Consider the following 52734-nt stretch of genomic DNA (forward strand, 5'->3'; position numbering starts at 1 on the left):
CTAATGACATCTGCATAAATAATGGCACAGTCAGCGCAAAAAAGAGGGAAGGGCCGAGTGGGTAATGCAGCCTCGGAGGTTGCGCCGGTTGGCGCGAATGGTCTCCAGAGATTCGATCACGGCGACCATCAGCTCCGGGAGATCATGCGCCTGGCCATTCGCGAGTCGTTGCTTGGCCAACTTCCAGACGCCCTCGTCGGGGTTGAACTCCGGCGCATAGGCAGGGAAGCGTTGCAGGTGCATCCTCGTGGTGCGCGCGCACAGCTCCCGTACGAGCTTGCCCCGATGGGGATTTCCGCCGTCCCACAGGACGACGATGTGCCCGCGGATCTGCCGGAGCAGTTGGCGTAGGAAGTCGCGGGCCTGGAGTTGTCGGATGTTCTCCGTGTAGAGCTGAAAGTGCAGGTTGAGGCGTTGGCGGCGGGGAGACACCGAGATCCCCGAGATGACGGAGAGCCTGTCGCGTCGATCGACGTGGTGCACGGTGGGCGTCTGGCCCACGGGAGCCCAGGTGGCGGCGATCGAGGGGGTCAGCTGGAAGCCCGATTCGTCGGCGAAGACGAGGTGGGCCCCCAACCGCTTGGCGTTTTTTTTACCCGCGGCCAGTCCTCCCGGATGAAGCGGCGAATGTCCGCCTTGTTGCGCTCAAGCGCCTGCTTCTGCGGCTTCTGGTGGCTCCAGCCCAGCGCGTGCAGGAGCCGGCCCACGTGATCGCGGTGATAGCGCACGCTGAACGTCTTCGAGATGACCTCGGCCACCCGAGCCGTCGTCCACAACTGGTTGGCGTAGCCGGCGGCCAGCGCCCCCTTGAGCAACACCCACACCAGCCGTCGCCCCTCGACACGCGACAGCCTGGGTGGGCGACCCGGCGAGAAGCGCACCTTCAACGCCTTCTGCCCACCCTTCCGTCGGGCATCGCGCCAACGCTTGACCGAGCTCGCAGAACACCGGATGCGCCGACCCACCGCATGGAGCGACAACCCCTCATCCAGGAGCGCCAGCGCCCGATGCCGCCGATCTTCCAGCAAGTCCGCCGATCCTCGAAGTCGCATCGCGCACCTCGAGGAACATTGTACCATTATTTATGCAGCAGTCTTTAGTTTCCAGGAAACTATGGCGACGACCTCACGAGTCTTCGCGTCAATGATCGGGCCACCGCTGTTGCCGGGATTGAGAGCCGCGTCTGTCTGGATCAGAGTGACGCCACCGGCAAGACGAAGCCCGCTGACCACCCCACGCGTCAGCGTGTAGTCGAGCGCCAGAGGGTTGCCGATGACGTGGACCTCTGTGCCGACGTTCGGGTTACTTCGCGCTGGGGCGAGGGTGAAGCAGTCGCCCGAACAGTTGATCTGAATTAACGCCACATCCGCTTCGGGGTTGCTGCGTAGAACCCGAACGGCAAGCTGCCGGCCGTCTCGAAGTGTGGCCTTTAGCGAGCCCTGCTTGTCCACGACGTGGTGATTCGTGAGCGCAAGGCCATCTCGGGTGATGAGAACTGCGGTGCCTGTGCCGAGGGAACCACTCAGACCGACCACAGCGGCCGCACTCCGCTCAAACATGTCCAGGTTCCGACTCGGGTTCCTGTCTTCAGGCTTCAGTTGCAGAATCGACGTCGGAGTCGGCGCAACACGCCGCCAGTTGGTCACTGTCTCAAATGGAGCAGTTGATGACGATGCCGCCGTCTCAGATGAAATAGATGGCGTTGGTGCGGCGACCCATGCTCGGGCTCGCCTCTGAGCCTCGGCCAATTGTTCGGGGGGCAATTCCTCGGCGATCAACTCTCTGAAGTTGGCGTAATTGACTTGGTCGTTGCCCGACGAACGTGAAGCAGCCAGGTTCGTCCACTTGTGAGCCTCGATGTAATCCTGCGGCACGCCCTGCCCCTTGAAGTACGCCCAGGCAAGTCTGAACTGCCCCGACGCCTCCCCTTGGTCGGCGGCCTTGCGATACCACACCACGGCCTGCCCGTAGTCCTGTGAGACACCTTGGCCGGCGGCGTACTTCAGGCCCAAGTTATCCTGCGCTCTTGCGTTCCCCTGCTCAGCCGCTTTTCGATACCACGCCACCGCTTGCCCGTCGTCCTGGGGAACACCTTTGCCAGTGTCGTACATGTTGCCAAGGTTGAACTGCGCCGCCACGACGCCTTGCTCGGCAACCTTGCGCATCCACGCCGCAGCTTCTCCGTAGTCCTTCGGGACACCGCGGCCTTCTGCGTAAATATAGCTAAGGGTCCACTGCGCTCTCGCGACTCCCTGCTCGGCGGCCTTGCGCCACCACGCCGCCGCCTCCACCGGGTCTTGCGGGACACCTCGGCCATCTCTGTACATCACGTCCAGGTCGAGCTTCGCGCCCCCGTGTCCTTGCTCGGCGGCCTTACGCCACCACGCCACCGCCTGCCGGTCGTCCTGCGGGACACCGCGACCGGTGGCGTACATCTGGCCCAGGACGTACTGCGCTCTTGCGTTCCCCTGCTCGGCGGCTTTGCGGTACCACGCCACGGCCTGCCCGTCGTCTTTCGGCACGCCTCGGCCGGAGGCGTAGGCCGTGCCCAGGTTGTACTGCGCTACCGCACCACCCTGCTCGGCGGCTTTGCGAAACCACGCCACCGCCTGCCCGTCGTCTTTCGGCACGCCTCGGCCGAAGGCGTACGCCGCGCCCAGGTTGTCCTGCGCGGCCGCGTGCCCCTGCTCGGCGGCCTTGCGAAACCACGCCACCGCTTGCACGTAGTCCTGCTTGACACCGCGGGCGTCTCTGCACATCTCTCCAAGGTTGAATTGCGCCTGCGCGTCCCCTTGCTCGGCGGCCTTACGCCACCACGTCACTGCCTGCACATCGTCCTTCGGCACGCCTTGGCCGAAGGCGTACCTTACGCCAAGGTTGTACTGCGCGGTTGGGTATCCTTGTTCGGCGGCCTTGCGAAACCACACGACCGCCAGCCCCTCGTCCTTCGGCACGCCGCGGCCTTCCCCGTACCTCCAGCCCAGGGCGAATTGCGCTTCCACGCTGCCCAGCTCCGCTGCCTTGCATGTCCACGCTACGGCTTGCACGTCATCCTTCGGCACGCCTGAGCCTTCGGCATAGCTCAGGCCCAAGAGGTACTGCGCGGCCGCGTCCCCTTGCTCAGCGGCCTTGCGAAACCACACCACAGCCTGGACTGCGTCCTTTGTAACACCCATGCCCAGGGAGTACATCAGGCCAAGGTGGCGCTGCGCCTCCGCGAGTCCTTGTTCAGCCGCTTTGCGAAACCACGCCACGGCCTGCACGAAGTCCTGTGGAACTCCCTCGCCGGTGGCGTACATCACGCCAAGGAAGCACTGCGCCCGCGCGTGTCCTTGCGCAGCGGCCTTGCGCCACCAGGCAACGGCCTGTGAGTTGTCCGGCGGCAACCCCTGGCCGTCGTGGTACATCAAGCCCAGGCTATACTGCGCCTCGGCGTCGTCCCGTTCGGCACGCGTCCGCAGGTCCGTCAACGCCTTCTGTTTGTCCTGGGCATTCGCCGGCGTGACCTGGGCCCGCAACCCGTCGGCGGACACGCCCACCATCAGCACAAGGGCGAGGGTCGCTGTCACTTTTCGCATTGCGGTCTCCGTGTAGCGGGGGCGGACGGATGAGAGTCTAGCCGATCGAGACGACTAAGACGCCGGCGAGTGCTGGCGTGTGCGGCATCGGTTGTCCCTTGCGTGTGGGGCGCTGCGGCGCAGATCCGACTGGCGCCCTTCGGTGTGTACGGAGGCTGGCTTCCGAGAGCACCACCAGAGCACCACTGGATGATCTTCTCACCGAGCACCACCCAGAGCACCACCGGAAACACCAACGCCCGACCACTTGGCCGGGCGTGTGCTGTTCAAGGCCGTATTTATTGGTTTAAATTGGTGGGCGCTACTGGATTCGAACCAGTGACCCCCGCCGTGTGAAGGCGGTGCTCTACCGCTGAGCCAAGCGCCCGACCCTGAGAATTGCCTAACGCTGTCAGTCTAATGGATTCGCAGCCGCGCGGGCAACATCTCCGGCAGTTCCTACTTTGGGCTCGATTGGCACCCGCGATGCGCGGCGAAGTGCCGCGACGCGCTAATCAAGAACGAGCCAGGGCCTCGCAGGCCTACTTCCTGGTTTCCGGCAGACGGCGCCGCGCCGGGCCGTCGTAGCGATGATCCTTGACGTCGACCTGCCGCATCGGCGCCTCGCGCGTGCGCTCCTCGGCGGCGTGCGCCAGCAGGCCCGGTACCCGCGCGATGATGAACACGCCGTTCGCAATCTCGGGATCGAACCCCAGATCGCCACAGATGGCGGCAATGGCGCCATCAACATTGATGGGCAGGGGATGGCTCGCACGATCCGGATCGGCATTGAGCACCCGCTCGACCACGCGGAGCATCCTGCAGTGCTCGTCGTCGAGTTCCAGTTCGTGCGCCATCTGCAGCAGTCGCGCCGCGCGCGGATCGCGCGTGTGAATGCGATGGCCGAATCCAGGTGGCGCAGGCGCGCGTTCAAACCACTCCGCCAGCACGCGGCTGGCCGCCACGTCATAGCTCGTGCCCGTTCGGTGGATGTCGAGACCCTGCTGAAGGAACCGCAGGCACGATTCGATGTCGCCCCCGTGGTAGGAGCCAAATCCCAGGATGCCCGCCGCGACCGAATTGCGGAGAGACGCCCTTGTCGTGGCCACGTGTCGCGCGGCGAGCGTTGACGGCGGCGTCACCCCGTGGTCGATCGACGCCACCAGCACGGCGCCGAACAACTTTCCAATGTCGCGTGTCGGGAGCTCACCGCGGAGCAGCAGGTAGACGGCCTCGGCAAACGACACGCGCCCCATCATCTCGTCGACCGGATAGCCGCGGATCTCGATTTCGTTGGGCGCGATGCGTGTCAGCGCGGTGGCCCATCCAGCGGAGTGTTTCGGGGAAGGGCCGTCCCTTTTCGGTACGCGCCGCCGGCCGGGTCGAGTGGCCTGGTCGTCCATAGAAACGCCTCTACAAGGTGCCGTACAGGCGGTCGCCGAAGTCGCCGAGCCCGGGCACGATGTACTTCCGTTCGTTCAGACGCTCATCAATGACCGGTGTGTAGATGTCCACGTCCGGATGGTGGCGCTCGACGAGCGCAATGCCTTCAGGCGCCGCCACGATGCACAGGATCTGGATTGTGCGCGCGCCAGCCTGCTTCAACAGGTCAACGGCTTCGACCGCGCTGCCTCCGGTCGCCAGCATCGGATCGATCATCAACACGTAGCAGTCCGCCAATCCCGGCGGCAGCTTCGAGTAGTAGCGCGACGCGATGGCGGTGAGTTCGTCCCGCTGCAACCCGATGTGTCCCACCCGCGCTCCTGGCACCAGTTCCAGCACCGCATCGAGCATGCCGAGCCCGGCACGGAGCACGGGGACGACGACGACATCGGAAGCGACGCGTTGGCCTTTGGCCACGCCGAGAGGGGTCTTAATGGTCGCGGGTTTGGTCGGCAGCGCCCGCAGCGCCTCGGTGGCGAGCAGCACGCTGATGCGAACCGCCATACGACGGAACTCGTCGGGTGCGGTCCGTTCGTCCCGCAACGACAGCAGGATGTCCTGGACCAGTGGGTGCTGAACAATGTGGACTGGCACGGGCAAACTATACACGAAGGTCCCGGGTGACTGCCACCCTAGTGTGACGGCTCTGGGATAAGATCTGCGCTATGCGATTCACCATCCATTCCGTCCGCCGGTCATCGCTCACCCTGGTTCTCGCTATCGTCGTTTCGCTGGTCTGTACCGCGAGTCTTGTGGCCCAGACCCCGCTCCAATCGGTCTCGATCGTCATCACCGGAGGGATCGTGGTGACGGTGGATGCCCAGTGCAAGGTGTTGTGGCCCGGAGCGGTCGCTATTGACGGCCAGAAGATCGTGGCGGTGGATACGCCGGAGAACATCGCCAAACGGTATCGAGGCGCCCAGGTGATTCAGGCGGGCGGACACGTCGTGATGCCCGGTCTCATCAATACGCATACACACGCGGCGATGGTGATGTACAGGGGCCTGGCCGATGATCTGGCCTTGATGGAATGGCTCCAGAAGTACATCTTTCCGGCCGAAGCCAAGACGGTGTCGCCCGAACTGGTTCGCGTCGGGACGAGACTGGCTGCGCTCGAGATGATTGAGTCCGGGACCACGCTTTTCACGGACATGTATTACTTCGAAGAGGAAGTTGGCCGGGTCGCAAGGGCCGCCGGACTGCGGGGCGTGCTCGGGGAGACGATTATCGGCTTCCCCGTCGCGGACGCGAAGACGCCAGCCGAAGCGCTGGCCCGGGCGGAGCGGTTCATTCAGGAGTTCAAGGGCGACTCACTCGTCATCCCCGCGGTCGCGCCGCATGCGATGTACACCAACGACACGGCAACGCTGATAGCGGCCCGCGACTTGGCGCGCAAGTACGGCGTGCCGCTCCTCACCCACGTTGCCGAGACGCAGGACGAAGTCAAGACGTCGAACGACAAGTACAAGATGTCACCGGTCGCCTACCTGGAGTCGATCGGATTCTGGGGACCGACGACGCTCGCGGCGCATTTCGTGCACGTGAGCGATGAGGACCTCGCGATCCTGAGGAAGCGCGGTGCCGGGCTGTCACACAACCCCGAGAGCAACATGAAGCTGGCCAGCGGCGCGGCACCAGTGTCGAAGGCGCTCAAGGCCGGCATCAACGTCGGCCTGGGCACTGATGGCGCGGCCAGCAACAACGACCTCGACATGTTTGAGGCGATGCGACAGGCCGCGTTCCTGGGCAAGTTGGCGGAGAATGACCCCACGGCCGTGTCTGCGCGAACGGCGCTCGAGATGGCGACCATCGGCGGTGCCCGGGCGCTGGGGATGGCGGATCGAATCGGCTCGCTCGAGCCCGGCAAACTGGCGGACGTGATTGTCGTGTCGATGCAGTCAGCGCGTCAGACGCCGCTCTACAACCCCATTTCACATCTGGTGTATGTGACGCGTGGAGACGACGTCCGGACGACCATCGTCAACGGCCGGATCCTGATGCGGAATCGCCGCGTGCTGACGCTCAACGCGCCAACCGTCATCGCCGATGCCGTGGCGCTGGCAAAGAAGGTGAAGGCCGCCGTCGAGACGGCGGCTCAGTCCAGCGCGCCCAGGTAGGGGAGATTGCGGTACTGCTCGGCGTAGTCGAGGCCGTAGCCCACCACGAAGCGGTCCTCGATGGTGAAGCCGATATAGTCCACCTTCACCTCGATGACACGCCGCGACGGCTTGCTCAGCAGGCATGCGGTCTTCAGCGACTTTGGCCCGCGGGCGTGCAGGATTTCCTGCAGATAGGCCAGCGTCAGCCCCGTGTCGACGATATCCTCGACGATGATGACGTTGCGTCCCTCGAGTCCCGTGTCGAGGTCTTTCAGGACACGGACTTCGCCCGACGATGTGGTGTTCTTGCCGTAGCTCGACACCGCCATGAAGTCGATGGTGACCGGCCGATCCATGGCCCGGATGAGATCGCCCAGAAACATGAATGCGCCCTTGAGGACGCTGACGAAGTGCAACTGGGGCTCGTTGGCGAAATCGCGGCGGATTTCCGCAGCCAGTTCCTTTACACGCTGCTGGATCTCCTGCGCGGAGATGATGACGGTTTTGGGTTCTTCGTACGCCATAGGCGAAAGAGACTAGCATAGGTCCCGAGCGGCGTGGAAATCGGCCGGCGGCATCAGGGGGCTTGGTTTGCAACGCGGGCGGCCCCGGACTAGGATGTATCGATATTGAAACACCCGCGCGGATCGTCAAGCGGGAGACTTGTCGTCTGCAGCGGCCCAGCGGTCGTTGCTGCGCATCACCATCAGGAGGGCGTGTGGCAAAGGGATTGAACCCAGCGGACATTAATAAGTATGCGCGGATTGGCGCGGCCGTAAAGCTGGCCGAACTCGAGCAGGAGATTGCGGCCCTGCGGCGCGCATTTCCAGGCCTGACCTCGTCAGCCGGCGCGGCAAAGGCACCTGCGGCCCCGGCGACGAAGGGTGCGTCGGCGGCGAAACCGGCACGGCGGCGCGGCAGAAAGCGCCCGATGAGCCCGGCCGAGCGCAAGGCCGTGTCCGAGCGGATGAAGAAGTACTGGGCCGACCGGAAAAAGACGAAGAGCTGAATCGGCTGAGAGGAAGAGTGGAGCGGGCTACGGGAATCGAACCCGTCTAGCTGGCTTGGGAAGCCAGAACATTACCACTATGCTAAGCCCGCTCGAAAGACCGGCCACGCCGACTAACCACGTGCCGGGCGACTCCGAATTATAGCAGAGTCTCCCGGCGCAACTCGGGCCGCGGCTGCGTACGGACTGAATCAGGTCCCCCGGATAAACGCCAGCAGTTCGTCCCGTTTCGCTTCCATCATCGCCTGCGTCGTCGCTTCCAGGTTCAACCGGATCAATGGCTCCGTGTTCGACGCGCGCACGTTGAAGTGCCAGTCCGGCGCCTCCATCGAGATGCCGTCCATGCGGTAGATGTGGCCGCCTGCGTAGCGTGCGGCGAGACCGTCGAGCTTCTGCTGCACGGCCTGCATCGAACTCGCCTTGGTGTTGATTTCGCCGGAGATGAAGTACTTGGCGCGCAGCGGCGCCAACAGCTCGTGGAGCGCCTTGCCCTTCTTCGACATTAGTTCGAGGATGAGCAGCGCTGGAATGAAGCCGTTGTCGGCATAGAAATTGTCGCGGAAGTAGTAGTGGCCCGTCACCTCACCGGCGAAGATGCCATTCTCCTCGCGCATCCGCTTCTTGAAAAACGCGTGGCCCACGCGGTTCATCAACGCCTTGCCGTTGTAGCGGGCAACGGTGTCTTTGACCGCGTAACTGGCGCGCAGGTCATAGATGATCGTGGCTCCAGGCTCCTTGAGCAGAAACGCTTCGGCCAGCAGAGCCGTCACGAAATCGCCCGGGACAAACTCGCCGTCGCGGTCGATAAAGAAGCACCGGTCGGCGTCGCCGTCCCACGCGATGCCGATGTCCGCCCGCTCGGCGACCACGCGTTCGACGATGTCCTTGCGATTCTCCTCGATGAGCGGGTTGGCCTCGTGGTTCGGGAAGGTGCCGTCAATCTCGAAGCACAGCCTGATCGTCTTGCACGCGAGGTGCTCGAACAACTTCGGCGCCACCAGGCCGCCCATGCCGCTGCCCGCGTCGAGCACAACGTTGAACGGCTTGATCGAGGCCGGGTCGATGAACCCGAGCACGTGCGCGGCGTAGACGTCGAGCAGCGCGTTATTGGTGGTCAGGGTGCCGCGCCGGCCAGACGGCGCAGGAATCGTCCCGACGGCGACCATGTCCCGGATCTGGCCGATGCCGGCGTCGCCGCTCAAAGGGAACGCCTCGGCGCGCACGAGCTTCATCCCGGTGTATTGCTTGGGATTGTGCGACGCCGTGATGGCGACACCGCCGTCGTGCCGGTCGCGGGCGACCGCGAAGTACAGCATGTCGGTCGCAATCATCCCGTAGTCGACGACGTCGGCGCCCTGCGCCAGCGCACCGTCAATGAACGCGGCCGCCATCGCCGGCGACGAGAGGCGCATGTCACGCCCGACGGCAATACGTTTGGCGCCAAGATATGCCACAAACGCCCGCCCGACATCCCGCGCCACCGCCTCGTTCAGTTCTGTGGGATAGATGCCGCGGATGTCGTACGCCTTAAAGACTTCGAGATTGATGGCCATTGGCAGCCTCTCCAGCAGTCGCTACAGGGCAGGGGTGAGTCGCGAGAAATCGGTGACGGCGGATTTGTCGCCGAGGATCACACCGCCTTCAATCGTCACGTTGCGTCCGATGTGGCAGTGCCGGCCGAGGATCGCGCCCTGCACCACCGCGTCGCGCGAGATCCGGCAATCCGGCCAGATGATGGCGTTGCTGACGACCGCGCCCTCCTCGACCACCGAATGGTGCCCAATGACGCTGTACGGGTGCACGCGCGCGCCGGCCTTGATGACGCAGCCTTCGTCGATGAAGCACGGGCCCTCGAGCGCGGCGCCATCTTCGATGCGGGCGTCGGGTGCCACGTGCTTCGCGCCCTGGCGCTGGCTGCCAAACGGCTCGACCTTGAATCGCCGGTCCATGACGTCGTGGTGCACCTGCATGTATTTCTCGGGCGTGCCGATATCGATCCAGTACCCGCGATAGACGTAGGCGACGAAGGTCTCCTTGCGCTCGACAAGTGACGGGAAGTAGCTGCGCTCGATCGACCAGGTCACGTCCTTCGGAATTCGGTCGAACGCATCCGGTTCGAGGATATAGACGCCGGCGTTGATGGTGTCGCAGGTGATTTCGTCCTGCTTCGGCTTCTCGAGAAACCGGCGCACGTTGCCGTCCGCGTCGGTATCGACCAGGCCGTAGGCCGTCGGGTTGTCGACCGGCGTGAGCACGATCGTGGCCCGCGCCTTCCGCTCGCGGTGCAGGCGGATCACCTCGCGCAGGTCGATCTGGGTCATCACGTCGCCGTTGAAGACGACGATGGTGTCCGAGTACGAGCCGGTGGCGTACTTGATCGCGCCAGCCGTGCCGAGCGGGTTCGGCTCGACCACGTAGCTGATCTTGATGCCCAGATCCTTGCCGTCGCCAAACACCTCGGAGATGCGGCGCGGCTGGTAGTTCAGGCTCAGGATGACCTCGTCTATGTCCGGCACGGTGCGCACGAGGTCGATCTGGTAGTTGAGAAACGCCCGTCCAAAGATGGGCACGATGGGCTTGGGCGTGTGGAGGGTGAGTGGGCGCAACCGGGTGCCCTTGCCCCCTGCGAGGAGGATGGCTTTCATAACAACCGGATATTTTACCCCACTCGGGGTTCCTGGCCCGACCGGTGACGCGCTACAATGACAAAATCCCCCCGGGGGACCTCTGAGGATTTCGATGAACCTGCCCAACAGCATCACGCTCATCAGGATCTTCCTGGTTCCGCTGCTGGTCGTTGTCCTGTTGACCAAGCCGCAGGGCGGGTTGGTGCTGGGCCTGTCGAGTCAGATGGCCGGCGCGGCCATCTTCGGCCTCGCCTCGCTGACCGACTGGCTGGATGGGTATGTGGCCCGCCGTCGCAAACAGGTGACGCAGCTTGGACAGTTGATGGATCCCGTCGCGGACAAGCTGCTCACCGCGGCCGCGTTCATTTCGCTCGTGCAGATGGGCGCCACGCCAGCCTGGATGGTGGCCGTCATCATCGGGCGCGAGCTCGCGGTGACGGCGTTGCGCGGGATCGCGTACTCCCGCGGCACCGTGATCGCCTCATCGCCGTTGGGCAAGTTGAAGATGGCGTTCCAGGTGACGGCGATTCTGCTGCTGATTCTGGGACACGAGGCCTACGAGCCGTTCTTCCGGCTCGGCCAGGTCGCCATGTGGCTGGTGCTGCTGACGTCGATCGTGTCGGCGGTTGACTACTACCGGAACTTCAACCGGGCGCTCAACTCGTAAGCCGCCCGCCCACTACTTCTTCATCAGGCTCGCCATCTGTGCCTTGATGCTGGCGGACGCATTCTGCGCGGCGACCAGGTACTCGCTCTTTTCGAATTCCGCGATCAGCTTGTCGTAATAGGGGAGCGCCTGCGCGGGATTGCCCACCTTGACAAAGCAGTCGGCGAGGTGGAAGTACACCGCATCGCGATTCGTGTACTCCGGGTCGTTGGTCAGCACGGACCGGAACCGGTCGATCGCGCCCGGATACCACCGCCCGCGCCAGTAGAAGAAGCCGACCTTGTAATCCGACTCGCTCAGGCGGTTCCGGCTCTCTCGCAGCTTCGCCTTGACCTCGCCGAGCAGGGGGCTGTTGGGATAGCGCTGCAGGAACAGGGCGAATTCGATGACAGCCTGCTTGGTCTCCGTCTGATCGCGGTCAGCCGCTGGCATCTGATGGTTGTGGGTGAGGCCCATCTTGTACTGCGCGTAGTCGGCACGCGCGTTGGTCGGAAAAAACGTCAAGAACTCCTTGAACTCGTTCTGCGCGAAGACGAGCGCCTCGGCCGTGCCTTCGCCGAGATAGGAGTCGCCCAGTCCCAGCTTGGCGTCGGGCCTGTAGGCGCTCTGTGGATAGTTGTCCACGATCTGACGGAAGTACTCGCGTGACTGAAGCCACTTCTTCCTGCCGAGCAGTTCCGTGCCCCGCTCGAACAGATACTTATCGGCTTCGAGGATGCCAGTCGGGACAACACTCTTGTTGGCGGCACACGACGTCAGCAGGGACCCCGTCATCGCGATCAGCAACGCCGCCGGAACACATCGAAACATGCGAACAGTCATGGACACCTGCAACTTCACTGCGCGGTCTGCGCTAGTGCGATTCCGGAACCGACGTCAGCCAACGGTGCTCGGCCGCCAGGCCCTGCGCGAGGGTGACCGACGGGGCGAAGCCAAGATCGGCACGGGCCCGCGAGGTGTCGGCATACGTATCACGCATGTCGCCCTTCTGCGTGGGCTCACGGCGAATCGTGAGGGGCCCGGCAACCAGCCGTTCGACAATGTCGAGCACCTGGTTGATCGAGACGCGTGACCCGCCACCGATATTGTACACGGCGCCGGGAACGCCACGCGTACCGGCCGCCGCCGTGGCTGTCACAGCATCAGCCACAAACGTGAAATCGCGGGTCTGCTCGCCATCGCCGTAGAGCGTAATCGGCTGGCCCCGCAACGCGGCGCGCAGGAACCGGTGGAAGCCCATATCGGGCCGCTGGCGGGGACCGTATACCGTGAAATACCGCAGGGCGACGGTCGGCACGCCGTAGTTCACGTGGTAGAGATAGCAGAGCTGTTCGGCGGCCAGTTTGGTGACGCCGTACGGCGACACGGGCTGGGGCAGCGCGTCCTCCCGCATGGGAATGGGCGCGAGATCGCCGTAGACCGATGAACTCGAGGCGTAGACGAACCGATCGATGGCATGCGCGCAGCACGCTTCGAGCAGCACCTGCGTCGCTTCGATGTTGTTGACCGTGTACACCTGGAAGTCTTGTCCCCAGCTCTTGCGCACACCGGCCTGGGCCGCGAGATGGAACACGTGGGTCGTGCTGCTCAGGAGGGCGCCCAGATCGGCGGCCTGGATCGTGGATTCGACGAAGCGGAAACCCGGCTGCTGCCGGAGGCCGGCCAGGTTGCGCTCCTTGATCCAGCGCGGGTAGTAGTCGGTAAAGCAGTCGAGCCCCACCACCGACGCGCCGTCCGCCAGAAGTTTCTCAGAGAGCGTGGAGCCGATGAACCCCGCCGCTCCCGTGACCAGTGCTTTCATGCAAACAGACTCCTCACCCGTTCCGGCAACTTGGTTGGCCGGCCGCTCGCGTTGGTTGCCGCGTGCATCGTGTGTCCCTGGGCCACCAGCGCGCCGTCGGCGCGCCGCACGACGTCGTACGTGAACCTGACGCGGACCGGCGACAGCAGTTCGCCCCGCGTCCGAATCTCGATCTCGTCGTCGTAGCGCGCACTCTGCCGGTACTCGCAGTGCGCCTCGACGACCGGCAGTCGGCTGCCGTGCGCTTCCATCTCCCGGTACGTCCAGCCGAGGCTCCGCAACCACTCGGTGCGGCCCACCTCGAACCACGCCAGGTAGTTGGCATAGTAGACGACGCCCATCTGGTCGGTTTCGGCGTAGCGCACGCGCACCAGCGCGGCCGACATGTGGCCGCTGGCCGTCACGCCTCGCGCCCTCCCCGTGTGGCGTGTGGACGTCTGGTGGCTGCGGCCTCACCCGCGGCCCTGAGCGCGCGCACGGCGGCCTCGGGGTCCTTGCTGTGGAAGATCGACGAGCCGGCGACAATCCAGTCGGCGCCCGCCACCACCACGTCGGCAATGGTCTGCTCGTCGATGCCGCCGTCGACCTCGATTGGCGCCGGATTCCCGGCCCGGTCCAGCAGTTCACGCATCGCACGTACTTTGGACGCGCTGCGCCTGATATAGGTCTGGCCGCCGAAACCCGGATTGACCGTCATGATGAGCACGTAGTCGACATCGGCCGCGACTTGCTCCAGGGTGCCAACCGGGGTTGCCGGGTTGAGCGCGACTCCCGCCTTGAGGCCCAGTTCCTTGATGAGCGAAATGGTGCGGTTCAGATGCGGAAGCACTTCCACGTGCACCGAGATCAACGCCGCGCCCGATTCGGCGAATGCTGGGATGAACCGGTCCGGATCTTCAATCATCAGGTGGACGTCGAGCGGAACCCTGGTCACGCGCTTGAGCGACCGCACGACAGGCGGCCCCACCGTGAGATTCGGGACGAAGTGGCCGTCCATCACGTCGACGTGAATCAGATCGGCTCCACCCCGTTCCGCCGCTGCAATGCACGAGCCAAGGGCTGCGAAATCGGCGGCCAGGATCGAGGGCGCGATACGAACACTCATCGACTGACCTCCAGCGAGATCGGCTGGTCGGGCGTGATCTCAAAGCCGGCCGACGGACTCTGCCGCAGGATGATGCCGGGCGGCGCGCCGGGATACGGCTGGTGACCGACGATGGTGACGCGCAGGCCGCGACCTCTCAGCACCGCCACGGCTTCGTCGCCCGCGACGCCAATCAGGTCGGGCATGACGAAGCTGGCCGCTCGTTCTCCGCGATTGACGAGCAGGCCGACCCGCGTGCTGCGCGCTCCAGGCGCGGGGTCCTGCGCGACCACCGAGTCGGCCGGATACTCGGACGACTTGATGTCGGCGATGCCCGTGGTCTCGAGGCCGTCCTGCTGCACCCGGGCTCGCGCGGTGCGTTCCGTTTCGCCAATCAGCTGCGGGACCAGGGATTCCCGGGACCCGGCGCTGATCCAGATGCGCACGCTTCGCCCGCGACGGACGGCCGATCCCGCCACCGGATCCTGCGAGGCGATCTTCCCGACCGGGATCTTCGGGTCAAACGGCCGGTTGTCTTCCAGCTTGAGCGTGAGGCCGGACGAATCGGCCGAGCTCGTCGCGGCGGCCGGCTCCAATCCCACCAAGGTCGGGACGCTCACCTCGCGCGCGCGCAGCGCCACGCGCATCGAGGCCATGGCAAACAGGCCGTACGTGGCCGCCAGCGCCGCCACCAGCACGGCCAGCCGGCCCACGCTCCGCATGCGAGTTTTCAGCGCCATCTGCTCTAAAACTGTACTACACGACTGCGACCCCGTCACTGTCGGCGCAGGTTGACGTCCCCCCGTCCTCGAATCCCGCTTGCCACCCCGAAGCCTTCAGCCAGGTTCCCTGGGATCGACACGCTCCGGCGTGGCCACGACGCGGGCCGATCACTTTTTCTTCAAGCGGGCGGCGAAGAAGGGTTCGAGGCCGTGCTGGTGCGGGGTTGGTCGCAGACAGCCTGCCTGGTCAAGACAGGCCATCACTCCCGGCGGCAGGTCGGTTTCTGACTCCAATGGATGTTCGTGCACGAAATCGGTGTGGGAGGCCAGGAAGGCCGCGACGACCTGTTCGTTCTCCTCCGGCTCGGTCGAGCAGGTGCTATAGATCAGACGCCCTCCGGGCCGCACCGCTGCGGCGGCCGACGCGAGCATCCGGCACTGCCGGTCGGCAAACGAGGCGAGGTCGGACTCGGCTCGTCTCCATTTCACATCGGGGTCGCGCCGCAACGTCGCCAGGCCGGAACACGGGGCATCAACCAGCACGCAGTCGAAGATGGGGCCAAACGGCCCGCCGGTCAGCAGGTCGGCGGCGACGACATGAACGGCGTGCGCGCCGGTGGCGCGGAGGGTTTGCACGAGCAGCCTGATCCGTCTGGGGCGGATATCAGCGGCGACGAGTCTGCCCCCGGGCTCGACGTCCGCGGCCATCTGAGATGTCTTGCCGCCGGGCGCGGCGCAGGTATCGAGCACCGTCTCGCCCGCACGGACACCCGCAAACGCCGCCACGAGCTGAGACGACTCGTCCTGTACGACAAAACGTCCAGACGAGGCAAGCGGCATGGTGAGCGGGTTGCCGCCGGTGACGACCAACCCGTCAGCGGCGTATTGCGCCAGCGTGGTCGTGACACCCACTGCCGCGAGTTCCCTGGCGAGATCGTCGCGCGACGTCTTGAGCCGGTTGGCGCGCAACATCAGCGGGGCCTGCTGGTTGTTGAAGCGTACCCACTGAAGCGCGATCTCGAAGCCCAGATGATCGAGCCACCTCGACGCAAGCCACCGCGGGTGCGACATCGCAATGGCCAGATAGTCGAGTTGGTCGCTCTCTTCTGGCATCGGCAGGTGTTGGCGATCGCGACTAATGTGTCGCAGGATGGCGTTGACGGCGCCAGACGCGCTTGCTTTGCCTTCGCGCTTGCAAAGGTCCACCGCGTCGTGCACGACCGCCGATGCGGGAACGCGGTCGAGATGGAGCAGTTGGTAGGTGCTCAACCGGAGCAGATCAAGAACGTCCGGATCGAATGCGCCAATTCGGCGGTGACCGGCCCATGCGATGACGTGATCGAGCGCGGCGCGCCAGCGCAGCGTGCCCAGTGTAATCTCCGCGGCAAGCCCGCGGTCGCGGTCGTCGGTGAGGCGACGGCGATGCTGTTCGATGGTTGTGGCGAGATCGACGTGGGGATCGCCCACCGCACGCAGCGAGCGATAGGCGGCCAGTCGAGCAGGTGAAATCATGGATAGTGAGGTGCCGAGGTTACGTGACGGCTGGTTGGTCGTCGAATCGGGTGCCGGCTGTCAGGTGGTGGCCTGCGGCGAAATCGCGCACGCTCATCGCTCGCCGGCCCTCGGGTTGCACCAAGAGCACATCGAGAACCCCGTCGCCAGTTCGCACCGTCAACGCGTCACGCGAGACGCCTACAATCATGCCTGGCGCTGCCGTATCGACACCAGGAGACGACGATGGTTCCGCCCCACCGGCGCCAGCCCCAATCCGGGTCTTGAGGACGATCAGGCGGCGGCCGCCAATCCACGTCCACGCGAGCGGCCACGGCTGCAGGCCGCGGACCCTGTTGTGGATCACCTGCGATGTGGCGCTCCAGTCGATCGCGCCTTCCTCTTTCTGCAGACGCGGCGCGTACGTACTGGCCTGATCATCCTGCGGTTCAGGTCTGGCCCGACCCGAGACGATGTCCGCGATGACCTCCAATAGAAGCCCTGCCCCCATCCGGGCGAGGTCCTCTTCGACCTCCGCGCTGGTTTCGTCAGGGCCTATCGGCCGCGTGGCCGTCTTGTAGACCGCTCCCGCGTCGAGTGCCTGAACGACATGCATGATGCTGATGCCGGTTTCCGCATCCCCAGCCATCACGGCGCGATGCACCGGTGCCGCGCCACGGTATCGCGGCAGCAACGACGCGTGCACATTGATGAGACCGACGGGCGGTGTGGCGAGAACAGCGGCCGGCAGGATCTTGCCGTACGCGGCGACGACGCCGAGATCAGGCGCAAGTTCCCGCAGGGCGGCCAGCGCGTGCTCGTCCTTGAGGCGCTCGGGCTGCAGCACAGGAATCCCGTGCTCGCGAGCCACCTGCTTGACCGGGCTTTCCGTGACGTGTTGACCGCGCCCGCGCGGCTTGTCGGGTTGGGTGACGACGCCCACCACGGCATGTCCGGAGGTGAGCAAGGCGCGCAGCGACGGGACCGCGAACTGCGGCGTGCCGAAAAAGACGACGCGCAATGGCCGGTGCATGACCGCTACCACTTGCCGGTTCGGGCGAGTTTCTTGATGCGCCGCACGATGACGTCGCGCTGGATGCCGCGGAGCCGGTCCACGAAGACCCGCCCGTCGAGGTGATCCATTTCGTGCTGGAAGGCCCGCGCCAGCAGTTCCGTGCCTTCGACCACCTGCTCCTTGCCGTTCAGATCAAGGCCTTTGACCGTGGCTGTGCCTGGCCGCGCGACCGTCGCGTTGAATCCGGGCAGGCTGAGGCAACCTTCTTCTTCGAGCTGCATGCCGTCGCGGTCGACGAATTCCGGATTCACGAACGTGAGCAGGCCGCTCGTATTCCGGCCAACGGACAGATCCACGACGAAAATGCGGAGCGGGATTCCGATCTGCGGCGCCGCCAGGCCAACCCCGGGTGCCGCATACATGGTCTCGATCATGTCCCGCACGAGCGTGGCAATCTCGCCGGTGATGTCCGAGACGAGGTCGGCCGGGCGGTGAAGCACGTGCTCGCCGTACTTCATGATGGGTCGAATCATGAGGATGGCGTTCCTGGAACTCGGGCGAAGCGAGCGGCGTACTGGTCGAGCCAGTCCGTGTGACGGCGGCGCAGATCGCCGATCGAGTCGCCGCCAAAGCGATCGATGACGGCGTTGCACAACGAGAGCGCCACCATGGCCTCGCCGACGACTGCAGCGGCTGGCACGGCGCACACATCACTGCGTTCAATCGCGGCGGTCGCCTCGCGCATCGTCTCGAGATCGACTGAGCGGAGCGGAGACATGAGTGTGGCGATGGGTTTCATATACGCCGTGACACGTACGTCCTCGCCGTTGGTGACGCCGCCCTCGAGCCCGCCCGCGTGATTGGTGGGCCGCGAAAACGGCTTCGGTGCCTCATCGCGGCCGGCCTGACGCCCGGGGAGGATCTCATCGTGTACACGGGAGCCTGGCAGACGCGCGACATCCGCGCCGATGCCGATGCCAACCGCCTTGATGGCCGGAATCGACATCATGGCTTGCGCGAGTCGGCCGTCCAGCTTGAGATCCCACTGCGAGTAGCTGCCGAGACCGGGTGGGACGCCAGTGGCCACGACCTCGAACGCGCCGCCGAGCGTGTCGCCAGCCGCGCGGGCCGCATCGATGGCGGCGATCATGTGCGCCTCGATGGTCGGGTCGGCGCAGCGAGTAGGCGAGTCGTCCGGGAGCGCGGCGATCTGGTCGAAGGGGATGGGCGTGGCCGGGTCGACGGCGACATCGCCAATCGAAACGACGTGACTCGCGATGCGCACGCCGATCTGCGCCAGAATCTGGCGGGCCACGGCGCCGGCAGCCACGCGGGCGGCGGTCTCTCGGGCGCTGGCCCGCTCGAGGACGTCCCGCAGATCGTCGTGGCCGTACTTGAGGGCGCCAGCCAGATCTGCATGGCCGGGTCTGGGCCGAGTGACCGGCGCTCGCCTGGCGCCGCCTGCTTGCGGCGGGACGTCGGCGTCGGGGTACATCGTGAATTCCCAGTTCACCCAGTCGCGATTCTCAATCGTGATGGTCACTGGAGCGCCAGTGGTCTTGCCGTGCCGCACGCCAGAAACAACCACTGCCGTATCGGACTCGATGGCCATCCGCTTGCCGCGGCCATATCCGCCCTGGCGGCGCCGCAGATCGCGGGTGATCGCCGGCACGTCGAGCGCGAGGCCGGCGGGCACGCCGTCCAGAATCATGGTCAACATTCGGCCGTGAGATTCGCCAGCCGTTAGAAATCGGAGCATCCGACGGATATTTTATACGAACTGACCGGATGGGGGCTTGGTGTAGCATCTGCCGCCGGCACGCGCTGATTTCGCGCTCTGGCAATTCTTGCCGCGTTGATGGCCGACCGAGATCGAACTTTCTGCACTGGGCCGCTACGCGACCGGGCTGTTTGGCCCATTCGCCCGGGTGTCATGCACATATGCGATGGGCGCCGTTCTTGCACTAGACGTCTGCTATGGGCCTCATCTTGCCGAATGAAGCAAGTATTCGTCACCCCGGCGAAAGCCGGGGTCCAGTCCTGGATTCCCGCGTTCGGGGGAATGACGGGTTGGAGGCGCCCCTTCCGGCGATGATTGCCCATGGTGCCGCCGTAGCCGAAGGCGAAGGCGTCGGCGAGAGCACGGCGGCCAGTCGTGGCCCTGGCCAGACGACGGGTGACGCATCGGGCCGGGTTCCTGGCGTCGACGAACTGTTCGGTCGAGGGCGCTACGCAGCGGCCGAGCGACTGCTGCGCCGCGAGATCGGCAGGTTGAGACGGCGTAGAAACTTCCGAGGTGCGGGCGGCGTCGCCCTCGACCTCGGACATCAACATCTCCTTCGCGGGCGGGTGACAGCCGCGTTGACCGACGCCTCCGAAGCAGAGGAACTGTGCTCCGCGGCGCGCTGGCCCTGTGGGGTGGTCGCGGGCCAACTGCTCGCTGGATGGTCGCTCCTCGAAGACGACCGGCTGGCGGAAGCGGAGGCGACGCTCCGGTCGGCGCTTGCTGGCGCAGTGGAACATGCCCACGCCAACTGCGTTCGAGCGGCCACCCTGAGTGTCGCCACCTACCTTGTGGCGGATCGACGGATGGGCGACGCGCAAGCCGCGATGGCGACTCTGCCCGCCGATGGCCGCGAGCCGTGGCGACACGCAGACGCGGTCGCAGAGCGGCCAGAATCCGACGGATTGGCCGCTCGGTGCACGGAGCCGTGGGAGAAGCCGCCCCGACTACTTCCGCGGCATCATGAACTTCTGTCGGCAGAAATCCAGATTCGTCTTGCGCTAGCCGCGGGGGACCCCAATCTGGCAGCCGACCGACTGGCCCGTGCGTGTGGCGTCGGCGCCATGGCCTGTGGCACGGACCGCGTGTCCTTGTCGGTCTGTGAGGTGCTCGTGTTGGGAGCCCAGGGCCGGACCTCCGAAGCGTCACACGCGTGCGCCGCGGGACTGCGTGCGGCTCGGACGGCGCATGCGCCGGCGATGGCCCTGGAGTTGCGACTAATCTATGCCCAGGTGCTCGCGGAGATGGGACAGCTTCGGGATGCGGCGCGTCTGGTGGAACGCCTGCAGGAGTCGAAATGGCCTGCTCCTTCACGCCTGCGGCGGCGCCTTCGCGAGGTGGCCGACCGGATCGGTCAAGCCCGAAACGGATCGCCGTCGGTCGCCGGTGGCCCAACCGTTCAGGTGGATGCTGCCGATGTGTTGGCGATTCTGCAGTCATGCGGTGAGCGGGAAGACGACCACCAGATTGTCTCGGGAGTCTGCCAGGCGCTACGCACGTCGCTACACGCCACCGCCGTGGCCGTGTTTGGTGGGAGCGCGCGCACGACGCCCCTCGCCTGCGTGGGCAGTCGCAGCTTCACGGCCGACATCATCCGCCGGACGCTGACCTCGAGACGTCCATCCGATCTTGCCGATGTGGCGTACAGCGGGGAAGCAGCGGCTCCGATCTGTTCCGGCAACGAAACGCTTGGCGTGATCGTCGCGAAATGGCCGGCGCCGCCAGGCTCCCTCGCGCTCAGGCATCTGGCGCTGTTGCGTTCTGCCGCGTCGGCTGTCGTGCCCGCCGTTCGCGGGTTGGCCGGAGATGCGCCAGATCTGTCTCGGCATGCTGGCGTGCTCGCGGAGATCGCGGGCTCCAGCTCTGCCGTGATCGAGCTCCGGCAGAGTGTGGTCGGCGCCGCGGCGGCACCGTTCCCCGTGCTCATCCAGGGTGAGAGCGGGAGCGGCAAGGAACTGGTGGCGAAGTCCATTCATGGCGCCAGCGATCGCCGGGCACGCCGTTTCTGTCCGGTCAATTGCGCGGCCCTGCCAGACGAACTGTGCGAAGCCGAGTTGTTCGGGCACGCCAGGGGAGCGTTTACCGGCGCAGCCACCGATCGCGCCGGCCTCTTCGAGGACGCCGACGGCGGGACGTTGTTTCTCGACGAGATCAGCGAGTTGTCGCCGCGCGCGCAGGCCAAGTTGCTCCGCGTGATCCAGGAAGGGGAGGTGCGCCGTCTCGGCGAGAATTCGCATCGCCGCGTGGATCCGCGCATCGTCGCGGCCTCCAATCGGTCACTTCAAGACGAGGTCGACGCGGGACGGTTCCGCCACGACCTGCTGTTCCGGCTCGACGTCATTCGGGTTCGTGTGCCCTCACTTCGGGAACGCCCGGAGGATATTCCGTGTCTGGTCGCGCAGATCTGGAGAACGGCGCGGGAGCGTCTTGCCAGCCGTGCCGAACTCTCACCGGCAACCGTCGATGCGTTGACCCGCTACGCCTGGCCGGGCAACGTCCGGGAATTGCAGAACGTCCTGTGTGCGCTCGCGGCGTATGCGCCGCGCTGCGGCCGCGTGGGGCCGGATCGGCTTCCCTGTCACATCAAGGCGAGTCGCACGAGCGTCGCCGTCGCGCAGACACTCGAGGATGGAAGACGAGAGTTCGAGCGCCGATTCGTCCGTGACGCGCTCGTGCGGGCTGGGGGACGACGGACGCGCGCGGCGGAGCAACTGGGGGTGACGCGGCAGGGCCTGGCAAAATTGCTGGCGCGACTCGAGATTTCGGCTGGACCAGGTGTGCCGGACGATGGCACCAGTGGTCCATGACAGACGCTTCGCGGCGGGTCCTATCGGCATGGCGCCCAGCCGCGAGCGGCACGAAGGCGCTCGCCGCAGTCGGTGGTCAGCCTTGTTTGAGATCTGCTCTTCCGGAGTCTGAGCGAGACTCCCAGGAAATCTAAGGGGAATCCGGGACGCTCTTCGTGGTCGTCCTCTTTCGAGCTGTGGCCTTCCTGCTCCGCGCCCCGCTCTCGCGCGCGACTCGAGGCTGAGCATTCGCAGGGACAGGGTCATCGCGGAGCAAGGCGAGGCTCAGGTACCATCCGTGCTCCTCCACCATCAGCCGCTTCGCGCCGAACTCATCCAGCAGCAGGCGTAGCTTCTTCGTGCCGACGCTCTGGCCTCGGCTCTCCGCGAGCCACGCGTCGACCTGGGCAAGCGTTCTCCTCGTGTCACAGTACTCGTAGATGTCCTTTCGGATACCCGTCAGTACCGTCTGCCGAGCAAGGCCCACCGGACGGCTGTCGTCGATGACGAGCGACCCGTTGACGCGCTGGGCCAGCAGACGGTCGTTCCTACGCTTCCAGCCGGAGACGTGCTCCACGAGCCGGCTCAAGTAATCATGATCGTCGAAGACCTCACGCCTGTCGCAGTCGAAGTAATAGACGAGATCCATCAGGGTCTCGCGGTCAAAGGGATAGACGTACTTGAAGAGGCTCCAGGGCCTTGTGTTTGTGAAGCCGAACTCTTCGGCGTGCTCGAAGTTCGGGCTGAAGCGGTCGAGGCGTATCTCGCCGACACTCGAGGGCGCATCGAGGTGCGTGATCAGCGACGCCAGATCGAGCGTGCTCTCGTAGTCCTCCACCTGCTCACCGGGGAAGCCGAAGAGCAGGTTCCAGTCGACGTAGATCCCCGCCTGCCGACACTGCTTGAGGAACTCCAAGTTGCGGAGCGAGGTCGTGCCCTTGCGCATGAGCTTGAGCATGTGCGTGCTCAGACTCTCGATCCCCGCCTGTACGCTCGTCACGCGCGCCCTCGCGAGGGCGTCGATCTGCACTTTCGAAAGAGTTGGCCTCACCTCGTAGAAGAGGTCCACCCCGAGGTTCGCGGCGGCCAGGCGGGGCAGGAAGGCGTCGTAGTAGCTCGGGGCCATCATGTTGTCTACGGTGCGCACGTAGCGCGGACGATACGCACGGACCAGATGGACGATCTCCTCGACCGCCCGATCCGGGCTCTTGGCCCTGAAGGCGATGCTCTCGCCGTTCAAACCGCAGAAGGTGCACTTCGCCTTTTCGCCCCACCAGCAGCCACGGGCTGTCTCGAGGACCACGTGCCGTTCGCCCCCCGAGGGGGCTCCCGTGCGATCGAGGATCTCGAAGTAATCACCGAAGTCCGGAAACGGGAGCCCGTCGAGATCCACGATCTTGTCCGGGGGACCGGTGTCGACGGAGGCGCCACCCCGGCGGTAGACGACTCCGCGCAGGTCGTCGACCGGGTCACCGTCGCCGAGACGTCGGACGAGCTGCGGAAACGCGATGTCGGCTTCGCCGGTGATGACGTAATCGACAAACGGGAAGCAGCGGTGCAGCGCGAGCCCCATGATGCCTTCGCAGTTGGCGCCCCCGAAGACGATGACCGACCGCGGGAACCCTTCCTTCACCCGACGGGCCAGACTCAGGCTCGGGACGTTCTGCTCGAAGACGGAGCTGAAGCCGATGATGTCGTAGGCATCCCAGGAGATGCGCTCCAGGCAGTTGGCGAGGAAGGATGGGATGTGGGCCTTCAGGTGTCGCAGCTCGTGCTGGATCTTTGGTTCGACCCGGCTGAGCACCTCGGCCCGATACTGGTGATCGGGGGGAATCCGGCCCCCGAACAGATCGTGGGCGAACATCTGCTCCCCCGCGAGCAGAGCCGAGGAGCGCTCGACCACCCCGTAGGAACTCCAACCGACCATCTGCGCGAAGAGCACGTTCAGGTAGAGGACGTCACAGGCCACGCCGGCGCGCGCGAGTTCCGCCTTGAGCAGACCCAGCGCGAGCGAGGGTGTGCTGATCGCGGCGAAGGGCATGTTGACGAGCAACACCCGGGGTCGGCTCCCGGCGGGACGCGTCTCGAGGCCGAGCATCGTGCTCAGCTCCCCGACATGAGGTACTCGGCGACCGCTCGTGCGATCGGCTGGCCGGTATGCAACTCGTAGTAGCTGAAGGCCGGTGAGGGATTGACCTCGAGGCAGTAGGCCTCGCCGCCATCGGTGATCTTGAAGTCGATCCCAGCGAAGTCCAAACCGAAGGCCGTGGCCAGCCCGATACAGCGATTGGCGAAGCCTTCGGAGATCGCCGCCTCCTCCAGCTTCTCCTGCTCTCCGGCCAGATACGCGTAGCGGTAGTCGACGGCCGAAGCCTCGATCGACGTGGCGAACGCCCGCCTTCCGACGGTGTGGACCCTCAGGTTCATTCCTTCGACGAACTGCTGGAATTGGACCGGGCAGGCCCGTACGGCCTCCAGCCGCTCGGGATCACAATCGTCGAGCAGGTTGACCACCGACCGCACGTAGCTCGCCGACTTGTAGATGACCCGTCCGTGGCGTCGGCGGAAGCTGCGCACCTCGTCCGGGTCGTTCGTCACCAGCGTTTCGGGGATCGAGAAGCCGTGGCGCCGAATCAGCTGCGCTTGCATTGGCTTGGAGTAGCTCACGCCGATCTCGGCGCTTCGACTGAGGACGCGACCCGGGGCGAGCTCGTGCCACTGCATCAGCATCGCGTGCAGGTTCTGGCAATGGAGGCGCGAGGGCGAGTCTGGCGGCTCGTGCTCGACCTCGGGCAGCAGCTGCCACTCCATCAACCTCGTGTAGATGGCGACGAAATCCTCGAGCCGGTGCCGAGCGCCGTCCAGATGCAGCTCGCCCCGCACCTCGCCATCTCCGACCTCCAGCTCCAGCCGCGTGTCCGCGAAGCGGCGCTGGTTGAATACGACATGGGGCGCCCCCAGCTCCCGCAAGCGCTCGATCACCAGCCCCAGCGACGGCTCCGTCGGGATGCCGCAGAGAAAAATCATGCCCGCGCTCCCTGCCCGTCACGCAGGCTCGAAGCGAGGGCGTCCAGGAGCGCGTCGCCACCCAGCCTGAGGTCGGGCAGTCCCGTCGCTCCGGCGAGCTTCCAAATGCCCTGAGGCCCGACGGAGAACTCCAGACCCAGCAGAGGCGCGTGCGCGAGAGCGGCGAGCCGACGGCACCCTTCCCCGATCGCCGCCGGAGCCGCCGACCCCACGATGTGATCACCGACGACCAGCAGTGTCCTGAGGTCCGGACCGGGATCGGGCATCTGGACGTGGAGCGAGGGCTGAGCCGGCGGATCGTCACTCGACAACCTGTACCGAGGGGTCGGCAGGCCGGCCCTGCCTGCCAGCCAGAGCCACTCGGCCAGGGAGCGGACACGGCCGCAAAGGCACTCCGGCGACGGGGGATTGAGCACCGGTCCCGGGAGCGCGTGGAGCCAGCTCATGAAGAACGCCATCAACTCCTGGACGACGTAGCTACGGTCTGACGGCTGAATCAGGAGCAGATCGCCCTGTGGCGGATAGACGAGACGGTTGAGCGCCCCGCGGACGGAGTCGCTGTGGAGCACGCGCCCGTCGCGCAAGCCCACCTCGACGCGAGCGCCCCCTCCACCGACGTGGTGCACCCAGCGCGCGTGGGACAGGTCGTCTGATGTCACGAACTCGACGGGCTCCAGCCCGCGGCTCCGCAGGCCCTGGTGGGCCCAGCGGGCCGGAGCATCCGTCGAGTCGCACAGTACGAGCCACACTATTGGCTGAAGCCTCCCGGGACGGCCGGTCCTACTTACGTTTCTCCTTCCGCTGTTTCTCCTTCCGCAGCGGAGCCCTCGAGACGTCAGGCCGCTGCGACTGCTGGATGAAGTGCGTCAGCTGGGCCAGGGCGGCCTCGATTCGCTGCAGCCTCTCCTCGTACCTCGCTTCGGGCGCGTACCCCTCCTCGTACCCAGAAGTCTCGTACTCGTACTGCCCGCCCGGGCCCGTCGGCGGGATCTCCGGCTCGTTCTTGCCCAAAGGGGGAACGTCGGGCTCGCGCTTCTTGACATCGGGCTCGCGCTTCTTGACGTCGGGCTCGAGCTTCTTGATCGTGTCGGGCTCGCGCTTTTTGATGTCGGGCTCGCGCTTCTTGATGTCGGGCTCAAGCTTCTTGATCGTGTCGGGCTCGCGCTTTTTGACATCGGGCTCGTGCTTCTTGATTGTGTCGGGCTCGAACTTCTTGATGGTGTCGGGCTCGAGCTTCTTGATGCCGCCGTCGCACGGGATCGCGGTCCCGATGCTGCTGCGGAGTCCGTCGAGCGCTGCCTGCATCCGTGTCACCTGGCCGGCGGTGAACATGGTCATTGCGGCATCGTCGACATAGTCCATGAAGTCCATGAACATGTCGCCGTTGGGGCCGTTGCTGCAACTTACCTTCGGGAAAGCCGGGGCGCCGTAGTTCGGTCCCCCCTGGTTCGGCGTGTCCGCCACGAAGTCGCTTCCGGAGCAGCCCGTGCCGTCGTCACCCCAGATGTGACGCAGATTGAGCCAGTGCCCGATCTCATGGGTCGCCGTGCGACCGAGATGGAAGGGCGCCGCCGCCGTGCCCGTGGTTCCGAGGGCGGAGTGGCGGATGACGACGCCGTCGGTAGCCGCGGGCCCGCCCGGAAACTGCGCGTAACCGAGCAGGCCGCCGGCGAGCGGGCATGCCCAGAGGTTGAGATACTTGTCGCTCGGCCAGGCATTGGCGCCTCCGGTGGCGGAGGACTTGACGCTATCGTCGTCGGAGAAGGCCGTTGTCGCCGTCGCTGTCCGGGTGATGCCGGTCGTCGGGTTGCCGGCGGGATCGGTGGCGGCCAGCTTGAACTCGATCCGCGCGTCGGCGGTCACGGGGGCAAAAGGAGCCGGCACCGTGCCGAGATCGCCATTCTTGTGCCTGAAATCCTCGTTGAGCACGTCGATCTGGCTCTGGATCTGCGCGGCCGAGATGTTCTGCACGCTGGTGTTGTAGACGACGTGCACAACGACCGGGATCCTGGTGCAACCCGTGCGGCCGATCACTGGGCTCATTGCGGCGCGCAGTGCCTGGTTCTCGCTGGCAGCTCTCGCTTCCGCGTACTCGGGAATCGTACGGAGCAGGCGGTAGTGAACGTCCATCGTACCGCAGGTCCGACGGGTCGGCGGGGTGGCCTCGGCCGCCCCACGACGGGATGAGCGCTTCTTCTTCTGTGCCATGTCACTGCTCCTCTCTGGATCGACAGACGACCAGGCGCTGGTCGTCCACTGTCTCCACCTCGAAGGTCCCGGAGAAGCCGGGCGCCCTTATTTCGAGGTGCTTGCCTGCCAGGGTCCAGCGCCCCGAGGCCGTTCGCCGCCGATCATCCGGGCCGGGGCCAACCACCTCGACGACACCATCAGGTTTCAGCGTGAACGCTGTGCGACCACGCGAAGGCGGGAAATCAGTATCCGGGCCCCTGAAGACGAGGCGGGCGCCTTCGTCTTCCTCGTGGGAATGGATCCAAGCGGCCTGAAGGGCTCTCCGGAGGTCGGGGGACAACACGATGTCTCCTTCTGACTCCAGCGACGGCTACCGCGCGAGCTACACTCGAGTGCGCCTCGACAACGACTTCAGATAGCGGGACCCTGCCTGGTGCAACTACCTGAACTCCGTCTGTTTGTTATGCCAAGAGTCTAGTTGCTGCGGAACTCTTGTCAAGGAGTTTCTCGCCCTTTGAAGGGCTGGATGTCCTTGACAACCTCTCCGTTGCGGCCATAATCAGCGCAGAGCGTCAACAGCACACACTCGCAATAGCAGGGCTCCGACACCACTCGCGACACTCGCAGGGAGGGTGAGCATGCCAAAGAAAGAGTCCGCCGCGCGCACGCGCAGAACGTGTGGGGCCATGGCCGCCCACATGATGCTGCTCGAACAGTATCCGTCGTTCCGCGCCGCCCAGATGCGGCTCGAAGGGGTCACCGCCCGGCGACGGGACACGGGCGCCGATCCGCAGAAGGCGACGGTCGCCACGATCAAGACGATCGTGCACGTGGTGTACAACACCGCTGAGCAGAACATCTCGGACGCGCAGATCAACAGCCAGTTCGTAGCCCTGAACAAAGACTTTCGCGCGACGAATCCCGACAAGAGCCAGACCCCGGTCCCGTTCAAAGGCTTCGTCACGGATGCGCGCGTGCAGTTCAAACTGGTCCAGGTGACGCGAACCAAGACGGGCAAAATCTCATTCACCAGCGACGATCAGGTCAAGAAGGCGTCGACCGGCGGGATCGCGCCCACCACCCCGAAAACACACCTCAACCTCTGGGTGTGCCCGATGGGCGGCGGCTTGCTCGGATACGCGCAGTTTCCCGGTGGTCCCCCCGCAACCGACGGCGTCGTGATCAATTACAAGGCGTTTGGCACGAACGGAACCGCTGCGGCACCGTTCAAGAAGGGACGCTCGGCGACGCATGAGATCGGTCACTACTTCAATCTGCGACACATCTGGGGCGACACGCCCGACTGCAGCGGCTCCGACATGGTGGCCGACACACCCAACTGCGCTGGCCCGAATTTCGGGACGCCGCCGTTTCCGACGGTGACCTGCAACAACGGTCCGAACGGCGACATGTTCATGAACTACATGGACTATACCGACGACGCGGCGATGTTCATGTTCACTTCGCAGCAGGTGCTTCGCATGCGCGCCGCCCTCGAGAGCGTGCGCAGCGGACTGCTGTAGACCTGAAACCAATGACAGGGACAGGCGGGCCTGGCGATCGACTGTTCTCGACGAAATGGGTGCACGTCTTCGAGGAGGATACGGCGGACGGCGCCGTGTACCGGTCCGAAGAGGGCGACATCCCGTTGTCGCGGCGGCCGCGCGAACGACTCGAGCTCGGTCGGGATGGCTCGGCCCGTCTGTTCGTCGGGGGACCTGACGACCGGCTGGTCGAGCACCCCGCCACCTGGCGCGACGACGACAGTCCGCCTGCGACGCGTAAGCCCGAGGGTGCGGAAGTCCGCATCGTCCATCGGTTGCCGGACCGCCTGGTCGTGAAGATTCGCGGCGCTGGCCCGAAGAGCTGAAATCTCTGTGCGCCATCATGCCCAAGAAGAAGCCCGTCGCCCCTCCCGCGCTTTACGAAGTCAGTGAGCGTGTCCCTCGGCAGGCCTCGGTTCGTCCCTACCAGCGCCCCCGCGGGGCCCCGCTCGTACGACCCCTTCGCCTGTACACACTCGACCCGTCGGTTTCGGATCGTTTGGGCGGTGTGGCCACCGCGAATGTGCCGTACGAGAAGCTGGAGCTTGGTCCCACCGGATCGCTCTTTCAGGTGAACTGCGAGGGTGCGCCCAAGCCGCTCGAATCGGCGCCGCTGAACCTGGACGATCCCAACCTTCTCCTGTCGGCCGGCCTGATGCCGACGCCGGCTGACGGACGCTTTCACCTGCAGATGGTCTACGCGGTGTGCAGCCTGACCTATTCCGCCTTCCGGCGGGCGCTTGGGCGGGACATCGCCTGGGCCACCGCGGCGCCACCCGAGGGCCCGCATCGTCTCGTGGTGCGTCCCTTCGCGTTCCGGGGCCGCAACGCGGGTTACAGCCGCGAGGCCGGCGACCTGTCGTTTGGGTATTTCAGCGCGGGACGTGATCCGGCCGGCTTCGTCATGCGCAAGGGCCTGATCTGTACGGCCCTCAGCCATGACATCGTCGCTCACGAAACCACGCACGCCCTCCTCGACGGTCTTCGGTCGCTGTTTCAGGTGCCCACCAACGTCGACGTGCCGGCGTTCCACGAAGGGTTCGCCGATCTCGTGGCGCTGTTCCTTCACTTCAGTTACGCGGATGTCGTGGAGCGGGCCATTCGTGAATCGCGGGGCAGCCTGGTGCGCGGTTCTCTGTTGACCGATCTGGCCCGCGAATTCGGCTACGCACGATCGAAGGCGGGAAAGGGCTCCGCGCTCCGATCAGGCGTGGACGTCGACGGGGTCGCAGCCTTCGATTCCGATGTGCCGCTCTCGAACGATTCGCGACCGATGTCGTACGACGAGGCGGGAACCGAGCCGCACGCGCTCGGTTCGGTATTGGTCTCGGCGGTGTTCGAGGCGTTCACGACGGTCGTGCGGCGCAAGACCGAGCGCCTGTTCGGCATCGCCGGCCTGGATGCCCGTACAGCCGGGCAGACACCGATCAGCGACGCGCTCGTGAAGGCGATCGCCCAGGAGGCGAGCGATGTGGCCGGCCAGTTCCTCAACGTCTGCATCCGCGCGATTGACTACTGCCCGCCGGCTGACATGGAGCTCGGCGAGTACCTGCGGGCGCTGCTCACCGCCGACAGCGAGATGGAACGGAGCGACAAGTGGGGATTTCGTGAATCGCTGATGCGATCGTTCCGGCGTCGTTCTATCTTTCCCGATCACGTCCAGTTCCTCACCGAGGACGCGATGGTGTGGCACTCACCCGAGGCAACCCTCCGAATTCCCGCTCTCGCCTTCCGCGAGCTTCGGTTCGATGGCGAACCGGGGCAGCCGGCCGACGTGAAGGAGTTGAGGCGCCAGGCGCACGCCCTCGGGACGTTCGTCACCGCTCCAGAGCACGCGCGAGTCTTTCACCTCGTGGCGCCGGGTGCGCCGCTTCCCAATGGCATCGTTCAGGCGTCGCCACCGACGGTGGAGTCGATTCGTGTGAGTCGGCGCGTCTCCCCGGATGGGCGCGTACTGTTCGATCTGGTGGCCGAGGTCACGCAATCGTGCACGGTCCGGCGGGCGGGCGATCTGTTCGACGTAAACGGCGGCAGCACCATCGTCATCGACCCGCAGGGAGAGATACGGTTCGCCATCTACAAGAAGTTCGACAGTGAGACGCGGCAGGCTCGCCAGCACGCCGCGATGCGCGGGCCGCTCTCCAGGTTCTGGAAGAAGACCGGGCGGCGTTTCGATCTGCAGCCGGACGTGCTGCGCCTGCTCCACACTATTGGCTCAACTTGAGATCAAGGACGGGCCGGACGTGCTGGACGATGGCGCAGTATGAGCAAGAGCCTTTTCCCGAGAGACTTCATGTTTCAACTGACGCCTTCGGAGAACTCGAAACTGGTCGCAAGTTGCGACCACCTGTTTCGCCTCAGGTTTGCCAAGGCACTGCCCCGCGCTTTTACGGAGTACGGAGCCATCACGGCCGCGAGTGTGCTCAACTCGAGACGCGCGGTTGAGGTCGCGGTGTTCGTCGTGCGTGCGTTCGTCAAGATCCGGCGGGTCCTCTCCGAAGATCGAGAACTGGTCCAGCGTCTTACAAAGTCGCTATCCGCTGCTGTTGTCCTTCTGTCCGGAGCGGGCCAAACAGGTAGCGTTACTGAGTGAGGGATCTCAACAAGGCGTCAAAGGTGGCAAACGGGACGGCGCCCACAACGGTCTGCGACCCAATGATGAAGGTCGGCGTGCCGCTGACGCCGTACTGCTGCTGTCCGGCTATCTTCATGTTCGTGATGCCGCTCCGCAGATCGGCGAGAGCGAGACACGCGTCAACCTCCGCGCCGGTCATCCCCGACTGGGCGACCACGGTCTTGATCGCGCTGGTCGGATTCGCGCTGCCTACCCAAGTCGCCTGCGCCTGTGGTCTATGATAGACGCGCATGTGGCGCTACCTTGCACGTCGTCTCCTGCTGACAATCCCGGTGTTGCTTGGTGTCGCCACCCTGGTCTTCCTGCTGATCCACCTGGTTCCCGGCGATCCCGCGCAGTCCATGCTCGGGGAGGGCGCGGCACCTCAGGAGGTGGCGGCCCTGCGTTCGCGGCTCGGGCTCGACCAGCCGATGCCAGTGCAGTTCGGCCGTTTCATCACTGGCTTGGTTCGTGGCGATCTCGGCACGTCGTTGCGTACCGGTGAGCCGGTGGCCGCGTCGATCACGAGCCGCATGCCGGCGACCGCGGAACTGGCCATCGCGGCGATGGTGGTCGCGCTCCTGATCGCGGTGCCCCTCGGCGTGGCGGCGGCGGTCTGGAAAGGCACCTTCGTCGATCATTGCGCGATGACGCTCGCGCTTGTCGGGATCTCAATCCCGAACTTCTGGCTGGGCCCGATGATGGCCATCCTCTTTGCGGTTGAACTGGGATGGCTGCCTGTATCCGGAAGAGGCACGCTCGCGCATCTTGTCCTGCCATCCCTCACACTTGGTGCCGCGTTGGCCGCCATTCTCGCCCGGATGACCAGAGCCAGTCTGCTCGAGGAACTCCGCGAACTCTACGTCACAGCGTCGCGGGCACGCGGCGCCTCGCGAGCTCGCGCGGTCTGGCGTCACGCCTTTCGCAACAGTCTCGTGCCGGTTGTCACCATCGTCGGTCTTCAATTCGGATCGCTGCTGACCGGCGCCATCATCACCGAGACGATCTTCTCGTGGCCTGGCGTGGGACGCTTATTGATCCAATCGATCAACTTCCGCGACTATCCCATGGTGCAGGGATGCATCCTCCTGATTGCGGTCACCTACGTGATGGTCAATCTCGTGACTGACCTCGTCTACGGGTGGCTCGATCCGCGGATACGGCTGGCGTAGCGCTTCGACTCGCAGAAGCCGCTGTAGGTTCTTTCGAGGCGATCGGGCGGAAGATGCTTGCTCAGCGCTACGTCCTGAGCGAATACGCTCTTTCGCGAGTTCATGAGTCGAAGGACGTAGGAGATCAGGCGCGATGCCGCGTGTCGGAGCCATCATCGTTCTGGTGACCATCCTGGCAGCCCTCGTGGGGCCATGGGTCGTGCCCTACGATCCGGCCGACCAGGTACTGGCCGACCGGCTGGCGCGCCCGTCGATGCGGCATCCGTTCGGGCTGGACGAACTCGGTCGGGACGTGTTGTCGCGCGTGCTGGCCGGCGCGCGAATCTCGCTGCTGGTGGGGCTGTCGGTCGTGGCGGCCTCGGCGGGCATCGGGACGATCCTCGGATCGGCGGCGGGCTACTACGGCGGATGGATCGACGAACTGATCAGCCGCATCATCGACATTCTGATGGCGTTTCCAGGCATCCTGCTCGCCATCGCCCTTGTCGCCGTCCTCGGCCCCAGTCTGACCAACGTCGTCTTTGCGCTCGCGTCAATCGGCTGGGTGGGGTATGCGCGGCTTGTGCGTGGCCAGGTGCTGCGCGCCCGCGAGTTCGAGTTCGTGCAGGCCGCGCGGGCGCTTGGCGCTGCGGTGCCGCGGGTCATTGGGCGGCACGTGCTGCCGACGGTGCTGACGACTGTCGTTGTTCAGGCCAGCCTGGGCATGGCAGGCGCCATCATTGCCGAGGCGTCACTGAGCTTCCTGGGGCTCGGCGTGCAGCCACCGACCGCGAGCTGGGGCACGATGCTGGCGGGGGGACGCGCACACCTGCTGGACGCGCCGCATTTGACCATTTTTCCGGGTGTCGCGATTGCGTTGCTCGTGCTGGGATTCAACTTCCTGGGCGACGGGCTGCGCGACGCGCTCGACCCGCAGCGCCCCCATCACTGAATCTGGCGTTGGAGGTCGAGCAGCGCTGGATAACGCGGGTTGTGTTCGAGGCCGCGTGCGACGGTCGCTCGGGCCGCCCGCGCGTCCCCGAGCCTGAATTCGGCCGTCGCCAGCCGCACCAGCAGGGCAGGAGCGGGCGTGATATCGGCGGCCCGGTGCCAGGCCCGAATCGCCTCCCGCTGATCACCCAATCGCTGACACGTATCGCCGAGACGTTCCAGTACCGCCGCGCGCGTCTGGCCTGTTTCCGGCGTGAGTGCCGCCCAACGCTCGAGCGACGTTCGGACCGCAGGCAGTCGGCCGAGGCGCTCAGACGTGTCTGCGAGCATCAGCAGCGTTGCCGGACTCAGGGGTAGCATGTCCGCCGAATGTTGAAGGGCGGCGGCCGCCCCGGTCAGATCGCCAGAGAGCATCAGCGCCTTTCCGTAGAGCGCCAGCGCGTCTCCCGACACGCGCGGGCCGCGTGTCAGCGGCTCGAGTGCCTCAAGGGCCTTGCGCAGGGCCACGCGATCGAGCCTCGGCTCGGCCGCATCGAGCCACACCCTCCCGAGTGTCAGGTAGATGACGGCATTGTCCGGGTAACGTTCGGCGGCGCGCCCCAGCACGCCAATGGCGACGTCGGTGCGTCCCGCACGCGCATAGGCACGGGCCACCGCGGCCTGCCGCTCTGGCCGGTCCGGCTCCAGCGTCGCGATGGCCTCGAGCTGGGCAATGGCGTCGCGCGGGCGGCCGACTGTCTCGTAGACATCCGCCAGCGCCTCCCTGGGCGCGATCAGCCCGGGCGACAGGCGATTGGCCTGTTCGAGGGCGCGCAGCGCCTCGGTGGGTTGATTCTGCGACTTGAGGCAGAGGCCAAGCAGATAGTGGGCTTCCGCGAGGCGCTCGTCGAGCGCCACGGCCTTGCGCAGGGATGGGATGGCCCCGGTGGTGTCGCCAGCCCTGAACTGGGCGAGTCCGAGCTTGTAGAGCACCCGTGGATTGCGATCGTCGAGATCGACAAACTGGCTGTAGCTTTCGACCGCCTTGCCGTAGCGCTCGAGGCTGTAATTGACGTCCCCGAGCAATTCGGCCGGCCGTTCGGCAGCCGGGTCCAGCCGCGAGGCGATCCTGAGATCCTTCAGCGCGTTGCCGAGATCGCCCCGCCGCCGGTAGGTCTCCCCGCGCTTGAGGTACGCGATCATCGAGTCGCTCTTGAGGGCGAGCGCGCCGCTATACGCCTCGATGGCGGTATCGGTCTGGTCGGCGGCGAGCGCCGCATCTCCGCGTCCAAGCAACTGCTGGTACTCCCGCTCCCGGACCACGGCTGCCCAGACGGCAATCGACAGTCCAGCCAACAGCGCGACCACCAGCAGCACGCCAATCCAGCTGCGTCCCATGACGAGTCTATGGTAGCAGGAGAGGGAACTTTTGCTCGTTCTTCGTGTCTAAGCTTTACAGGAAGCAGGGTTTGGGCCTGCCCGGGGGTCGCAGCACCGGGACGCCTGACAGGGAACTGGGAACTTGCTATAGTTCACGGAGACACGAACGTGGCCGAGGAACTATCTTTGAAACAAGCGCCTGCCCTGGGTTGGCCTGACGTTGCGGATCGCGAAGCGGTCCTGGTGCGCCGGTGCACCACTGGCGATGACGATGCGTGTGCGACGTTGGTGGCGGACCACCAGCGCATGGTCTTCCAGTTGGCCCTGCACCTGCTGGGCGACTACGAAGAAGCACGCGATCTCTCCCAGGACGTCTTCTTCCAGGTGTTCCGCACGATTGGCCGGTTCAGATGCCAATCTGCGTTGCGGACCTGGATCTATCGCATCGTCATCAATCAGGCCCGCAATCGCCAGCGTTGGTGGCGGCGGCGCCACCGTTCTGAGCAGGTGTCGCTTGATGCGCACCTGGAACAGCATGGCGACCGCGCCCTGGCGGACTCGGCTATTGGCCCTGACGGGCAGCTCAAGCGGAAGGAAACCGCATCGAAAGTCTGGCTCGCGCTGGACGCATTGCCGTTCGATCAGCGGACGGCCGTCGTGCTTCGGGAGATTGACGGATTGAGTTACGAGGAGATCGCGTTCTCGCTCGGTGTCGCGGTTGGAACGGTGAAGTCGCGGCTGACCCGTGGGCGCGAGGCGTTGCGGGCCCGCTTGCGTGAGACGAGGGCGGTATGAACAGGCTGTCGTGCGGTGCGGTTCGACGCCGATTGTCGGCGTTCCACGACGGCGAGCTGCCACTTGAGGAGCAGATTGCCGTCGAAGCGCATCTGCGTGGATGCCAGGCGTGCGTTGGCGAGGCGAGCGATCTGCAGGAGCTGGGTGAGCTGGTACGGTTGGGTTCTGCCGAGGTGTCCGAGCGGTTGAGCGGCGATCTCGACGGGCTGCAGTCCGAGATCCTGAATCGCCTCAGAGTCGAGCGCGAAGAGTCCGTGCCCGCGCAGGTGTCGCGGGCCTTTGTAGACATGCGCCTCGGCTTCGCGGCCGTGGGGTCGACGCTGGCGACGGTCGTATCGATTCTGCTGATGTTCGGGATGCTGTATTTCGGTCCCCGAAGCGAGCGGTCCGACTCCCTGGCTGGTCTGATGGAGACGCTTGGCGCCCAGTCTGTGGGAAGCGAAGCAGGCATGCTGATGCCGCGCTCGGCCGGCATCGGGATGGTGGCCGATGGCGTCTTCAGCGAAGAGGATGCGGTGCTGGCGCTCTCGGCGGTGGTGACGCGGGGAGGCCGGCTCCAGAATCTGGAAGCGGTGCTCTCGGAGCAGCCGACTGCTGCGGATCGCGATCGCGTGCTGCGGCTGCTCGATCAGCTGTCGCGCGCGCGGTTCGAGCCGGCGCGTGTCGGCGGGTCTGCGATTGCCGTCAAGACGGTGTGGTTGTTCGCGCACACGACGGTACGCGGCAAGATGCCGCTCACGCCGAAGCAGAGCGGCCTGGCACGGGTGCAGACGCAGCTCGGCTAGCGGCGCCAGGCTATTTCGCCGGCGGTTCCACCTTCAGCGTCGCCATGTTGTTCAGGGCGTCTGACGCCCTGACAACGGTTCGGTCTACCGCCTCAGGATCGACCTTCAGCGTATAGCGAGCGTGTCGACTGTCGCCGATTCCGTCGGCGGGGACGAGCGTCTGCCAAGGGCCCGCGTCCACCGAGTACTCGACCCTGTCGATCGCCGACAGCGAGTCGCGTACGTCGATGACGACCGTCGCCATCGCCCCATCGCGCGTGACGCTCGCGACCGAGATCGACGGTGGCGTGTTGTCGATGTCGAATCCGTCACTCTCGAGCGCTCCAGTCAGGGCCTGGCCCTGGGGATTGCCGGGCTGATCGCTGGCGACGACCCTGATCATGTAGGTGCCATCGGGGACAGAGGTGGTATCCCATGTCAGCAGTTGATCGCTCGTCGCACGTCTGAGCGGCTTCCATCCGGACGAATCCACCCTGCGATAGAAGACGTCGAAGTTCAGCCGATCGTCGTTGTCATCGTCCGCCTTCCAGGTGAAGGCTTGCAGCCCCTTCTGATACATCTTCCGCCCAAGCGCGGGTCCAGCCTCGGGAGTTGGCGGAGGTGCCGTGCCGAGTGGCAGAGAGTAGACCGGAGCCCTGGCGTCGGCCGGGACATCGCCCAGGCCCGCGATTTCAGCCTCTCCGGTCGGGAACGGACGTTGATACACCATGCCAGGTGGGAGCACCGACAGGGAGGTGACGCGCGGTCGCGCATTGCGCTGCCGGTAACCGACCTTTACCGATACAAGCGATGGCCCTTCCTTGTCGGCCGGTGTCGCCGACAGCACCGCCTTCCACTGGAAGTAGCGTGCCGCGGGATTCTGCAGCGCGTCACCATCGGGCCGGGCGTACGGACCCGACCAGGCACTCCACGTGTCGTCGGGGGCTGACGTGTTTCCAGATCGCGTGAACATCTGCACGCGGGCCGCGCCGCTCGTCTGTGCGCGCCAGCTCAACGTGCCCCATGTCGCCACCATGCCGGCGTCCTTCACATCCGAGAGGTAGGTGCCTTCGGCTGCACGGTCGCCCGCGAGCGCGTAGATCTTCGCCGGGTTCGACGTGGCGTAGTAGCGTGCCTGACCCACGACCAGCACCGACGTGATCTGCTGCCCACCCAGCCTGGTGACGAGCGTCGTGCGTGCGGGATTCCCCGCGACGCGGAAGAGCTTGCCACCATTGCCTGTCGCGACCGTGACCGCGCCGCCGTCCTCTACCCAGATGTCGAACGGCGAGTCGTCTTTTGACTCCCAGATGATCTCGGAGCCTCCATCCTTGTCGATCCGATACACCGCGCCCTTCGCGGTTGTCTTGTCCTGCGTCCGGCCTGCCGATGATCCGGGCTGACCTGTCACGGTGGGCGAATCGGCGACGGTGATCGACATGATCTCGGTCGACACCGAGCCGCCGGGCGGGGTCTTGGGTACGTCCACAATCGGGGCACCGGGCGAACGATCGTCGCCAGCCGAACTCTTGCCGTTGACCGCGGCCGCATAGACCGTTCCGTCAGCGCCCACACGCAGGGCGCGCAACTCGCGGAATGGCGAGTCGAGGAGCGCGAAGGCTTTTCCGGCCGGGTCAATGCGCAGCACGCGACCCGGTGAATCGGTTGAGGCGAACAGTTGACCGCTTCGATCGAAGGTGAGCGAGGTGACGTGCTTGGTCTGAGTCCGGTAGAACACTTCGCCAATGCCTGCTGCCGTGACGCGATAGATCAGCCCTTTGTCGCCGGTGCCGACATAGAGCCGTCCCTGCCCGTCAATGGCCAGCGACCAGATGTACTTGTCGTCCGGATCGAAGTAGATCGTCGCGCGGCCCGCCGCGTCGACGCGGTAGACCTTGCCGTCGGGCGACGTCCCGACCAGCAGCGCACCATCGGGTGCGGCGAGGATGGCGTGCACTTCGAGTTCCTTCGCCTTGAAGAACTCCGTCACTTTGCCCCTGGCGTCGATCCTCCAGACCTGGCCATCATTGCCACTTCCGGCAAACACCGCGCCGTCGGGGCCCGCCTGCAGGGTCCAGATGAAGGGCACCGTGGCTTCGTACAGCGTCTTGACGACCGGCCCGAGGACAAGCCGGCCCGAATCGTCGACCGACAGGCTGTCGACTTCGCCCTTCATCATGTCGGCGTGTGTCGACACCTGCCAGAAGCGGGGCGAGGTGGCCTGGCTCGTGGCCACGCAACACGCCATCAGAGCGGCCAGAACAAACAACCGGTGTCGAAACGCCATCATTGCGGGTAGACCTTTCGCGTGTATCGGGCTCACGGCCGTTGACCGCGGCCATCGAGCAAGAGCGTGAGCGTGCGCTGTCCCGACACGGCCAGCGACGTCCGGATTTCCCAGGCGCCAAGCGTGGCTTGTTGGAGTGATGTGCCGCCGCCACCGGCCCGGTCGCCTTCCATCACGCTGAGCACAGACGAGGGCAGGCCGGGTAGCGTCTCGCTGGCGACGATCGCGCCGGCGTTGCGCCCCAGCAGCCTGACGTACACCCTGTTGTTGTGCCGCGTGTCGTTGAGGCGACGGATCAGGCCGGCTGCCGAATCCGGTCCGAGCACGGCGCGGCCGTCGCGAGCCTCCCATTGGGCGAGCCGGGGGCCATCGGTGACGAGCAGCGTGAGCGAGTCGTCTGTGTTGAGCGGAATCGGGATCGGAACCGTGTGCAGGACATCTTCGCCACGCCAGGTGCGCAGCAGGATCTTGAGGGGCACCGTTCGCCCGGGGCGGATGGCGGTGGCATCGATCCACACGCGCTCGATGGTGGCCGTGCGGGGGTGCTCGGTGGCCTCGATGGTGAGATCAACCGACTCGATGTCGACCGGTTCGCGGTCGTTGTTGAGCAGGGCGCCAAGCGGCCCCACGACAGAGGCCGACGCGGTCACCCCCGGCTGATCGCCCACATAGATCTCGTCCAGTTCGACGTCGGCCTGTCCGCGAATCGCCACGCGGCCCCGCAACGCGTATGTCGCGGCGCCGTAATCGCGTTCGTGCGACGCGAAGGTGTTGAAGAGCGCCGTGAAGACGAGCAGTGGCGTCAACAGCGGATCGTCGGCCACGTGAAAGGTGAATGTTCTGCGTGAACGGCCTGCGCGGTCGAGGGACACATTCACGGTGATGGCGCGAGGACCTGCGCCGAGTGTGCCCGAGACCGCCGTCGCGCGGTCCTGCTGGATGGTGCCAATCACCTCCCCGATCGACGAGAGTTTGATCGAATTGAGCAGGCTCGGCAGCACCGCGTGTACATACGCCCGCGTCATCGGAAACCGCGTGGGGCCGACGTTGTAGAAGGGATGGCCGAACGCGTAGACGCGATCGCCGTCGACCTCGGTGACCGTGCCGGTCGCGCCGAAGCTGAGGTCGCCGGTAATCAGGGCCACGCCTATCGGATCGCCCGGCCGCAGCGGTCCTGTCGACGCCTGCTGGGTCGTCGCTGCCGTCGTGGTCGCGCCCGCGCCGCCGGGTGCGAGGATGAAACCCGCCCGCTCGAACAGATTCAGGATCGGCTGAATGGCGACCGCATCGAACCCGCCGGCGACGAGCGGTGTCGCAATCGGTCTGAGCACGGTGGCCGTGCGGCCGTCGTACGCGCCGGCGAGACCGTTGTACGAGACGTACGCCGCGGACGCGGCAAACGGTACGACAGGGCTGAGCGCGTGCTCGAACGACGTCGCCATCCCGGCCGAACCCATCAGCGCGGGCATGGGCCGTCGTTTGACGGCCGTCGCCGCGTCTGGACCGGTCGTCGCTGCAATCATCTCCTCGATCGGCGTGATGCCCGCGATGGGTTCCGTCGCGAACTGCCCGAGCGAGTAGGAGATCGCGCCGAGCAGGCGGCCATCGATGTACACGGGGCTGCCGCTCATGCCGGCGATGACGCCGGTCCTGGCGAGCGGTCCCCCTTCGATGCGGGCGAGAATCAAATCGCGTTTCGGCCCATTCGTGTTGCGCAGCACGCCGATGATGTGGACCTTGAAGTCCTCGATGGTCGTGCCCTGGAACACCGTCCGGCCGACACCAATCATGCCCGGTTCGACTTCGTCGACGGACATGTAGCGGCTGGCTGCCGGGGTGTCCAACGCGAAAAGCGACAGCGAGAGAAGCAGGGCGGCAGTGCGGCGAAACGTCATGAAGGGCAGTCGTGCTCCCGTCAGGGTTGACTCGATGTCGCTGAGTTTCACTAGCTACATGATAACCACTCCCGGAGTGGTTGTCCGGGAGTGATTGTCACTTCGGCTGGGGCCGCGCACTGACTGGGGCCGCCCACTGGAGGCCGGGGCTTCAGCCCCGGCACTCAGCGAAGCAGACCCAGCCAGCCGACAAGGCGAGTGGTCGGCTTCAAGAGGTGGGGTTTGCACATCCGGCGACCGATCCCAGAGCCGAGGCCGCGCGTTCGTCGTCCGATCCTCACGTTCGTCGTTTGGTCGCACGGCAGAGGCCGCGCACTGGAGGCCGGGTCTTGAAACCCGGCGCCGGGATCCAGTCTTCATGGGGTCACGCTGCCTGGCCGTCGACGAAGGACGGTGGCTGCTACATTTTGACGGCCGGCGAGGAACAGCGTCGGGCGCATGAGTGCCGGTGTTGTGTTTCGCTACTCTCGTCTTGGCTGTTCGGGAGGAACCGTGGGATTCGATGCCGAGCGAAGCGCCTCGAGCATCCCCTTGTAGTCCTTCAGCGAGTACGCATCATGGTAGCGTTTCTCGAATGCAGCGATCTCGCTTCCGTCTCGGACCATCCAGAAGAAGTACGCATGTCTTACGCGCGAGACTCGCAGCCGGGGACAACTGAGAGTGGCGAGGGCGGCTTCGTGTTGTTCCGCCGCTGGCCGCCGTACGATCCGACACTTGCCTGGCTGGATCCTCGGGTTGCCACGTTCGTTGTCTAGAAAGGCCGATACGTAGGCGTTGCCGTAGGCGGGGTTCTTCTCGATTCCCGGAAATTCCAAGCGATTGTGGTAGCTGAACGATCCGTGCGCTATCGAGGTCGTCAGCATGACTTTGCTGGCAAGGACCTCGCGGTTGATCCTCTCGACGACATCCAACAACGTCTGCAGGCCAGCATGGCTGCCTTGGCCAGCCCCGCGAACGAACAGAACTCCACAGTCGGAAATGAACAGCCCATCGACCCTTGGTTGGCCGTTCTGTCGGTGGAGTGCGTCGTAGCCGGCTTGGTAAAAGCAATCCAGTGCGCGAACCGCCCGTGACTCTTCGGTCATCATCTTCCTGAAGCCGGAGATGTCCATGTACGCGACAAAAGTCGTTCCGCTAAAAGGGTCCAGCGGCATCGATCACCCCGAACGTTCAACGAGCGTCTACCGTCACATTGCAGCCGCGGCCGACGCACGACATTGAGCTCACTTGCCGCACCCGTACTGCCCAGACCGTCGCGTGAAGTGTCAGACCCTTCACCGAAGCTATCATTCCGTTTCCTGGCGGTCGAGCCTTTGAAGCAGCTCCTGCCTGGCCTCATCTTCCGTGTCGAACCACCGGTCTGTGGTTCTCGGCGGGGGAAACGGTTGGCCGTCGCTGTAGTCGTCGGGCAGATCGAGAACGCACCACTTCTCGTTCACGCTGCTTTGGTACATCGTGTGCCTAGCCATCCTCTTGAATCCGCGTCTTTAGTAGACGATGCTGCCGCCACGAGGGGCGGACTGAGCTTTTTTCAGAGCAGCAGAACTATCAGGTACTTTGTGAGCCAACACCTTGACCCAGTACGGCGTCTTGCTTTCTGTGAGGTACGCGGTGACGACGTAGAGAACGCCGCCGACAACAATTCTGGCCGCGCCCTCCCGCGTCGGGTGTCCCTTCTGCGAGGGTCGAATTCTCCCCATGGGAACCACGACTCCTTCGATTCGGAGCCACGTCGACAAACCGTCGGGCAGTGGCAGATTGTTCTGGGAATACTCGTAGAATGCGTTGCCGGCCTTGCTCTGCCTGCGACCGATCGAGATCCGGAAAGGGCCGGACAGCCTATCGGTGGGAACGCCCTGTTGCGTCGAGAATTCGGCACCCAGATCGAGCAGTCGCACCTGCTCACCCGTGGAACGAAGGAACTCAAGCATGACCGATTCTGGAGCTTGTGCCGTAGGCATGATACCTCCCTCGAGGAATTAGCGGTCCATCTTCACGAGGGTGGATGGCGTCAATTGTTGGTCAAGCGCCCGTCGCTCATCCACTCGCATTTGGAAACCGCCCGCCGCCCGCTGGCATTATTGCCGCCATTCATTGAGGAGGCAAGTTGTAGTGCCGTGGATGGCGAATGCCAATGCCGCTCAAAATCGGCAGTGGTGGCGTAGATGGCTTCGTCGAAGTCTCGCCACCGGTCGACTCGATTCTTGGTACAGCCCATGTCAGTACTCGTCAGCCTACCCTCACAGACGGGGATCGAGTCAATTGGTGCCGAGAGGTTCTGTGCGCATCCGCCTGCACTTGGGGACTACCGACCGCGGGCGCATTGTTGTCGCATTCCAGCCCGGAGGCAAGTCCCTCCGCTGGTGTCGTGTGGATTCGACCGTTCAGCGCGTGTTAGCCGTCACTTGGCTCTCGTCGGGGGGGCACTCCAGCGATACGATCGAGTGTTCACAGTCGCACCGCCATAACGTCTCCAGATCTGAATTGGTCTTGATGAGGGTCTTCTGTTCCTTGCCCGTGCCCATTTCCTTGACGGTCACGTTGACCGTGCCGTTGGCATCGATATCAAATGTGATTTCAATCTACGGAACGCCACGCGGCGCGAGCCGAATGCCGTCGAAGTGGATCCGTCCGAGCGTGCGATTGTCGCGCGCAATCGGCCGCTCACCCTGCAACACATGCACCTCCACGCTCGATTGACTGTCGGCCGCCGTCGAGAACACCTCGCTTTTGCGCGTCGGAATCATCGTGTTGCGCGGAATCAGCGTCGTCAGCACGCCGCCGAGCGTTTCAATGCCAAGCGAGAACGGCGTCACGTCTAACAGGCACAAGTCCTTCACTTCACCGGCCAGCACGCCAGCCCGGATGGCCGCGCCGAGCGCGACTACCTCGTCGGGATTGACGCCTTTGTACGGCTCTTTGCCGAACACGTCGCGCACTATCTGCTGCACTCTCGGAATGCGGGTCGATCCACCGACCAGCACAACCGTGTCAATCTGCGACGGCTGAAGCCCCGCGTCGGCCATTGCCTGCTTGACCGGTCCCACGGTCTTCTGGAGCAGGTCTTCGACCAGTTCCTCGAACTTGGCCAGAGTCAGTTTCAACTGGAGACTCTTCGGACCGGTCGCATCCGCGCTGATGAACGGCAGAAATATCTCCGTCCCCAACACCGTCGAGAGTTCTATCTTGGCGTTCTCGGCGGCCTCGCGGAGCCGCTGGAGTGCCCTCCGGTCCTTCGTCAGGTCGATCCCGTCGCTCTTCTTGAACTCGGCCGCTACCCACTCGATGATTCGTTGGTCGAGATTGTCGCCGCCGAGATGCGTGTCGCCGTTGGTCGACTTGACTTCGACCACGCCCTCACCGACTTCCAGGATCGATATCTCGAAGGTGCCGCCGCCAAAGTCGTACACCGCGACCGTCTCGTCCTCTTTCTTGTCGTGCCCGTACGCCAGCGCCGCGGCAACAGTACTGCTAACGACCCTCATAACGTCCAGCCCGGCAATCGCTCCGGCCTCCTTGGTGGACTGCCGCTGCGCGTCGTTGAAGTACGCCGGGACGGTGATGACTGCCTTGGTGACCGGCTGCCCCAAATACGCCTCTGCCGCCCGCTTCAGCTTCTGCAGCACCATGGCAGAGACCTGCGCCGGCGCGAAGCGCTCCTCCTTGCCCGACACCTGCACTTGCACGGCCACGTGGTGTCCGTCACGCACGACGCAGTACGGCACCATCTTCATTTCTTCACTGAGTTCCTCGAAGCGTTGTCCCATGAACCGCTTGATGGAGAACACCGTGTTCTCCGGGTTGGTGATTGTCTGTCGCTTGGCAGCCTGCCCCACGAAGCGCTCGCCAGTCTCGCTGAACCCGACGACACTTGGCGTCAGCCTGCCTCCTTCGGCATTGGTGATGACGACTGACGCTCCGCCCTCCATGACCGCGACGACCGAATTCGTGGTTCCGAGGTCGATTCCGATAATCTTGCTCATCGATATGTCCCCGCTGGTGTGCAATCCGGCCCGCGACGTTCATCGATGTATGTCGGTGTCGCCTAGCCAGAGCTGCTCTGTGCCGGTGAGGCGCTTAGCACTTCCCCAAGAAACTTGGTCAGTCGCCGTTCGACTGCTTCAAGACATGGAACGAGGTCGGCAGCTACGTGTGCCGGCTGCGAATCAACCTCTACTGCGGCGACTCCGATGGCACGAAGGCGATCCTCCAGGCAAGGATGGCTGTCCGTCGGGTGTGTGACTCCGTTGTCCATCTTTGGATCCAGCTTCAACCCGACAGAGCGGGCGACGCCGTCCGCAAAGACCGCCGACAGATTTATCGGGAGGTGACCGCTTCTGGCTTGCTCTGAGAACCATGCCGTTGCCGACCGGAAGAGCGGCACGGCCGCGATTGCCTTCGTTAGCGAGGAGGCGACTGCCTGAGGAGAAGTAACCAGGGGCGCAATTGAGTCCGCTCGCAACTCCCGAGCACGGCCAATCCGGGATTCGAGCCTGCGAAAGACCGCGAGATACCGCTCCAAGACCAAGAGTGGGACCCAAAGACCGACCGACATGGCAGCCGCGGCCTCGCCATCCGCATCGGCGACTCGGCGAAGCCCGGCGATTGCTTCCGATGCGCCGCGGTAGACAGGGTAGAAGCGTCTACTGTAGAAAGTGTCAGCTCCCGTGAAATGGGACAACTCATGAACAAGGACAGCCGTCAATTCGGACACCGTCAATAGTCGCAGTAGCGGTCCAGACAAGCACAGCGTCTGCCCTCGGACATGCCCCGCGACAGTATGGACTTCTGCTTCCGTAACGAAGAACGACGTGCCAAGCTCAATCACGACGGATTCGGGTTGGCGGCATTCCAACCGTGCTCCAATCTGTCCTAGCAGACGAAAGAGGTCCGGCGCATCTTGTTGGCATATGGGTAGAGCCAGTGTGTGCACTCGGATCCGCCGCACGGACAAGAACCCGGCTCTTACTATCTGCCACAATCCAATGGCGCACCCAACCATGATCAACACGTATCCCAGCACTCCTTTCATCGGGATCCTTACCCTCGCGCCCGGTGTCGCCAGGTACTCAAACAACGAACCAAGCAGCCAACTCAACCCTCCAGCAACGGCGAGTATTAGACCTGCACAGAGCGCCAGGGCCAAGTACATTCCCGGTACGAAGAAGAGGGCGAGGGCCAATCTCCCACGATGATCCGCCATGACCCGCCCAGCAAGCGCAGCATTCTGGGCTGTCCCAGTACCCACCGCCATTTTGGCGATCTGCTGAATCGTCGATGCCGCTGTTGGATCCGGCCGCCGCTTCCAAGCCGATTTGATGCTCTTAAAGATGTCGAGAGAGCTTGGCATGCACTCCTTGCCGCTCGGGCATCTGGCGTTGGCCAACCGCCCGAGCACCGGACTTCGAATGCTAGCCACGCTCCGTTGGAACTTGCAAGGGAATCCGGTAAGCGCCTCCCCAAGGTCGCTGCGTGACGTGCTTCCCCCGCCTTGTTGCCGGCCCCGCCCAGACTCGAGGAGGTGCTGGCGGCGCTAGGCACCGCAGGCGGCCGAAGCCGCCGGTTGAGAGTCCTTGGCAGGAACACCGTGCCAACGGCTGCCACGCATCTAGCAAGACCGCTTCAACACGGCTCGGACCTTGCACTCGTGTTGGCTCTGATGAGCCGTCCCCATCGCCTCGATCCAAGTGAGTATGTCGGCATCCGTCAGTACTTCCTGACCATTTGCACGCACCAGCGCAATTGCGAGTTCGGCGATGCGGACACGATCGCGCTGGTCTGGGCGCAATTTCTGCGCGTCTCGGTGGCCGCACAGTTCGCAATTCTTGCTTACTGCTTCATGCCCGACCACCTGCACGCCATTGTCACGGGTCAGTCGGAGAACGCCGACTTCCGAGGCTTCGTGCGTCGCGCCAAACAGCGGTCGGGTTTTGCGTTCGCGCAGGTTGCGGGGCGCCGATTGTGGCAGGAGAGTTACTTCGAGCGGTTGGTGCGTAGCGACGAGCGCGTCGCAGAACTCATCAAGTACATCATCGAAAACCCTGTTCGGGCAGGGTTGGTGGAAAGGTTGACCGAGTATCCGCACTGGGGATCTCAGATCTATTCGCGCGAAGAGCTCCTGGAATTCGTTGCGCGTGAATGCCGGGTCTGAAGACCCGGCCTCCAGCTTGAATACCCACTCCTCCAGTGTGAAGACCCGGTCTCCAGCTTGAGTACCCCCTCAGACAGTGTGAAGACCCGCCCTCCAGCTTGGACAGAATGCCGGGTCTTCAGCCCCGGCACTCAGGTGCACGGCGTTTGACAGAGTGGAGGCCCTCTGGTAGCCTCTTCGCAGGAAATGACGAAATCTCTCAGCGGCATCACCGTGTATCCGACTTGGTGGTGGTGGTGTGTCCAGACCAGCTGAGAGGCTTGATTCCTAAGATCGACGACGCGAGATAGACCACAAAGCCTTTTCAGCCAACCGGCTGGAGAGGCTTTTTTCGTTTGTGATGTCCATGGCAGAAGGCCCAGGAATCTGCGCCACGGTGACGGCCCGCACGATGGCCGACCTGATTCGCGTCCGCGACGGGGTTGCGGGTGCCGACCTGGTCGAGATGCGTCTCGACACCGTGCCGGATCCGGATGTTGATGCCGCGCTCAAGGGCCGCCGTCTCCCGGTCGTCGTCACGTGCCGGTGGACCGCCGAAGGTGGCCACTTCACAGGGACTGAACAGGAGCGGCGCGCGCTGCTCCTGCGGGCGCTCGGTGCGGGTGCCGAGTTCGTCGACATCGAGTGGCGGGCAGGACTTGATGATGTGATCCGGTCGCGCCACGGACGCAACGTCGTGCTGTCGTACCACGACTTCGGGGGCGTGCCCGCCGATCTGTCCTCGCGGGTGGACGCGATGCTGGCCACCGGCGCCGAGGTCGTGAAAGTGGCCGTCATGGCATCGCGGCTGAGCGACTGCCTGCCATTGCTGCAACTGGGTCGGAAGCATCGAGGCCGGCGCATCGTACTTCTGGCGATGGGCGAGGCCGGTCTTGTGACGCGCGTGTTCGCGGCGCGGTTTGGATCGTGCTGGACCTACGCCGGCGAAGGCGTGGCGCCTGGCCAGATGAGCACAGCGCAGCTCATCGGCGAGCTGGCGTTCCGACGGATCGGTGCAGACACTCGCGTGTATGGACTGTTCGGTCGCGGGATCTCGCATTCGCCATCGCCCGCGATGCACAACGCCGGATTCGCCGAAGTAGGCGTCGATGCCGCCTACGTGCCGTTGCCGGCCGCAGATGCTGATGATGCGATGACGTTTGCTCGCGGATTCGATCTGGCTGGCGCCAGCGTGACGATACCATTCAAGGTCGACCTCTTCGGTTGTCTCGATGATGTCGATCCCGGAGCGAAAGCCCTCGGCGCCATCAACACCCTTGCGCACGCCAACGGCCGGTGGTCGGGCACCAACACCGATGGACAGGGATTTGTTGCAGGCCTGCGCATTGATGTGCCACGCGGAACCCGGGTTGCGATCCTGGGGACAGGCGGCGCCGCGCGCGCGGTGGCAACGGCCCTCCGGGACGCCGGCGCGAATGTGACGGTGTTCGGGCGCTCGGCCGATACAGCCAGGGATGTGGCGACCGCTCTCGGCGTGTCGGGCGCGGCGCGTCCGGTGCCGCTGTCGAGCTGGGACCTGCTCGTCAACGCGACGCCGGTCGGGACGTATCCCGACGTGGAGCGGACCTCGTTTCCCGAAGGTGTGTTCGATGGCGGAACCGTCTACGACCTGGTCTATCACCCAGAGAAGACGCGACTCCTTCGCGACGCCGAACTGGCAGGATGCCGGACGATCGGCGGCCTCACCATGTTGATTGAACAAGCCCGGCTCCAGCAGGCGTGGTGGACGGGCCGTACGCCGAGTGTCGCCGCGCTCCATGCCGCCGCGGTCCGGACGCTCGCAACCCGAACGGAACAGTCATGAACCTCACGACCTTTGAGCAGTTTGTCGAATGGGCCAAGCAGGGAACGTTTGTGCCGGTGTGCAAGGAGATCATGGCCGATCTGCTGACGCCGGTGTCGGCGTTCCTGAAGATCGCGGAGCACTCCGACTACGCGTACCTGCTGGAAAGCGTGGAAGGCGGCGAGCAGGTTGCCCGCTACTCGTTTCTCGGCAAGGATCCGTTCCTGATCCTCCGCGCCGTCGACGGCGTCGTCACCCTCGAGCGCAGTGGCACCACGACGATCAGCGAGGAGGGCTTTGTCCCCACGTTGCGACGGGTGATGGCCGAGTTCCGCTCGCCCTCCGTGCCCGGCCTGCCGCGGTTCACGGGTGGAGCCGTCGGGTTCATGGGGTACGACGCGGTCTCCTGGTTCGAGCCGGTCATGCTGCAGCCGGTGTCGGAGGCCGATCCGGTCATCGATCAGGCCGGCTTCATGTTGTTTGACACGGTGCTCGCCTTCGACCATGTGCAGCACCGCATCCTGATCATCGCGAATGCCCGGATCTCCGCCGATGATGACCTGCACGCGCTCTACCAGTTCGCGTGCGCGAAGATCGAGTTTCTCGAGCGCGAGTTGGAGCGCAACCTGTCGCAGGGAGAACGTCAGACGGCCGCGCCAATCGATATGCCGCCAAACATGACGCGTGAGCAATTCGAACAGCACGTGCGCTCGGCCAAGGAGTTGATCGCGGCGGGGGACATCTACCAGGTGGTCCTGTCGCAGCGCTTCGAGGCGGACCTCGATGCCGATCCCTTCGCCGTCTACCGGGCCCTGCGTCACGTAAATCCGTCGCCATACATGTTCTTCGTGAAGATGGCTGACGTGTCGATGGTCGGGGCATCGCCCGAGATGCTCGTGCGCGTGGAAGGCCGGCGGGTGGAGACCCATCCGATTGCCGGGACGCGCCCGCGAGGGCCGACCGCCGAGGAGGATCAGCTCCTGGCAGAGGAACTGAAGGCCAGCGAGAAGGAGCGGGCCGAGCACGTCATGCTGGTCGATCTCGGCCGCAACGATATCGGGCGGGTGTGCGAGTACGGGTCGGTGCGCGTGTCCCAGTTCATGGCGCTCGAACGCTATTCGCACGTCATGCACCTGGTCTCGATTGTCGAGGGCAAGCTCGCCGAGGATCGCGATCGGTTGGACGCGCTGGTCTCCTGCTTCCCGGCGGGGACGGTATCTGGCGCGCCAAAGGTCCGTGCGATGGAGATTATTGCGAGCCTCGAGCCATCCCGTCGCGGTGCCTATGGCGGCGCGGTGGGATACCTCGACTTTGCGGGCAACCTGGATTTCTGCATCACGATTCGCACCGTCGTCATCGTGGGCCGCCGGGCCCTGGTGCAGGCTGGGGCGGGCATTGTCGCCGACTCGGACCCGACGGCGGAATTTGAAGAGACGCGCGACAAGGCGCGAGCGATGTTTCGCGCGCTGGATCTGGCTCAGCAGGGGTTGTAGGACGGTGCGCGCGACTCGGGCTTCGGCCCGAGAGGCGTCGGGTGAAGCGAGAGGGGCAACGACGTGTTGTTGATCATCGACAACTTTGATTCGTTCACCTACAACCTCGTCCAGTATTTTGGCGAGCTTGGGGCGACGCCCGTCGTGTTTCGCAGCAACGCGATCACGATCCCGGAGATCGACGCGTTGCGGCCGGAGCGCATCGTGATCTCGCCCGGACCCGGCCGGCCCGAGGATGCCGGTGTGTCGGAGGACGTGATCCGGGCCTTCGCTGGCAAGTTGCCGATTCTCGGCGTCTGTCTCGGCCATCAGGCGATCGGGCACGTGTTTGGGGGGCGCGTCGTGCGCGCGCCGCGGCCGAGGCACGGCAAGGTGTCGTCGATCGAGCACGATGGCAAGGGCCTCTTCCAGGGATTGCGGGGCGCGTTTGACGCCGGTCGTTATCACTCGCTGGCGGTAGCCGAGGACGGTTGGCCGGCAGACCTCGAAGTGACCGCGCGCGCCGCCGGCGATGGCGTCGTGATGGCGTTGCGGCACAGGACATGGCAGGTACACGGCGTCCAGTTTCATCCGGAGTCGGTGCTGACCCCCGAAGGCAGGCACCTGCTTCGCAATTTCCTCAATCTCAAGTAGCGGAGGCGCATGCCATGCTGGGCGATCTGCTCCAGACCGTGATGCGGCGGCAGGATCTGACCGCTGATGAAGCCAGGGCCGCGATGGATGCCATCATCGACGGCCACGCGCGCGGCGCCCAGGTGGCAGGTCTGCTCGTGGGCCTGGCCATGAAGGGCGAACGCCCGGACGAGATCGTCGGGTTCGCGCGCAGTATGCGGGCACGGGCGGTCAGCATCCGCTCCCCGGAGGGTGGCACGGTCGACCTGTGCGGCACCGGCGGAGACGGGGCCGGCACGTTCAACATCTCCTCTGTCGCCGCCATTGTCGTGGCCGCCTGCGGCGTCACCGTGGCGAAGCACGGCAATCGGTCGGTCTCGAGCCGGTGCGGCAGCGCGGACGTGTTCGAGGCCCTGGGCGTGAACGTCGCGGCGCCGCCTCCGGTCGTCGAAACGTGCCTTGCCGAGACCGGCATGGCGTTTCTCTTCGCCCCGGTGTTCCATCCCTCCATGCGAAACGTCGCCGAGGTGAGAAGGGAACTGGGCGTGAGAACCGCGTTCAACCTGCTTGGCCCGCTGACCAACCCGACCCAGCCCAGACGGCAGCTCATCGGCGTGCCGAGGCCCGAACTCACCGAGTTGATTGCGCGGTCGCTCTCGCTGCTCGGTTCCGAGCGTGCGTGGGTGGTGCATGGTGCCGACGGGCTCGATGAGATCTCGACCACCGGCTACACGAAGGTGTCCGAGTCGCGTGGCCGCACGGTCAACACTTTCTATCTGCATCCGGGCGACGTCGGCTTGCCGAAAGCCACGCCCGCATCACTCGCCGGAGGCGACGCGGCCACTAACGCGGAGATTGCGCGAGACATCCTTCGGGGCACCAGAGGGCCTGCGCGCGACATCGTGCTCCTGAACGCCGGGGCCGTGCTGCTGCTGGCAGGCAAGGCGGACACGCTTCGCGACGGCATCGCACGGGCAGGAGAAGCGATCGACTCCGGCGCCGGACGGGCCGTGCTCGATCGTCTCGTATCTGCGTCTCACAACGTGGGCGGCACGTCTGTGAAAGGCGAGGCATAACCAGTGGGGCAACCGGCCGGCGCGTCCTCCGCGAATCTGTTGGATGCGATCGTGGCGGCGTCGCGACGCATTGTCGCGACGCGGCGCGCCAGCGAGTCGGCGACTGCACTGGCGAGTCGCGCGGCCCAACGTGAGCCACGGGGCGTAGCGTTTCGGGAAGCCGTGGCGCGCACGGGACGGATCAACGTGATTGCGGAGTGCAAGCGCCGGTCACCGGCACGTGGCGTGTTGCGGAGGGACTACAAACCTGGCGACATTGCACGGGCGTACGAGGAGGGCGGCGCGTCGGCGGTATCCGTCTTGACCGAGCCCACCTTTTTCGATGGGTCTCTGACGCATCTGGAGGAGGTGCGCGCCGCGGTCGCACTCCCAATCCTCCGCAAGGATTTCATCATCGACGAGTACCAGTTGCTGGAGGCGAGAGCCGCCGGCGCCGACGCGGTCTTGCTGATTGTCGCGGCGTGCGTGCCCTCCGAGCTGACCGCATTGGTCGAAGCCGCCCGGACGATGGGGCTGGCTGCACTGGTCGAGGCCCACACAGCCGACGAGATCCGCCAGGGCATCGATGCGGGCGCGACCATCATCGGCGTCAATAGCCGAAACCTGAATACGCTGGCCGTGGATCTCGGAGCCTGCGACGCGTTGGTCGGCGAGATTCCGCCCGGGTGTGTCGCCGTCGCCGAGAGCGGCATCCGATCACTCGAGGATGTGCGTCATCTCCACGCGATTGGCTACCAGGCCGTGCTGATTGGCGAGTGGCTGATGTCGGCGGGCGATCCCTGTTCGACGCTCCAAACGGTTGTTGGGATGGCTGGCGCGGCCACGCTGGAGCGTGGCGATCCGTGCGCCTGTAAGTGTGCCATGACCCGAGAGGTGCAAGTCCTCTCCAGGCAAACGCTCTCCGGCCTGAAGCCGACGATTACTGCGCCGCCGCGAGGCGGGGTGGGGAGCTATCGGA

General features: G+C 65.0%; 46 protein-coding genes, 2 tRNA genes and 2 pseudogenes. 18 read left to right on the forward strand and 32 right to left on the reverse strand.

What is annotated here, in order from left to right:
* Positions 1 to 30 precede the first annotated feature (30 nt).
* From NT151_09110 to upp, 6 genes are all read right to left on the reverse strand, one after another.
* A complete protein-coding gene (locus NT151_09110; protein ID MCX6539077.1) occupies positions 31 to 576 on the reverse strand; it encodes a transposase in 546 nt (181 codons plus the stop codon).
* Complete coding sequence (locus tag NT151_09115) at positions 531 to 1052, reverse strand: winged helix-turn-helix domain-containing protein (GenBank protein ID MCX6539078.1); 522 nt, start codon at positions 1050 to 1052, stop codon at positions 531 to 533. The genes NT151_09110 and NT151_09115 overlap by 46 nt, the downstream gene beginning before the upstream one ends.
* Positions 1053 to 1082: 30 nt before the next feature.
* Positions 1083 to 3578, reverse strand: coding sequence for a trypsin-like peptidase domain-containing protein (locus NT151_09120; GenBank protein ID MCX6539079.1), 2496 nt, complete (start codon positions 3576 to 3578; stop codon positions 1083 to 1085).
* Positions 3579 to 3870: 292 nt separating this feature from the next.
* Positions 3871 to 3945 (reverse strand) — tRNA-Val (locus NT151_09125).
* Between the two features lie 154 nt (positions 3946 to 4099).
* The gene (locus NT151_09130) at positions 4100 to 4960 is read right to left on the reverse strand and encodes a citryl-CoA lyase (GenBank protein MCX6539080.1); all 861 of its coding nucleotides are present in this window, start codon (positions 4958 to 4960) and stop codon (positions 4100 to 4102) included.
* Positions 4961 to 4970: 10 nt separating this feature from the next.
* Complete coding sequence (upp, locus tag NT151_09135; protein ID MCX6539081.1) at positions 4971 to 5594, reverse strand: uracil phosphoribosyltransferase; 624 nt, start codon at positions 5592 to 5594, stop codon at positions 4971 to 4973.
* A 71-nt stretch (positions 5595 to 5665) separates the two neighbouring features.
* On the opposite strand from upp, the gene NT151_09140 reads away from it, so the two are divergent.
* Complete coding sequence (locus tag NT151_09140; GenBank protein MCX6539082.1) at positions 5666 to 7117, forward strand: amidohydrolase; 1452 nt, start codon at positions 5666 to 5668, stop codon at positions 7115 to 7117.
* On the opposite strand, the gene hpt is transcribed toward NT151_09140, so the two are convergent.
* Positions 7096 to 7623: a hypoxanthine phosphoribosyltransferase gene (gene hpt / locus NT151_09145; GenBank protein MCX6539083.1), complete on the reverse strand. Its 528-nt coding sequence runs from the start codon at positions 7621 to 7623 to the stop codon at positions 7096 to 7098. The genes NT151_09140 and hpt overlap by 22 nt on opposite strands.
* Before the next feature lie 194 nt (positions 7624 to 7817).
* On the opposite strand from hpt, the gene NT151_09150 reads away from it, so the two are divergent.
* The gene (locus NT151_09150; protein ID MCX6539084.1) at positions 7818 to 8108 is read left to right on the forward strand and encodes a hypothetical protein; all 291 of its coding nucleotides are present in this window, start codon (positions 7818 to 7820) and stop codon (positions 8106 to 8108) included.
* Positions 8109 to 8126: 18 nt separating this feature from the next.
* On the opposite strand, the gene NT151_09155 is transcribed toward NT151_09150, so the two are convergent.
* From NT151_09155 to NT151_09165, 3 genes are all read right to left on the reverse strand, one after another.
* Positions 8127 to 8200 (reverse strand) — tRNA-Gly (locus tag NT151_09155).
* 99 nt (positions 8201 to 8299) lie between these two features.
* A complete protein-coding gene (locus tag NT151_09160) occupies positions 8300 to 9661 on the reverse strand; it encodes a phosphomannomutase/phosphoglucomutase (GenBank protein MCX6539085.1) in 1362 nt (453 codons plus the stop codon).
* A 21-nt stretch (positions 9662 to 9682) separates the two neighbouring features.
* The gene (locus NT151_09165; protein MCX6539086.1) at positions 9683 to 10753 is read right to left on the reverse strand and encodes an NDP-sugar synthase; all 1071 of its coding nucleotides are present in this window, start codon (positions 10751 to 10753) and stop codon (positions 9683 to 9685) included.
* Positions 10754 to 10847: 94 nt separating this feature from the next.
* Between NT151_09165 and pgsA the strand changes: the two genes are divergently transcribed.
* Positions 10848 to 11402, forward strand: a complete 555-nt coding sequence (gene pgsA / locus NT151_09170) for a CDP-diacylglycerol--glycerol-3-phosphate 3-phosphatidyltransferase (protein MCX6539087.1) — start codon at positions 10848 to 10850, stop codon at positions 11400 to 11402.
* Positions 11403 to 11414: 12 nt separating this feature from the next.
* On the opposite strand, the gene bamD is transcribed toward pgsA, so the two are convergent.
* The 9 genes from bamD to aroC all read right to left on the reverse strand — a co-directional run bounded on the left by bamD (position 11415) and on the right by aroC (position 19274).
* The gene (gene bamD / locus NT151_09175; GenBank protein MCX6539088.1) at positions 11415 to 12212 is read right to left on the reverse strand and encodes an outer membrane protein assembly factor BamD; all 798 of its coding nucleotides are present in this window, start codon (positions 12210 to 12212) and stop codon (positions 11415 to 11417) included.
* Positions 12213 to 12255: 43 nt separating this feature from the next.
* Complete coding sequence (locus NT151_09180; protein MCX6539089.1) at positions 12256 to 13203, reverse strand: NAD-dependent epimerase/dehydratase family protein; 948 nt, start codon at positions 13201 to 13203, stop codon at positions 12256 to 12258.
* On the reverse strand, positions 13200 to 13607 hold the full coding sequence (locus NT151_09185) for a thioesterase family protein (protein ID MCX6539090.1): 408 nt from the start codon (positions 13605 to 13607) through the stop codon (positions 13200 to 13202). The genes NT151_09180 and NT151_09185 overlap by 4 nt, the downstream gene beginning before the upstream one ends.
* A complete protein-coding gene (rpe, locus tag NT151_09190; GenBank protein ID MCX6539091.1) occupies positions 13604 to 14308 on the reverse strand; it encodes a ribulose-phosphate 3-epimerase in 705 nt (234 codons plus the stop codon). Before rpe ends, NT151_09185 begins: the two co-directional genes overlap by 4 nt.
* Positions 14305 to 15027, reverse strand: a complete 723-nt coding sequence (locus tag NT151_09195; GenBank protein ID MCX6539092.1) for a PASTA domain-containing protein — start codon at positions 15025 to 15027, stop codon at positions 14305 to 14307. The genes rpe and NT151_09195 overlap by 4 nt, the downstream gene beginning before the upstream one ends.
* 150 nt (positions 15028 to 15177) lie before the next feature.
* Positions 15178 to 16521, reverse strand: coding sequence for a 16S rRNA (cytosine(967)-C(5))-methyltransferase RsmB (rsmB, locus tag NT151_09200; protein MCX6539093.1), 1344 nt, complete (start codon positions 16519 to 16521; stop codon positions 15178 to 15180).
* A 19-nt stretch (positions 16522 to 16540) separates the two neighbouring features.
* Complete coding sequence (gene fmt / locus NT151_09205) at positions 16541 to 17533, reverse strand: methionyl-tRNA formyltransferase (protein MCX6539094.1); 993 nt, start codon at positions 17531 to 17533, stop codon at positions 16541 to 16543.
* A 5-nt stretch (positions 17534 to 17538) separates the two neighbouring features.
* Positions 17539 to 18048, reverse strand: coding sequence for a peptide deformylase (gene def / locus NT151_09210; protein MCX6539095.1), 510 nt, complete (start codon positions 18046 to 18048; stop codon positions 17539 to 17541).
* Complete coding sequence (gene aroC, locus NT151_09215) at positions 18045 to 19274, reverse strand: chorismate synthase (protein MCX6539096.1); 1230 nt, start codon at positions 19272 to 19274, stop codon at positions 18045 to 18047. Before aroC ends, def begins: the two co-directional genes overlap by 4 nt.
* Before the next feature lie 332 nt (positions 19275 to 19606).
* On the opposite strand from aroC, the gene NT151_09220 reads away from it, so the two are divergent.
* A complete protein-coding gene (locus tag NT151_09220) occupies positions 19607 to 22105 on the forward strand; it encodes a sigma 54-interacting transcriptional regulator (protein MCX6539097.1) in 2499 nt (832 codons plus the stop codon).
* 130 nt (positions 22106 to 22235) lie between these two features.
* On the opposite strand, the gene NT151_09225 is transcribed toward NT151_09220, so the two are convergent.
* The 5 genes and pseudogenes from NT151_09225 to NT151_09245 all read right to left on the reverse strand — a co-directional run bounded on the left by NT151_09225 (position 22236) and on the right by NT151_09245 (position 27644).
* Positions 22236 to 24182 (reverse strand): RiPP maturation radical SAM C-methyltransferase, encoded by a 1947-nt coding sequence (locus tag NT151_09225; protein MCX6539098.1) that lies wholly within the window; start codon positions 24180 to 24182, stop codon positions 22236 to 22238.
* A 5-nt stretch (positions 24183 to 24187) separates the two neighbouring features.
* Positions 24188 to 25111 (reverse strand): glutathione synthase, encoded by a 924-nt coding sequence (locus NT151_09230; protein ID MCX6539099.1) that lies wholly within the window; start codon positions 25109 to 25111, stop codon positions 24188 to 24190.
* Entirely contained in the window at positions 25108 to 25860 is a 753-nt protein-coding gene (locus NT151_09235; GenBank protein ID MCX6539100.1) for a hypothetical protein, read from the reverse strand. Before NT151_09235 ends, NT151_09230 begins: the two co-directional genes overlap by 4 nt.
* Positions 25861 to 26407: 547 nt before the next feature.
* Positions 26408 to 27319: pseudogene (locus NT151_09240) on the reverse strand (zinc metalloprotease).
* A 1-nt stretch (position 27320) separates the two neighbouring features.
* Positions 27321 to 27644: a hypothetical protein gene (locus NT151_09245; protein ID MCX6539101.1), complete on the reverse strand. Its 324-nt coding sequence runs from the start codon at positions 27642 to 27644 to the stop codon at positions 27321 to 27323.
* Positions 27645 to 27939: 295 nt separating this feature from the next.
* Between NT151_09245 and NT151_09250 the strand changes: the two genes are divergently transcribed.
* The 4 genes from NT151_09250 to NT151_09265 all read left to right on the forward strand — a co-directional run bounded on the left by NT151_09250 (position 27940) and on the right by NT151_09265 (position 31438).
* A complete protein-coding gene (locus tag NT151_09250; GenBank protein ID MCX6539102.1) occupies positions 27940 to 28824 on the forward strand; it encodes a zinc metalloprotease in 885 nt (294 codons plus the stop codon).
* Positions 28825 to 28835: 11 nt separating this feature from the next.
* Positions 28836 to 29171 (forward strand): hypothetical protein, encoded by a 336-nt coding sequence (locus NT151_09255; protein MCX6539103.1) that lies wholly within the window; start codon positions 28836 to 28838, stop codon positions 29169 to 29171.
* Positions 29172 to 29353: 182 nt separating this feature from the next.
* Complete coding sequence (locus tag NT151_09260) at positions 29354 to 31069, forward strand: peptidase M4 (protein ID MCX6539104.1); 1716 nt, start codon at positions 29354 to 29356, stop codon at positions 31067 to 31069.
* A gap of 39 nt (positions 31070 to 31108) precedes the next feature.
* Entirely contained in the window at positions 31109 to 31438 is a 330-nt protein-coding gene (locus tag NT151_09265; GenBank protein ID MCX6539105.1) for a hypothetical protein, read from the forward strand.
* On the opposite strand, the gene NT151_09270 is transcribed toward NT151_09265, so the two are convergent.
* The gene (locus tag NT151_09270; protein ID MCX6539106.1) at positions 31428 to 31712 is read right to left on the reverse strand and encodes a DsbA family protein; all 285 of its coding nucleotides are present in this window, start codon (positions 31710 to 31712) and stop codon (positions 31428 to 31430) included. The two genes, NT151_09265 and NT151_09270, sit on opposite strands and share 11 nt — an antisense overlap.
* Here NT151_09270 and NT151_09275 point away from each other — a divergent pair.
* Both NT151_09275 and NT151_09280 read left to right on the forward strand, forming a co-directional pair.
* Positions 31711 to 32631, forward strand: coding sequence for an ABC transporter permease (locus tag NT151_09275; GenBank protein ID MCX6539107.1), 921 nt, complete (start codon positions 31711 to 31713; stop codon positions 32629 to 32631). The genes NT151_09270 and NT151_09275 overlap by 2 nt on opposite strands.
* A gap of 133 nt (positions 32632 to 32764) precedes the next feature.
* Positions 32765 to 33562 (forward strand): ABC transporter permease, encoded by a 798-nt coding sequence (locus NT151_09280; GenBank protein ID MCX6539108.1) that lies wholly within the window; start codon positions 32765 to 32767, stop codon positions 33560 to 33562.
* Here the strand turns inward: NT151_09280 and NT151_09285 are convergent.
* Positions 33556 to 34938 (reverse strand): tetratricopeptide repeat protein, encoded by a 1383-nt coding sequence (locus tag NT151_09285; GenBank protein MCX6539109.1) that lies wholly within the window; start codon positions 34936 to 34938, stop codon positions 33556 to 33558. The genes NT151_09280 and NT151_09285 overlap by 7 nt on opposite strands.
* A 150-nt stretch (positions 34939 to 35088) precedes the next feature.
* Between NT151_09285 and NT151_09290 the strand changes: the two genes are divergently transcribed.
* Together NT151_09290 and NT151_09295 are read left to right on the forward strand one after the other, a co-directional pair.
* Positions 35089 to 35715 (forward strand): sigma-70 family RNA polymerase sigma factor, encoded by a 627-nt coding sequence (locus NT151_09290; GenBank protein ID MCX6539110.1) that lies wholly within the window; start codon positions 35089 to 35091, stop codon positions 35713 to 35715.
* Positions 35712 to 36500: a zf-HC2 domain-containing protein gene (locus NT151_09295; GenBank protein MCX6539111.1), complete on the forward strand. Its 789-nt coding sequence runs from the start codon at positions 35712 to 35714 to the stop codon at positions 36498 to 36500. Before NT151_09290 ends, NT151_09295 begins: the two co-directional genes overlap by 4 nt.
* Before the next feature lie 10 nt (positions 36501 to 36510).
* Here the strand turns inward: NT151_09295 and NT151_09300 are convergent, their stop codons facing one another.
* The 6 genes and pseudogenes from NT151_09300 to dnaK all read right to left on the reverse strand — a co-directional run bounded on the left by NT151_09300 (position 36511) and on the right by dnaK (position 44644).
* Entirely contained in the window at positions 36511 to 38769 is a 2259-nt protein-coding gene (locus tag NT151_09300) for a hypothetical protein (protein ID MCX6539112.1), read from the reverse strand.
* A gap of 29 nt (positions 38770 to 38798) precedes the next feature.
* Entirely contained in the window at positions 38799 to 40712 is a 1914-nt protein-coding gene (locus NT151_09305; GenBank protein ID MCX6539113.1) for a hypothetical protein, read from the reverse strand.
* Between the two features lie 410 nt (positions 40713 to 41122).
* Positions 41123 to 41815: a hypothetical protein gene (locus NT151_09310; protein ID MCX6539114.1), complete on the reverse strand. Its 693-nt coding sequence runs from the start codon at positions 41813 to 41815 to the stop codon at positions 41123 to 41125.
* Positions 41816 to 41947: 132 nt separating this feature from the next.
* Complete coding sequence (locus NT151_09315) at positions 41948 to 42130, reverse strand: hypothetical protein (protein ID MCX6539115.1); 183 nt, start codon at positions 42128 to 42130, stop codon at positions 41948 to 41950.
* 18 nt (positions 42131 to 42148) lie between these two features.
* Positions 42149 to 42592, reverse strand: a complete 444-nt coding sequence (locus tag NT151_09320; GenBank protein MCX6539116.1) for a hypothetical protein — start codon at positions 42590 to 42592, stop codon at positions 42149 to 42151.
* A gap of 543 nt (positions 42593 to 43135) precedes the next feature.
* Positions 43136 to 44644 (reverse strand): annotated as a pseudogene (gene dnaK, locus NT151_09325) (molecular chaperone DnaK).
* Between the two features lie 1664 nt (positions 44645 to 46308).
* Between dnaK and NT151_09330 the strand changes: the two are divergent.
* The 6 genes from NT151_09330 to trpC form a co-directional block, all read left to right on the forward strand.
* A complete protein-coding gene (locus NT151_09330; protein ID MCX6539117.1) occupies positions 46309 to 46812 on the forward strand; it encodes a transposase in 504 nt (167 codons plus the stop codon).
* Between the two features lie 346 nt (positions 46813 to 47158).
* Positions 47159 to 48616 carry a shikimate dehydrogenase gene (gene aroE / locus NT151_09335; GenBank protein MCX6539118.1) on the forward strand — a complete coding sequence of 486 codons (1458 nt, stop codon included), beginning with the start codon at positions 47159 to 47161 and terminating at the stop codon, positions 48614 to 48616.
* Positions 48613 to 50088, forward strand: a complete 1476-nt coding sequence (gene trpE / locus NT151_09340) for an anthranilate synthase component I (protein MCX6539119.1) — start codon at positions 48613 to 48615, stop codon at positions 50086 to 50088. Before aroE ends, trpE begins: the two co-directional genes overlap by 4 nt.
* Positions 50089 to 50151: 63 nt before the next feature.
* Entirely contained in the window at positions 50152 to 50721 is a 570-nt protein-coding gene (locus tag NT151_09345) for an aminodeoxychorismate/anthranilate synthase component II (GenBank protein ID MCX6539120.1), read from the forward strand.
* 14 nt (positions 50722 to 50735) lie between these two features.
* A complete protein-coding gene (gene trpD / locus NT151_09350) occupies positions 50736 to 51776 on the forward strand; it encodes an anthranilate phosphoribosyltransferase (protein MCX6539121.1) in 1041 nt (346 codons plus the stop codon).
* 51 nt (positions 51777 to 51827) lie between these two features.
* Positions 51828 to 52734 (forward strand): indole-3-glycerol phosphate synthase TrpC (gene trpC, locus NT151_09355; protein MCX6539122.1); only part of this gene is annotated, 907 nt, incomplete at its 3' end.

The sequence above is a fragment of the Acidobacteriota bacterium genome (genome assembly GCA_026393675.1).
Taxonomy (GTDB): domain Bacteria; phylum Acidobacteriota; class Vicinamibacteria; order Vicinamibacterales; family JAKQTR01; genus JBAXOX01.

Bases quoted from the DNA above. Each gene is read 5' to 3' on its own strand.
- NT151_09115 (MCX6539078.1), bottom strand. From the start codon at position 1,052: ATGCGACTTCGAGGATCGGCGGACTTGCTGGAAGATCGGCGGCATCGG.
- NT151_09120 (MCX6539079.1), bottom strand. From the start codon at position 3,578: ATGCGAAAAGTGACAGCGACCCTCGCCCTTGTGCTGATGGTGGGCGTG.
- NT151_09130 (MCX6539080.1), bottom strand. From the start codon at position 4,960: ATGGACGACCAGGCCACTCGACCCGGCCGGCGGCGCGTACCGAAAAGG.
- NT151_09140 (MCX6539082.1), top strand. From the start codon at position 5,666: ATGCGATTCACCATCCATTCCGTCCGCCGGTCATCGCTCACCCTGGTT.
- hpt (MCX6539083.1), bottom strand. From the start codon at position 7,623: ATGGCGTACGAAGAACCCAAAACCGTCATCATCTCCGCGCAGGAGATC.
- NT151_09160 (MCX6539085.1), bottom strand. From the start codon at position 9,661: ATGGCCATCAATCTCGAAGTCTTTAAGGCGTACGACATCCGCGGCATC.
- NT151_09165 (MCX6539086.1), bottom strand. From the start codon at position 10,753: ATGAAAGCCATCCTCCTCGCAGGGGGCAAGGGCACCCGGTTGCGCCCA.
- pgsA (MCX6539087.1), top strand. From the start codon at position 10,848: ATGAACCTGCCCAACAGCATCACGCTCATCAGGATCTTCCTGGTTCCG.
- bamD (MCX6539088.1), bottom strand. From the start codon at position 12,212: ATGTTTCGATGTGTTCCGGCGGCGTTGCTGATCGCGATGACGGGGTCC.
- NT151_09180 (MCX6539089.1), bottom strand. From the start codon at position 13,203: ATGAAAGCACTGGTCACGGGAGCGGCGGGGTTCATCGGCTCCACGCTC.
- rpe (MCX6539091.1), bottom strand. From the start codon at position 14,308: ATGAGTGTTCGTATCGCGCCCTCGATCCTGGCCGCCGATTTCGCAGCC.
- NT151_09195 (MCX6539092.1), bottom strand. From the start codon at position 15,027: ATGGCGCTGAAAACTCGCATGCGGAGCGTGGGCCGGCTGGCCGTGCTG.
- rsmB (MCX6539093.1), bottom strand. From the start codon at position 16,521: ATGATTTCACCTGCTCGACTGGCCGCCTATCGCTCGCTGCGTGCGGTG.
- fmt (MCX6539094.1), bottom strand. From the start codon at position 17,533: ATGCACCGGCCATTGCGCGTCGTCTTTTTCGGCACGCCGCAGTTCGCG.
- def (MCX6539095.1), bottom strand. From the start codon at position 18,048: ATGATTCGACCCATCATGAAGTACGGCGAGCACGTGCTTCACCGCCCG.
- aroC (MCX6539096.1), bottom strand. From the start codon at position 19,274: ATGCTCCGATTTCTAACGGCTGGCGAATCTCACGGCCGAATGTTGACC.
- NT151_09220 (MCX6539097.1), top strand. From the start codon at position 19,607: ATGATTGCCCATGGTGCCGCCGTAGCCGAAGGCGAAGGCGTCGGCGAG.
- NT151_09225 (MCX6539098.1), bottom strand. From the start codon at position 24,182: ATGCTCGGCCTCGAGACGCGTCCCGCCGGGAGCCGACCCCGGGTGTTG.
- NT151_09230 (MCX6539099.1), bottom strand. From the start codon at position 25,111: ATGATTTTTCTCTGCGGCATCCCGACGGAGCCGTCGCTGGGGCTGGTG.
- NT151_09250 (MCX6539102.1), top strand. From the start codon at position 27,940: ATGCCAAAGAAAGAGTCCGCCGCGCGCACGCGCAGAACGTGTGGGGCC.
- NT151_09255 (MCX6539103.1), top strand. From the start codon at position 28,836: ATGACAGGGACAGGCGGGCCTGGCGATCGACTGTTCTCGACGAAATGG.
- NT151_09265 (MCX6539105.1), top strand. From the start codon at position 31,109: ATGAGCAAGAGCCTTTTCCCGAGAGACTTCATGTTTCAACTGACGCCT.
- NT151_09275 (MCX6539107.1), top strand. From the start codon at position 31,711: ATGTGGCGCTACCTTGCACGTCGTCTCCTGCTGACAATCCCGGTGTTG.
- NT151_09270 (MCX6539106.1), bottom strand. From the start codon at position 31,712: ATGCGCGTCTATCATAGACCACAGGCGCAGGCGACTTGGGTAGGCAGC.
- NT151_09280 (MCX6539108.1), top strand. From the start codon at position 32,765: ATGCCGCGTGTCGGAGCCATCATCGTTCTGGTGACCATCCTGGCAGCC.
- NT151_09285 (MCX6539109.1), bottom strand. From the start codon at position 34,938: ATGGGACGCAGCTGGATTGGCGTGCTGCTGGTGGTCGCGCTGTTGGCT.
- NT151_09295 (MCX6539111.1), top strand. From the start codon at position 35,712: ATGAACAGGCTGTCGTGCGGTGCGGTTCGACGCCGATTGTCGGCGTTC.
- NT151_09300 (MCX6539112.1), bottom strand. From the start codon at position 38,769: ATGATGGCGTTTCGACACCGGTTGTTTGTTCTGGCCGCTCTGATGGCG.
- NT151_09310 (MCX6539114.1), bottom strand. From the start codon at position 41,815: ATGCCGCTGGACCCTTTTAGCGGAACGACTTTTGTCGCGTACATGGAC.
- NT151_09315 (MCX6539115.1), bottom strand. From the start codon at position 42,130: ATGGCTAGGCACACGATGTACCAAAGCAGCGTGAACGAGAAGTGGTGC.
- NT151_09320 (MCX6539116.1), bottom strand. From the start codon at position 42,592: ATGCTTGAGTTCCTTCGTTCCACGGGTGAGCAGGTGCGACTGCTCGAT.
- aroE (MCX6539118.1), top strand. From the start codon at position 47,159: ATGGCAGAAGGCCCAGGAATCTGCGCCACGGTGACGGCCCGCACGATG.
- trpE (MCX6539119.1), top strand. From the start codon at position 48,613: ATGAACCTCACGACCTTTGAGCAGTTTGTCGAATGGGCCAAGCAGGGA.
- trpD (MCX6539121.1), top strand. From the start codon at position 50,736: ATGCTGGGCGATCTGCTCCAGACCGTGATGCGGCGGCAGGATCTGACC.